Genomic DNA, 49,286 nt, shown 5'->3' with positions numbered 1-49,286 from the left:
CCACAAGGAACAGGGCAGCATGATCCGCCGCTACATCATCTGGCGCAACCGCCATGCCGACCACCGGCGCCTACGCGCCGTCGTGGACAGGGCAAGCGTTGCCTGATGCGGCACTAGCCTGTGCAGGAACCGCGTCAGCGCGACGAACCCCGGCGCAGTCCAGTCCAATCCGTTCGCGACGCAGTACGACAGGTACAGAGCGACCCGGCCCGCGTACACCCGCTCCGTGTTCGGCGAGCAGTCCCGGGCCCGCAGCGACGCCAAGTACGCCGACGCCTCCTGGTGGAGCTCGTAGGAGTCGGAGACGACCACCCATGCCACTGACTCGTCGTCGGGGGACACGGCACGTTCGGCCTTGAACACCCGCATGCCGATGAACGTAACAGATGTGACAATCACCTATCAGATACCTTTCAGTGACGTAGAGTTGGGCAAGCGCTTCGCACGTGCCTCACGCCCTACAACACCTATAGATAACCGTCTCGCAGTGTGCCCGGGTGTTGGGCGCGTACTTCTTGCCGACGGTGGGCTTGCCCGTGACCGGGTTCGGCGTTCCCGGTGCCGGTCTGCCGGTCCGGGACGGCTGGGACAACTCGGCGGGGTCCTTGCCGCGGTGGCGCCAGTGGACGCGTACCGGCCTGTCCGTCAGCTTCATCCACAGCATGAAGTCCTGAGTGTCCTCACGTGTCGCGCGGTCCCACTCGATCCCGAAGAATCACAGGTAGCGCCACCATCGCAGCAGGTCCATGCCGTACGAGCGTGGCGTCAACGGTGAACTGTCCGCTGCCACCAGGTCCTTGAGGTACACCGTGGCCGGCTCGACCGGCATCCCGAACGGGTCCATCAACTGGCAGGGTTCCCAAGGGGCATCGGTCTCCAGTAACTGACCGATCTCGGGCAAAACGAAACTCTTGAGGTCCCTTCCGGGACGCTGTTCGTCGGGCATGGCGGGGAAGCTAGCAGAAACCTCAACTGACCTGCGAATACGCATGAGTTAGTTCGGTCAACACACATTGCTCGCGTTTCCGGCGCCAGTAGAGAAGGTCGGCACCGGACATGACGAACTTGTCGCGCCCTTCGCAGTTCAGCCCCCAGGGGCAGGCGTCGCCGCGAACGACCGGCTGGAAGGTGCAGAGCCCGCCCTCTGCGGGGGTGCTGCGACGGGACAGATCCACCGCCATCGCGCGGGCGGCCTCGCGGCTCATGCCACCCTGGCTGGGCGAGGCGAGGAGCTTGCCCGGGTGCGCGGAGCCCGGGCCAGCGACCCAGACGTGATGCAGGACATCCTCGATTTCGGAGGATGCGACCCGTGCATAGTGCTCGGCCATGTGGTGCAGGCCCGCGCCGTGCGGCAGCAGAATGATGGCCGGCGTGTGACGGGCCTGGTGGGCAGCACATCGCCCAAGGTCAAGCTCGTTGATCCACTGCTGGAACCGGTCACGGAAGGTGGTGTAGGCGATCGAGTCCCGGCCGTGCGGGTTGCGGTCGCGCGTGGGGAACAACGCCATCTGCTTCTTCTCGGCCGGCGTGGGCGGGCGGCCGTGGCGGTCCTCGAAGCGTGCGATGGCCGTCAGCTGACGCTCCTTGATGCGGAGGTAGAGCCGTTCGGGGATCCGGATCGCCTCGCCGTAGTTGCCGACTTTCGTCTGGTCGTGCCAGAGGAGGGGCAGCCCGCCGTGGCGGCTGACGCATTCGAGCCGCAGGTTCAGCACTTCCGTGCAGCGTCGGCCGGTGAACACGAGGGCTTCCCAGGCATCGCGGATGCCGAGGTCGCCGGGGTCGTATCGGTCCGCCAACTGCTGTAAGTTCCCCTCGTCGGACAGGGTTTGGGCGACCTCGTCGGGGAACGGGTTGCGTCTGGGCTTCTTCCCGTAGGGCAGCACGGTGATGAACGCCTGCGGCAGGCCGATCCGCTCGGCCTCGCGGCTATCCAGCGCGTTCCTCAAGATCGCGCGGGCGTGGTTGAAGGTGAACCGGCCGGTGTGACCCGTGATGACGGACGGCTTGCCGTTCGCCAGCCGGATGGCCAGGGACGGCAGGCCCTCCCGGACGCGCTTGTTGTGGTCGGCGACGAACCGGCGCATGTGCTCCTCGGTGAGGAGCGTCGGATCGTGTCCGCCGCCCGGCGCCACCGCTTCGAGGAAGGCGCTGAGTTCGGTGCAGGCGCGCCGGTCGTGGAAGAGCAGGCCCCCTCTGCGCGCTGGACCCTGGGGCGATCGGAGCCGGTCGGCGAGGTGACCCCAGAGAAGGTCACGCAGCCACTGCTGTGACACCTGCGTGAGATCGAAGTCGCTGCGGGAGCGGTGGGATCCGCAGTTCGGTGGAGATTTCGCGCAGGACGCCGGGGAAGCGGGTGGGGACATGCTCGCCAGCCGACGCGAGATCGAACAGCGATGCAACGCGGTGGTCCTGGAGGAAGCGGACGACGGCGCGGAGTTCTCTCGCGTGCCAGTCGTAGCGGGATGCCTGCTGCGTGTGGGCGAACAATCCCCACTGGAACTCGGCCCTGGTCAGAGGCAGTAGTCCCCGGACGTCGAGTGTGCCCGCCTCAGGGTCGGGCCGCCGGACCTCGGCCGGCCCAGCCTCGTTGAGGAAGTCGCGACGCGCGACACCTTCACGCCGCGCGCAGCCACTCCCTCTCATGGGGACTGCAGATGTCTCTGCGTGACGTTTGGGCGTTTCCGCAGCTGGCGACCTTGCAGACCCAGCCATGGACGGGGTGGTCCGAGGGGATTTTGATCACGGAGCCGCGGTGGAGCGGATCGACCGACGGGCCGCCGAGCAGAGCGGTCAGCACTTCCAGCCTGTCGCGAGTGCGACGGGCGCGGACCGGGTCGGCCAGCAGCCGGAGCGGTGACGTCGAGCCCATCGTCACTCACCCCATGCCTTCAGCAGCGCGGCGTTGAAGACGGGATCGTTGACGTCCACGTGGGCGTAGATCTCGTCGATCACTTGGGTGGAGGCCCAGCCGTCGGCATCCCGGGTCACCACAAGGTTGCCGTCCGAGGCGTCAAGGACTGCATTCGCGAAGGAATGACGGAACGCATGGGGGCGGACCTTGCCCAGGCCCGCCCGGGCCGCGGCCCGGCCGATCATCTTGCGGGCGCCTTCCGGAGCCCAGGGCAGGCCCCGGTCCTGGCCGTGCTGCTGGATCAGCAGTATCCCGTGGGAGGCGCCCCGGGGGTACTCGCCCGTGAGGTAGTCGAAGTAGGCGTGGACCATTGCCGGGCTGACCCGCTTGATGAGGCCGCCCCGGATGGTGACGTCCTCCAGCTCCCAGGGCCGCTTCGTCTTCGCCCGGGCGCCGTTGGGCAGTCCCTCGCGGTGACAGACGTGGACGTGCGGAGTACGGCACTCGCCGCAGCCCGCCCCTTCGCGCAGGTGGAGATCGCACAGATGCAGACCACACAGCTCTCCGATGCGGACGCCGCCGTCGCTCAGCCACTCGACAACCAGCCGGTCGCGGGCCGAGCTCACCACCGGCAGCAGCAGCCCGCGGGCGCCGTCCGGCAGCATCTTCGGATGCCGGCGACGGATCCTTGGCGGCGCCAGCGGATTCGCCGCCTTGTCCTTCATGATGTGCCCCAGCAGGGCGCGGTCCCGGTCCTGTTTGGTCGGCATCCGCCGCTTGTCGAGCGCCTCGGCCAGCGCGCTGGTGATGCCCAGCTCGGCCTGGCGCAGGTAGAAGTCCTTCAGGCACGAGGCCGCCGAGGACAGCGAGCTGTTGCCGTAGGGGCGCCTGCCCACCCGCCACGGCGACCTCAGCGGCGCGGCGACCTTTGCCCCGACCGCGCCCATGTACCGCTCAAGGTCCCGGAAGCCGACGCTCTCCGGGACCAGGCCCTCATGCTCCAGCCACCGCAGATGGTCGACGAGCAGATACGCGTACGGCCGCTCCGACCCCGTGCCCGCGTACTGGGACAGGAACCGCTCGGCCCCCGCATGTACGCCACCGGCCGGCTGGACGATCGTGTACGACCGCCGTCCGTCCCGGTGGATGATCTCCTGCACCCTGAGCTGACCGATTGACAGTCTGCGTGCCACGTTGCCTCCGTGCCGACCTGCCTGGACATGGCGAACACCACGACGCCGGTCGGCAAACGAGCACGGGATGTCCGTGGTCACAGGCACCACGGACGCTCCGAACAGTTACAGCACAGGCTGGAAAGCGTGCGAGACGGATCGGTGCTGGCGGCGACGGCCTGGATGGTGCCCAGGGCGCGGGCGACGTCGAGCAGCCGGTACGCGTGCGCGCGGCTGATGCCGAACTCCGCGTCGCAGTACGCCTCCCAGCTGCTTTCTCTGTCGAGTTCAGCGTGTTGGGGGGCTTTGCATTCCGTACTGGCGGGTGCTCGGGCAGCGGCGAGGTGCGGCCTGAGCACCCTGGGACGTGCGGGTCAGCCGCCCTGACCGGCGCTCCCCATCGGGCCGACCTTCACCACGGAGCCGGCACCATCCGTGACGGGCAGCGTGTCGGCGCCCGGCCAGTCGAGGGTGACCGACTTCGTCTCGTCCGGCGGGGTCACCACCAGCCCTGTGATGCGGACGCCGGAGCCGCCCGACGTGTTGATCGGGTAATTGATGCCGAAGTACACCGACTTCCCGTCCTTGAGGGTCATCGGGGTGGCCTTCTCACCGGTGCGCTTCGCGGACAGCGACCCCGAGCTGGTCTTCAGGTCGACGCCCGCGTACCCGGAGAGCACGCAGTCCCGGCCGCCGCCGTTCTTCAGCTCCACCGCGACGGTCCCATCGGGGTCGCCGTCGATGGTGCTGTCGGTCGCCGTGATCTCCAGCTCGTCGGTGCGGCACTTGCCGACCTTGCCGTTCTCGTTGGAGCCGGTCCCGGCGGTCGTGCCCTGCCCGCCGGTTCCCTTTCCGGCGGAGTCCTTCCCGCCGTCCTGATCCGAACCGTCCGAGCCCGAACCGCCGCTCGTGGAAGACGCGGTGGACGCGGACGACGGGTCGCTCTGTCCCATGTCCTCGTCGCCGTTCTGGCAGGCCGTGAGCGAGAGACTCGCGACAACCAGGGCTGCGAAGGTGAGCTTCTGCACGCGCATTGTTTCTTCCTCAGTGTCGGTGGGGGGTGTCGGCCGCTCGGCACGGTCGGTACGAGCGAGCGTTTCTGATAGCCAAGAGCCGCCCGGCCCGGCGAGGCGTTCCGCCCAACCACCCGCCAATACACCCCTGTTACACGCACAACCAGGCACAACGCGCACCACCACCGGGCACACCCCGCCCGCACCGCCCCCTGCCGCACCCGCTCCCTGCCGCCGTCCGGCAAGGGAAACAGGGGCCGGACACGGCGCGCCGTGCCGCGCCGGGGCACGCCGCCGGCCGGCCGGGACGGCGGTTCCCGCCGCCGTTCCGCACCCGTCAACGCCCGCAGTCCACTGGGACAGACCTGTAACTCGGCGAATCTTGACCACAACCGGTGGCATGCCCGCCAGCCGAAGCACCAACCCGGCACGCATCCCCCTGTTCAATCTGCTTCAACACGTCGATCCAACAGAGAACGAGGTGTAGCCCAGGGGTGCCCAGACACGGGCGGTGTGCGCGTCCCGGACCCGGGCGGCAAGCACCGCCACGGAGCGCCGGACGTCGTCCATCGCCTCGCGCAGCCCTGCCGTCACCTCCCGGGCCTGCACGGTCGTCAGCGTCGGCCGCGCCGGTTCGGCGACGTCGTCCTGGTCCTGGTCGTGCTCGCCCATGACTCCATCGTCCTCCGCACCGGCGGGCCGGACCAGGGCGGCGGCGATGGGTATGGACACCGCGGCGTGGCGCGACCAGTTCGGACAGATCCCGCCGAAGGAGGCTTTGGTGCACAGCTTCGTGTTGTGGCTGCTCGCCGATCTCTTCGACTCCCTGGCCGAACGGCCCGACGCCATCGACCGGCTGATGCGGGATACCTTTGACTCCGTGGTCGCCGAACGCAGTTGATGTGCGGGCGGTGCCCGGTCACAGCACCGTGTACCGCCTGGGTCGTGCACATGCTGCGCTGCGGGCAGCAGCCACAGGCCCGGAGTGGCGGCGCGGCTTCTTCGGTGATGGGAATCGGGGCGAACGACGGGGTAGAGCCTGGCCGTATCACACGGCTCCTCACAGCCTCACACCTTCACAATCCACCCCATCACCTGGGGAAATGGGCTGTGAGGCTCACCATCTCCGCGTCGTCGGGAAGGTCCAGGTGCTGCTTACGCGGTGCGGGGAGCAGCGGGCGCGGGCCGCCGGGCAGCAGCCCGTGGCGCTGGAGGACCTGGGCGCGCTTGCGGCACCGGGCGGTACAGAACGTGCGGGGCCGGCGGGTGGCGTCGGGCAGGGGCTGGACGCAGACCGGGCAGCACCCGGGACCGGCGACCGGCGCCAGGCGCTCCAACAGTTGCCGGACGCGCTCGGTCTCCTCCTGGGTGGCGAAGTACGGGGCGTCGGCCTGGTCGTGGCAGCCGGTGAGCAGTTCGGCGAACACGCCGCGCAGCTCGGTGGGGTCGCGGCGGCTGGCACCGAGCAGGGCGAGGAAGTCTTCGACGGGCCAGGAGGCGAGGACCCCGGAGCGGGTCAGGTAGAGGCCGACGGTGTCGATCCGGTACTGGTCGGCGGCATCGAGCAGGAGGTAGCCGGTCAGCTGCCAGGCGGTGCGCTGGGACATCTCCTTCAGCGGGTGGCGGGTGCTCTTGAAGTCGAGCAACAGGCCGTCGACGGAGAGATCGGCGTCGGCCGTGATGCGGGCGCCGGTGAACGTCGGGCCACCGTGGCAGCCCTCGGGCCGGGTGTGGGCGCGCAGGGCCCCAGGGGCCCGTGGGCGGCCTTGTGGAGTTGGGCAACGACGTCGGCCACCATGTCGCGGTGCGGGAGCTCCAGCGGCCGCGTGAAGGTGAAGGCGCCCGGGTCCTCGAGGGCGACCTTGGCGAGCGGGGTGAAAGCGAAGCCGATGGATGTGCGGGCGAGGACCTGGTACCAGGCCGCGGTGATGAGCATGCGGGCCAGGTTCTCCTCCTCATCCTGGGCGCGGTCGCGATGGGCAGGGCCCGGTTGTCGAGGTCCAGGTGCCGCACCGTCTCGGTCAGGCGTACCGCGAGCTCGTTGCCGACCGCGCGCATCCGCAGGCCCTCGCCGCGGCCGCGGTGAAGGCCAGGCGCAGCCGCTGGTCGATCGACGTGCCGACGGTGCCGGCACAGTGTTCCCAGCGTCGACTTGGCCGGGTGTGCGCATCGAGCACGCCCGCCTCGGCTTCATTCTGAAACCATCAGTAAGACGTCAAGGTGGACGAGCACAGCCCTGTCGCCGATAGTCGGATGCGGGGCTGGTGAGCGTGACCGTATTCTCACGCGGGTGGCCAGCTTTGAGGCTCATCGTCGACGCGTGCACGACACGAGCCAACCCGTTCGTGCTCGTCATGCCGCGTTCCGGACGTGTGTCGTCGCTTTCGCCCCTTATGGCTTTCGCGCCACGTATCACCACCTATGTCGTAGCGCACGAATTCCTGCTGATCTGGAGAAGGACCCGGCCTCGCTGGTCCGCGCGGCGGTGGAGCTTCACGCGGCCCGCCAGCATTGGCTGGCGCGCGAGGCCGCGTTCGTGGCTCGCCGTCGGCAAGAGAAGGACACTGGACTTCGCCATCCCAGGAGCGATGGCAGCTGGTGGGACCAGGGACGCGGTTCGCAAGGGAGCCTGGCCTACTGTCCCAATCCGGAATTCCACCCCACCGAACCGCTCCCGGAAGTAGTGGAACGCATACTCCGTTCCGTCATCCCGCCCACAGCAGCGTCCTCGTTGTGCCGTGCCTGCGGCACAGACGAGGGGACGACTCGTTGGAGGTCCGGGCACTTCCTGCACCGGCTATGCGCACGATGCGGGGTGAGTCTCAGCGCGCACCCGACCTCCGCCGACCGGAAAGTTCTTCTAGCTCGAACCGAGCGTTGGAATGAGATTTGGAGGCGCACAGCCTGAGCAAGATCACTACGTCGCCGCCACCCCTGTCCGGGAGTAACAGGGAACGCTGTGGCCTCATCGAACTGGCAGCGGTGCAATAGGCAGTGGTGGAGCTGACCAAGCATGCGGTTGAACAGGTGCCGCAGAGCCTGGGCATGCCAGTCTCCGTTCTCGCGACGCCGCCGGTAATGGGCATTGGCGCCCTTCGAATGAGTAAGGGTGGCGAAGGCCTAAAGGCCAATGCCGCGTAGTTAGCCTGATGACGGGTCTGTCAAGCGGATCCGTGGGATTCGGGCAAGTGTTGATCACGAGGACGGGACCCCTGGTGGAGCGAGGAAGCCGACCAAGGTCTTCCTGCCCAAAGAGGTCCCGTTGTCCGACCAGTCTGCCACCACTCAGCTCACCCGCACGGCCATCGTTGCCGAGGGCCTCTATGCCCCCGGGCACCTCGGGGAGTTGACCCAGCAGGTCCCCTTCGAGCTTGTCGACGACGTCCTGGAGCGGACCGGGACCACGCAGACGAGGCTGCGGATGCTGCCCTCACGGGTCGGCATCTACTTCGTGCTGGCCATGGCTCTGTTCCCGCGCCTTGGGTACATGCGGGTATGGGACAAACTCACGGCCGGACTGCAGCAGGTATGCCCATGCAGACCGTCGGAGAAGGCCCTGCGGGACATACGCCGCCGACTGGGGCCGGCCCCACTGGAGCTGCTCTTCACCATTCTGGCCGGCCCGGTGGCCCGGCCAGAGACTCCCGGGGTGCGTTACCGACGCTGGCGGACGGTCGCCTTCGACGGCTGCAGTTCCGCCAAGGCCCCGACCGGCCCCGCGTCTGCGGCTGGCTCGGCAGGTTCAAGCACCGTTACGGTCAGGAGGGCTACCCCATGCTGAAACTCGTGGCCCTTTGCGAGCCGAGATTGAGTGAATTTCCTGAAGGAGGTTCGGCAGTTGATCTCGACAGCGTAGTTCCGGGCCAGTGGGTCACGTCCGGTGGCGTGGTGTATCGACGGCCACTCGGTGATCCACTGCGAAAGCTAGGCGGTGAGGGCTGCCGGCTCGGTTGTCTCGGCGGGGTTTCCTTCGATCGGGTGAAGGCGGCAGCGGCCGAGGATCTCGGGTCCCATGTAGCGGCGCTGTTCAGCCCATTCGTCGCTCTGCTCGGCCAGGACGGCGCCGATCAGGCGGACGATGGCCCTACTGCGAGGCCACTCCAGCAAGGCCGCAGGGGCAAACCCGCATATGTCGGCCTCGCGCCTGCGCCGCCGTAATCACTCCGAACCGTCAAGCTCAGGAGCGCCCGCATCGATGAAGGCCGCATTAGATGCCAGGGCGCAGGCGGTGTCGGCGAAGTACTGCTCGTCGGCACCGTGGGCGAGGCCGAGCATGACGCCCTGGCTGAGGCCGACGAACAGTGCCCTGAGCGCGGTAGCCAGACGTTGCGCCTGATGCGACGTCACGACGTTCCCGTTGTGTGATCTGCCGGTGAACAACGCGATCAGGTGGCTCTCCTGTGTCCGGACGGATGCGGCAAGCTGGGAACCTAGCTCGGGGTCGTGAAGGGCCATGTCCAACAGGGTGAACTGCAGCGACAAGCCAGACAGCGCGTCAGCGGCGTCACAGTTGCGCCGGTAGTACCGGGCAAAGGCGTCGACCGCTTCAAGAAGATCCATTTCAGCGGGAATCGCCTGCTCGATCTCTTCGTAGTGCGGCCGCAGGTAGTGGGTGACCAGGGCGACCACCAGGCCGTTCTTGCTGCCGAACAGCGAGTAGATAGCGCCGGTGGTCAGGTCGGCCCGCTCGGCGATCTCCTCAAGCCTGGCGCGGTACCCGTCTCGGGAGACGACCTGGAACGCAGCATCCAGCAAGGCGCGGCGGTTACGTTCCTTGGTCTCGGCTCTCGTCATTCTCATAGTTCCGTTATTGTAGTAATCGAATTACGGAACAGGAAGTTGGACAGGCATCAGGGAGGAACGCTCATGACGCAGACTCAGGCTGTGACATCGCCAGCGACACGCCAGTTAGTGGGGGTCATCGCCGACGGCGCCTTCAAGGTGCTGCTCGGTGCCGCCTTCATCATTGGCGCTGCCCGACTCGGTGATCTGCTCGGTGTGCCCTCCTGGCTGATGGTCGTCTCCGGCGTTGCCCTACTGATCGGCGGCGGGATCGAGATCAGGTATGTGCGCAGCCGCCCGATGCTCACATACACGCGGCTTATGGTTGCCTACGACAGCGGCTGGGTGCTGGCCACGCTTACCGGCCTGCTGATGGCACGGCGGGGCAGCAGCGCCGGGGGCGAGGTGTGGATCGGATATCAGACGGCAGTTCCCATTGCGTTCGCCGCACTGCTGGTAGCTGCCACCTCCGTGCAGCCGACTTCGGACACCCGCGCAAAGAACTGCGCACCCTGACATTGGACTTCTGCTTCCTGGCTGCCCGTCAGGATGATGTCGCAGTAAATGCCGGATCTACTGCGGCGGGCCTCTACCGTGATCACCGCGACCTGCGGCGGGGCAAAGCCGACAAGACACCGGCACCCGAGCACACGCCGGACCAGGAAGCCGATAAGGGATCAGACGACGACCAGGCCGCATCGCCGGCCGTCACGCCGACACCGTCCCGCACAGCAGAACCGGCCCCAGCACCGAGCACCACCACGACACCCTCCGCCCCGGACACCGCCCACGATCAAACGCCCGCCGCGCAGCAGAACGCCGACGGCGACCAGACCCTCGCCGCCGGGGCGGCAGCTACCTGATCATCGGCCAGTACACGGACGCCGGGGACACCCTGATCAACCCGCACCAGATCATCCACCGGCAGCTTGACGTCGTCGGCTCCTGAGCCTTCACCGGCGCCCATCTCGTCGAATACGTCCGCCTGCTGCCAGCCCTCACCGCCCGCTTCGACCTGGCGAGCCTGGTCACGCCGTTCCCGCTGGAGCGGCACGCCGACGCGCTCACCGCGGTCGCCGACGGGTCGGCGATGAAGGCGGTGCTCACGTCCTGACATCGCCTCCCGATACTCACCTCCCGACGCACCGGTCCTCGCGGTGCGCCGATGACGGTGAAGGTGACGGCCTGACAGCAGCCCACCGGCGCGGTCGGGCCGTCACCGCTGCCTGCGCGCCCGCCCGCACGAAGGGCACCGGCTCATCCGACGAGCATCCTCAGGGCCTCCTCCGTCGCCCGGTCGTCGGGAAGGTAGGCCAGCAGATGATGGCCCGGCTCGTCGACAGCGGCGAGCTTGACGTACCGCAGCCGCAGATCACCGGCCACCGGGTGCCGGAAATGGCGTACTGAGGGATGGAACGCCGAGGTCTCCCGGCGGCCGTACCAGCGCGCCGCGTCCGGGTCGGCAAGGAGCTCCTCGGTGATCTCGGCGTGCCGGCCGTCCTCCGGATGCCGGGCCACCTTCGCCCGGAACTGGCCGAGCAGACTCCGCGCCTCCGGCTCCCAACTGGCCAGCAGCGTACGGGCCGGCGGCCAGCGGAACACCAGCCACAGCAAATTGCGCTGCTTGGGCGCCAGCCGCGCCGGGTCGGTGAGCAGCGCCGTGTACCCCGAGTTCCAGGCCAGCAGGTCCCAGTGCGGGTCGAGCACCACGGCCGGGTTCGGCGCCAGCGACTCCACCAACGACAGCAGATTCCGCGACACCCACCCCGGCGGCTGCTCGGACGGCGCAGCGTGCTCCACGAACGACATCACATGCGCGGTCTCGTCCGGGTCGAGGCGCAACGCCCGCGCCACCGACCGCAGCACCTGCTCCGACGTACGAACCCGGCCCTGCTCCAGCCACGCGTACCAGGAACTGCTGATCCCGGCCAGCTCCGCGACCTCCCCGCGCCGCAGCCCCGGGGTACGGCGCCGTGGTGAGCCGGGCAACCCCACATCAGCGGGCGCCAGCCGCTCGCGGCGAGAGCGCAGAAACGCGCCCAGTTCGCGGCCCGGACCGTTGAGTCCGCCGCCGTTCATACCCCGTCCCCCTTGTGACACCCATCCGCCCCGGGGCTTGGCACCATGCCCACAGGGTGTGAGCAAGGGTAATCGGCTACGGGGCCACCGTGATCGCCCGCGGTGGTGAGCTGGAGCTGCCGGTCCGAAAGCACCGGCAGGCACGACACAAGGAGCCCCATGGACACCACCGACTCGGCCCGCACCACCCCCGCACCCCCTCCGGCCAACGCCACCGCGGGCCCGACCGCCCCGCCGCTGTCCGCCGCCTCGCTGCGCCTGTTGCGCGCCGCCGGTTTCGTCAGCAACTTCGACCGCTTCTGCATCACCCCGATGCTGCTGCTCATCGGCACCCAGCTCGGCGTCTTGCTGCCCACGGTGATGCTCGCCGCCAGCGGCTACTTCCTCGCCTACGGCCTGATGCAGCCGGTATGGGGTCTGGTGAGCGACCGTCTCGGCCGGGTGCGGGTGATGCGGATCTCGCTGACCGGGGCCGCCGTCGCCGCACTCTGCTCGGTGATCGCACCCGACGCGACCGTGCTGATCGTGGCGCGCGCCGCGGCCGGCGCGTTCTTCGCCGCGTCCATCGCCGCATCCATCACGTACATCGGTGACACCGTGCCCGCTCCGGTCCGTCAGCGCCCGCTCAGCGAGCTGATGACCGCGTTCGCACTGGGCACCGCTGTGGCCACCATCGTTGCCGGAGCGCTGGCGCACTACGTCAGTTGGCGCCTGGTCTTCGCCCTGCCCGGCTTGATCGCCGCTTACCTGGCCGTCGCCCTGCGCCGGCTGCCGGAGCCGCCGCGCGCGGCGCCCGGTGCGCTGCTGGCCCCGTTCAAGGTCGTCCTGCGCTCCCGCTGGCAGTGGTACGTCATGGCCGTCGCGATGCTCGAAGGCGCCGTCCTGCTGGGCTTCCTGACGTACATCGCACCGGCCCTAGAGGCCCAGGGCGCCTCGGCGACGCTGGCCGGTGCGGTGTCCGCGCTGTACGGCGTGGGCTCGATGGCCGCAGCGCAGACGGTCAAGCGGCTGGTCGGGCGCTGGACACCGGTACGGCTGATCGTGGTCGGCGGGGTGCAGATGGCGGTGGCGTTCGGCCTCGCCGCGGCCAGCCGGTCGGTGCCCGCGCTGGTGGCGTGCACGCTGCTGCTCGGCGGCGGCTGGTCGTTCATGCACTCCACGATCCAGTCCTGGGCCACCGGCCTCTCCCCGGCGGCCCGCGCCACCGGCGTCGCAATGTTCGGCCTGGCTCTCTACGTCGGCAGCGCCCTGGCCAGCGCTTTCGCCGCCGGGCCCGCCGAACACCACGCGTACCAGGGAATGTTCCTGACGGCTGCGGTCCTCACCGTCCCGCTGACGGTCACCGCCGCTGTGGGCCGCGCCCGCTACCGGAGCTGCTGACGCTGGAGGGGTGGTTAGTTGGTGTGTTGGATGGCGTATGGGCTGGGGTGTTGATGGTTTATCGAGAAGTGGGTGGTGGGGGCTGGTGAGGGGGCGTGTGTGGGTTGGCCTGGGGGGTGTTTCAGTCTTGTTGAGATGGTTCTGGGTTGTTGTATGTAGCGTCTGGATCTAAAGGACCGGGTGCGTTTTGGCTGGTCAGGGGTGTTTTTTTCCTGGTCGGGGTGGGCTGAGGTGGTGCTCGCGCTTGCCGGACGTCCCGGCCGGGCCGTCGTGGAGGAGGAACCGGTGGAGAGCTTCAAAGCGGGGGAGACGGTCGTACGGCGCGACGTGTACCGCTCCGGGCGGGTGTGGAGCGAGCAGGCGCTACGGGTCATCGTGGCCCACGTCTCCTTTGCCGCTCAGGTGAGCCGGTCAGTGGTCGCCGGCGGAGGCGGCTCCCCGGGTATCCCCCGGGGGCCTGCCTGGGGCAAGCGGAAGGGGCATCAGCGGGGGCAGGCTGAAGCTGTCCCCACCGGTGCCCCACTGAGCGCCGTTACTTGCCCGGCTTGAACGCGCCTTCCGCCGGGTGCGCGAACGCCCCCACCGTGGTCTTCTTCCCGGCCGCAGCTCCCTTGAGCGCGAGCTGCCCGCCCATCATCCGCAAGTCCAGGTAGAAGCGCACCACGCCCCGCTCGGCCTTCAGACTGTGGATGCGGGAGTCGATGTAGCCGAGCTTGTTCAGCTTCTGCCTCACCTGAATCGTGGTGGGCTTGTTCAGGCCCGTCAGCACCTTGGTTATGCGTTTGCCATGCTCACGTCCCTCACACGCCTCCACCCCATTCAGCTTGGGCTGCTCAGGCGTAGCAGTGGGGGACGGCACGTCCGTGGGCGGCTTCTCGTCCACTGGCAGCAGCTCACTCGGCCGCGTGGGCGGATGCTCACCCGGGCGCGGATCATCCGACTCCGTCGCCGCCGGGGCATCCGGCACGCACGGCGCACCCACCCGCTCCAGCATTTCCATAGACGCGACCTGCGCATCCGGGCTCGGGCTGGTAGCCGCCTGTGTGCCCACGCTGTTCGCGGTGTTCTGCTGCCGTCCCCCGGCCTGCTCGCTGCCGCACGCAGCCAGCGCCACCACCGCGAGCGCTGCCGCCGCCATGCCCGTAAGAACTCTGTTCAGCGTCATGAACACACGCTCACGGAACAGCCTGCCATCACGCATGAGCACGCGTACTCATGCTCAGCACACCCTGCCGCCCTCTGCCCCGGAGAAGGAGGTGGGAAGGGCCGCTGGGCGGCGCGCCTGCTCTTGGTGTTCTCCGAGCATTGAACTCCTTGGAGAAGCGTCCCGGCCCCGCACGAGCGCCAAGACCGGAGCCGGACTCACGCACCCTGCCTCGTCCGCCCATCCGCGCGACCTCTAACATCATGTGGCGTTTCGTCGTCGGACGCCGATGCCTGCCTGGCCGTGTCCGCCGCCCAACGCCCACGACGTCCGCCGCACAGCGATGGAGTCGGGTATCGAGCAGCCGAGGAGAGGAACGTTCATGCGCGCTCGGAGCATCGGCGCGGCCGCCGCAACAGCATTGGCGCTGGTGGCTGCCCGCGACCTCGTCCAGAAGAAGCACGCACTGCTCAGGAACTTTCCCGTGATCGGGCACGCCCGGTACCTGTTGGAGACGATCGGGCCGGAGCTGCGGCAGTACGTCGTGACGTCCAACGAGGAAGAGCGCCCGTTCAGCCGTGACCAGCGCACCTGGATCTATGCGTCGGCGAAGGAAGAGAACAACTACTTCGGGTTCGGAACCGACGTAGACGTTGAGCACGTGCAAGGGCACGCGTACGTGAAGCAGCGGACGTTCGCCGGCACGCTGCCCGATCTGCACGACCCGCAGGGCCCGCTGCCCTCGGCCAAGGTGCTGGGCGGCCCGCGCGGGCGCGCCAAGGCGTTCCGGCCGACGAGCGTCGTGAACATCTCGGCGATGAGCTTCGGATCGCTCTCCGGCGCGGCCATCACGGCGCTCAACAAGGGCGCGGCGCTGGCCGGCGCGATGCAGAACACGGGCGAGGGCGGCCTCTCGCAGTACCACCGCAACGGCGGTGACCTCGTCCTCCAGATCGGGACGTCGTACTTCGGTTGCCGCAACGAGGACGGCACCTTCAACCTCGACAAGCTCAAGGACGTGGTCGCAGGCGCCCCGGTCAAGGCGATAGAGATCAAGCTCTCCCAGGGCGCCAAGCCGGGGCTCGGTGGGATGCTGCCGGGCGCGAAGGTGACCCCCGAGATCGCCAAGATCCGCGGCATCCCGGCCGGCAAGGACTGCGCCTCCCCCTCTCGGCACACCGCGTTCCACGACGTCGACTCGATGCTCGACTTCGTGGAGCTGCTTGCTACCGAGACCGGTCTGCCGGTCGGGATCAAGAGCGCTGTGGGGGAGATGAGCTTCTGGCAGGAGCTGGCCACGCTGATGGCGCGTGGTGATCGCGGGGTCGACTTCGTGACCATCGACGGAGGCGAGGGCGGCACCGGGGCGGCTCCCCTGATCTTCACCGACTCGGTGTCGCTGCCGTTCCGGATGGGCTTCTCCCGCGTCTACAGCACGTTCGCCGAGCGGGGTCTGACCGACGACCTCACCTTCATCGGCTCCGGCAAGCTCGGCCTGCCCGAGAACGCCGTCGTCGCCTTCGCCCTGGGTGTCGACATGATCAACGTCGCCCGCGAGGCAATGCTGTCCATCGGCTGCATCCAGGCGCAGAAATGCCACACCGACAAGTGCCCCACCGGCATCGCCACCCAGGACCCGTGGTTGGTGCGCGGCGTCGACGCGCCCTCGAAGGCCACCCGGGCCGCTGTCTACCTGCGCACCCTGCGTAAGGAGCTGCTGAAGGTCTCGGGAGCTGTCGGCGTCGCCCACCCGGCACTCATCACCACCACCGACATCGAGATCATGAACGGCGACTACGACGCCCGCACCTTGGCGAGCGTCTACGGCTACAAGGACGGCTGGGGCGAACTCGGCCCGGAGCTCGCCCAGGAGATCACCGCGCTGCTCACCGCCAAACCGACCCCTCTCCAGAAGCCTGTCGGCTGACGTGCGACGAGTTGCCAGTGCCTGATCTGCGAGGTCGGGCGGTCCGATCTCTTCGCCACTGGCCAGCCGCTGGCCCACGACGACTTGGACGCGGTGGCCCAAGGCGGCGGCCGCGGAGGAGCCCAGAGCGTCGACTATCTGCGCGGTGTCCTCGTCACCTACCAGGCACTACCCGAACGTGACGAGCTCGCCGCCCGCATCGAGCGCCACCTCGCCCGCGTCGCGAAACGCAGCCCCGAGCACGCCTTGCTCCTGCGGCCCTACGTACGCTGGTCGCTGCTGCCACGTGCCCGCAGGGCCGCACAGCGCCCGGCCGGGTCCAAGCGCCGCACCGCTGGGCCTACACCCGGATCAACCAGGCCGCGGTCTTCCTTACCGTCGTGAAAGAACAGGGACTCACGCTGGCCGATGCCACCCAGCATGAGGTCGACGCCTGGCTCGCAGGCAACCCGAGCACTCGCTACGAGGTCCGCGACTCACTGGGAACGCTTCCAGCAGTGCCTGACCGACACCAACCTGCCCCTGGATGTCCGCGCCGCCGGATCCTCGACCGCACCCCGATCCGTCTGCCCGAACCCCTCGCCCGCCTCCTGGCTGAACTCGCGGACCAACCCCCGCCCTCTGGCTGGGCCGCGAACTCACCCCACCGGTGGCTCTTCCCTGGCATCCGGCCCGGCCGGCACATCTCCGGTGCCGTTCTCGCCCGGCGCTTGGCCGCCCACCACATCCCCATCCGGCCGGCCCGCACCACCGCGTTGATCCAGCTCGCCCAGGACCTGCCGCCCGCTGTCCTCGCCCCCATGCTCGGCCTACACGTCATCACCGCCCAGCAGTGGCGCCGACGCGCCGCCACCGACCGGAGTGCTTACCTCGAAGCCCGCCGGACCGGAACACCCGGCTGATTAACGACGGCGCAGGTCAACCCCGGGCAACCGGCACACCGCTCTCCAGGTGACGGGACGCTACCCAGCGGCTTGAACCGGGCAGGGCCTCAGAACGGGGGATCGTCGTGCCAGGTGCCGTCCGACAGCTCGGGCGGCCGGGGATGCGCCGCTGGAGGACGGCCAGGGCGTCCTCGACGCGGCCGAGGTCGATGAGGTAGCCGGCCAGGTCATGGCTGTTTGTGGAGGCGTGCTGTTCGAGGACGGCGACGGCCTCCTCGGTGCGTCCGGCGCCGGCGAGCAGCTCGGCGATGTGCGGCGCCGCGTACGAGGTGGCGCCCTCGGGATGGGAGCGGGCCTGTGCGATCGCTTCGTCGACGCCGTCGCGGGCGGCGATCAGCGGCAGCCGTATCCAGTACAGGTCCCACTCCTCCTCGCCCCCGCGGGCGGCGGCGAGGGCGTCGAGGTGAGCCAGGCCGTTCTCGGGGCGGCCCTGGTCGAGGCACAGGTCGGACAGAGTATGGAGGATCCAGTCGTCCCCGTTGCGGGCGTCGGCCTGGACGCGCATCACGTCGATCGCTTCGTTCCCCCGGCCGTGCCGGGCCAGGAGCTGCGCGAGCTCGAAAGCCGAATTGGGGTCGTGGGCCACGGGTCCGTCGGCCTGCCGGTATGCCGCGATCGCCCCCTCCACGTCGCCGCGCTCCTCCAGCAACCTCGCGAGCCGTTGTACGGCGTACCCCGAGTCATCAGTCGCCGCAGCTGCCCGAAACTCGTCGAGCCGGCCGTGCCGTGCCAGCAGCGCGGCCAGTTGCTCACGGTTCTTGAGCAGCGTGGTGCTGCCGGTGCGCAGCAGGGCGATCGCCTCGTCGCCCCGGCCCCAGCCCTCCAGTAGCTCGGCCGCGGCTACAACGACGGGCTTCGTGGTGCTCCCGGGCAGGTGCGTGGTGGAGAGATCGCTGAGCTGGCTGATGCGCTCGCGCCGCCCGGTGCGCGATGTCGAGATCCTGCCCGCCACGCACGAGGCCATTTTGCTGTGGTCGATGACCATGCTCATGAGTGGCCGCCTGGCCGGACACCGCCCAGGTGCCTTCAGCCGGCCGGCGCCGCGAGCGCGGTGAACAACTCCGGCCGCGCCTTTAGGGCCCACCCCCGCTCCACCAGACGTTTCGCCTTCGGCCGCAGCCCCTCGGCCTTCGCCGGGACCGCCTGAAGCCCCAGGGCCACGGCCAGCTGCCGGCAGCGCATGCCCTCCCGGCCCGCTCCCGATTCCAGCACCGACACGATCCGCTGGTAGTCCGGCGCGAGGGCCGACGCCGCCATGCGCTCCGCCTGCCGCGGCACGGGCGAGCCCGCCACCGCACTCCGCGCCGGTTCCGCCACCACGGAAGGCGGCTCGGCCAGCACCTCTGCCACCGTTGCACGGGCATCCACCAGCCGCTGCAGCGCGCGTTCCGCCTCACCGAGCACGACCTGCACCTGCTCGGCCTCCTCCCGCAACAGCGCGATCTCTTCCCGGACCTTCTTCTCCCGGGCCTCCAGTAAACCGAGCACCGACGGCACCAGCCACCTCCACAAGTGAGACGAGCGGACGAACCACGCCCATCTCTCCCGCCGCGACCGGTGTTTGTAAGCACTTCTTTGGGCTCCGCTGCGAGAGCCCGAAGTGGCCCCAGCGATGTACGAAGTTGATCTGGCTCCAGTGGGCTGTCATCTGCCAGGAGAACGTAAGTGGGTTCTGCCACCGTCGGGCGGAGCGTCCGTCAGCAGGCAGAGGAAAACCGCTCGACGGATTTACTCGGGGCGGGGCATGCTCCGCACTCGTGACGACGCCGAAGCAGCTCATGGTCCAGATTGCCGCCCGCAACAACGCCGAGTGGTGCGCGGCGATGAGCCGATCGCACGACGTGGCGAGCGAGTTCGGGACACAAGCCTGGGCGGCCCCGGCCCGCACGCCGCTGTACTACCCCGACGCGGTGACGCTGGTGCCGGGTGCCGACCCGGTCGCGCTGGTAGAACGGATCGACATCACCGCGCCCGGCGCCTCCGTCAAGGACAGCTTCGCCGACCTCGACCTGACGGAGGCTGGCTTCCAGGTGCTGTTCGAGGCGCAGTGGATTCACCGCCCGGCGAGTGCGCCCGCCATCACTTCAGATCTTGCCTGGGACGTGGCGGGTGACCCGGACATGTTGCGCGCCTGGGCGCGCGCCTGGGACGGCGGGGCCGGCAGCGCGGACCTCTTCCGGCCCGAACTGCTCGACGACCCGGCCACCTTCGTTCTCGCCGGACAGTCACCTGACGGCCGGGTGATTGCCGGAGCGGTGGCCAGCCGCAGCGACCATGTGGTCGGAATTTCCAATGTCTTCGCCCTGGACGGCGGCCCTGACGCGGCCTGGCCGGTCGTGCTGGACGCGGTGCACCGACTGTTTCCCAGCCTGCCCGTGGTCGGCTATGAGCACGGGCAGGATCTGGCGGCCGCCGTCCGCCACGGCTTCCAGCCGGTCGCTCCGCTGCGGATCTGGCTGCAGGGCTGAACCAGGCCCAGGGCCCCGATGGACACCACTGACACCGTCGGGGGCACGCTCACGGGTCTGACCGCTACCCCAAAACTACCGTCCCACCCCCCCGGCCAGCGGAACCACTCGATCGAGGTGGGGCCAAATCAACTTGCTACAGGGGCGTGAAGCGCCCTTCCGCACGCCCCCATCAGCCCCGAAGTGGAGCCAAAAGAACTTGCTCCGCTGGTCCCAAAACAAGTGCTTACAGACAAGATGCTCCGAAAGGCCCTGGTCAGCCGCAGATGTCGAAGGTCGAGCTGTACGCCGCGATCCCGAGCCGAGAACACCGCCAGCTGACCTTTCCAGTCGTTCCGCATGCCCCGCCTGGAGACGGGCTACCGCGATGACCAGGGAACACACTTCTGCTGGCCGGCCGGGCGGACATCGACAAGATCGAAGCCATCTGCGTGGCGCACGAGATGTTGGACCTGGCCCAGGCCGGAGTCACGGACGAACCCGACCCACCCTTGCGTGGTCGCGTGTCGAAGAAGCCACCCGACGACGTCCATCGTCACCCCGAAGTCGTCCTCGTGGACGCACGTCCGGACGGTCAGGGCCCACGGTTCGCTGCCGTCCAGGTTCGGCCTGTCCGTGGCACGGACCAGCAGGGAGACATCGGCCCCGTCGAACGAGTGGCTCGCCGAGCCACCGTCGAAGGCCTGCCAGGGACCGCCCCATGACTCCCAGTCGGTCGACTTCAACTCTGTCGGCATGTCCGCCTGCCCCAGGAGCCACCTCAGTTCCAGAAGCACCGGCTCGGGCAGGTCCGGCGTCAGGTCCACCGCCAGGAACAGGTCGTAGTAGTCACTCACATCAGGGACCCTAGCCCCAGCCGCTGACAGCACTCTGCGGGCCTGGCAGACCCCCACGGAGCCCGGTGCTGTCAAAACTCGGGTTCTGGCTCACTTTCCGTGGAGCTTGCACGCTGAGTGACGGCGTTGGGTGAGCGGGCCGCGGGGAAGTTGCCCGGAATTGACCCGTACCGGGTGGGGTGGGGCTGACAGTTCGGCTCGTGGAAGAAGTGGTGCTCCGGCTGGAGGAGTTGCTGTTCCCGTCGATCGCGGACGTGGCGGTGCTGTCGGTCGATGTGAACGACGAGGCGGTACGGATAGAGGCTCGAAGCACGGTGGCTGGGGCCGCCTGTCCCGGATGCGGGATCTGGTCACGGCGGGTTCACAGCTCCTACCTGCGCTTTCCCGCTGATGTGCCCAGTGGTGGCAGGCGGGTTGCTCTCTGTTTGCGCGTCCGCAGGTTTCTCTGCCCGGTCGTCTCGTGTGGGCGGCGGACCTTCGCCGAACAGCTGCCAGGCTTGACTCGTCGGTACGGTCGGCGGACCGAGCGCCTGCGGTCGACGCTGGCCGCGGTCGGGCTCGCGCTCGCCGGTCGGGCCGGTGCCCGACTGGCGAGCATGATCGGTGTTTCCGTGAGCCGCAGCACGGTGCTGCGGCTGGTCGAAGCGTTGCCCGACCCCGAAGTTCCGGCCCCGCGGGTGGTCGGTGTCGATGAGTACGCGACCCGCAAGGGGCGTCACTACGGGACTGTCCTGGTCGACGTCGAAAGCCGGCGTCCAGTCGATCTGCTGCCTGACCGGGAGGCGTCCAGCCTGACCGCTTGGCTCGTGAAACGGCCCGGGGTGGAGGTGGTCTGCCGCGATCGGGCACCGTTCTTCGCCGAAGGGGCCACGGCCGGGGCACGACAAGCGGTGCAGGTCGCGGACCGGTGGCATCTTTGGCACAACCTGAGCGAGGCTGCGGAACGGTGCGTCGCAGACCACCGCGGATGCCTGAAGGCCCTGGCGCCGGATCCGGCCCAGCGTGCCCCCGAGCCGGAGAAGTTCGAAGATCCCTCCGGCTCGCCCTGGCCGAGGGGACACCGCTTCGCTGACCGTACCCGTGTGAACCACGCGACGGTCCACGAACTGCTGGCAGCCGGGCTCAGCCGTCGGGCGATCGGCCGCCAACTCCGGATGACCTCTCGCACCGTCAAGCTCTTCGCCGACGCAGCCACCCCGGAGGACCTGTTCCAGGGGCAGTGGCAGGGCCGGCCATCCAAACTCGACGCGTTCAAGCCCTACCTGGATGACCGCTGGAACCAAGGCTGCACGAATGCCTGGAGGGTGTGGGAGGAGATCGTGCCGCTCGGCTATCAGGGCAGCTACCAGCGGGTTCGCGCCTATTTCCGGGAGAAGCGGCTCTCGCCAGGTCCCGTCACGGCTCGGCCACCGTCACCCCGGGTCGTCGCCGGATGGATCCTCCGCCGGCCGGAGACCCTCACCGAGACGGAACGCCTTCGGCTCAAGGCCGTTCTGGTCCACTGCCCTGAACTGGACGCCCTCACCGGCCACGTCCGCTCCTTCGGTCAGATGCTCACCGAGCGCCAGGGCGAACGGCTGCCGCAGTGGCTTGATGCCGTCCGGCGAGACAACCTTCCCGGCCTCCACACGCTCGCCGCAGGCATCGACCGCGACCGGGACGCCGTCATCGCCGGCCTCACCCTGCCCTGGAGCTCCGGCGTGGTTGAAGGACACGTCAACCGGATCAAGATGCTCAAACGCCAGATGTTCGGCCGAGCAGGATTCGATCTCCTCCGTAAGCGTGTCCTGCTCTACACCTAGGGCAACGCTTGCGAGCCTGCCGCGGGTGCTGGCAGACGAGCCTCAGGTCGCTATGTGTCTGATGAGCTCGCGTGACTTCTGCTGCAGTGCGGCTGTCCACTCCCTTGCATGGGGATCCGAAGCCGTCTTGAGATAGCGGCTCTCGGCGCGCTCGGCCGCCTGCCAGTTCGCCTCGATGTTCGCCTTCTCAGCCAAGGCCAGCACCGTGGCAACGAACCCTTCGGACAGTGTGGCCATGATGGCGTGCCTGGTTTTGCTATGCCAGGCGAGCAGGGCGTCGACGAACGCCGCGAATGCGATGGGGTCAATCTGACACTCGTCAGCTTCCATTGGGCCGATGCCGGATGGCAAACCCACTTCAGCTTGATAGACGGTGACATGGCTCATGAACAGCCGGGACGCCCCGTTGGACGGGTTCCACAGGGTTTGGTCGCTCAATTTGTAGTACTGGCTCACGTCAACCTCTCACTGCTGGTCATAGGGGGTCGACGCTACGGTCAGTTAGCCCTCCACGGACAGTGAGCCAGAACCCGAGAAACGACAGCACCCCGCTGGCGGGGCTACGCGGTGGAGCGCCATTCCCCTTCGAGGCTGCTGAAGATCATGGAGTCTCGCCAGCCGTCGTGGAGCAGTGTCGTGTGGCGCAGGCGTCCCTCACGCGTCATACCGATCTTGGACAGCACTCGGGAGGAGCCGAGATTCCTTGGGTCACAGGTGGCATGGATCCGATGAAGCCCCAGCTCGCCGAACCCGTGCGCGAGCAGCTGCCGACCGATTTCCGTGCCGATGCCCTGCCCCCATACCCGGGGATGCACGATGTACGAGATCTCGCCCTGGCGCTGCTTATGGCTGCGGACATGCAGCTCACCCATGCCCACCACATCCCGCCCGACGCGGGCGACATAAGGGAACCGGTGCTGTGGGGTACCCGACCAGGCCTTGACCGCGGAGTCCACGAAGTCCTGCGTCTGGACCTCTGTGTTCGGCCCCCAGGACTGATAGCGGCACACCTCCGGGAGGCACGCCCACGAGTGAACGGCTGGCCAGTCCTCCGAAACGATCTTGTCCAAGGTTACCGAGTGCCTACTCATATGACGATCATGAACGGGCCTCCGCGCGAAGAGCAAGATCAAGGAGCCCATCAAGCTTTGCCGACGTCCATGCGGAAGGGAGGCCCGGTGCTGTCCGTTCTCGGGTCCACGGAAAGTGAGCCAGAACCAAAACTCGTGAACATCGGTCGGCGGCTTGATCACCAAGCGCTGCCGAAACTCATCGACAAACGCTGTCCTACGAAGTGGACGAAGCCAGCCTGAGGCGGCAGTGCCGGTCGCAGGTATAGGAAATGACACGTCCTTGAGACAGCACCTCGGCGACACGACCTGACAAGGCACCCGGCACGCAGTGCGCGACACCGAGCGGCGGCCCACATCGCTCGTGTGTCGAGCGAACGCAGAGGCTCGCCCGTTCTGTTGGTCGGTCTGGCCGGGAAGGGGAACGCCGTTGATCAGCGGTTCGGTTGCGCAGCGAGCGAACGTGGCACACAAGGCGGAGACCAAACACCAGGAGTGAGGATCACACCGTGAGCCCGACGCACCTTCCTCCCCCTGAGTACTACGCCTCGCCTTCCCAGGCATATCGCGGGTGCCGGGGCGATCATCCACGACGCTGCGGGCTGCATTCTTCTGGTCCAGCCGTCCTATCGCACCACCCGGCCAGCTGCTGGCCGTCAACTGGGCACCGGAACAGGCCGCCCGCCGCCCGCCGCTGGCCAACTACCTCTTCGACGGCGGGCTGATAACGCGCGAAGCTCAGACACGAATCCACCTCGGCCCGGACGTGCTCGCCGCATGGCGGCTGACGATCCCCGAGCAGTGGGACACCCTCCTCGCCTCACACATGGCCCGCCGCCTGCACGCCTGCTCCCGAGCTCTGGCCCAGGGCACCACCGTCTACGTGAGCGTATATACGAACTGGCCGTGCGTGCAGCGGCAAACACTCCTCGATGACGCCCCCGGAAGAGCAGCCCTCGGGCTCAGCTGCGTCTGCCAGTAGTGCACACGTGGTCACCTTGGGCATCGGAGATCGCGGTCGGGCCCGCGGCGGATGCGAATCGTTCCTGCGGTGAACCTTCGAGTCCGTGCGGGTGAGCAGCCGCTGGCTGCTTGAATTAGCGGCAGGTGACGCGGAGTAACATCTGCAGATCCTGCGCGTCCGGGGTCGCTGGTGGTCGTTGGGGTAGGTATGACGACGGATACGGCATGGGTACCCGATGACTTCTCCGATGTGGTTCTCGCTCGGTGCCGCGGGATGTCGGCGCGTGATGCGGAACGCCTGCGGGCGAAGGTCCGGGAAGCGCTCGAGGGCATCCCGTGGACGAGTGGACCGTGAGGTTCGCCGACGTGATTATCGACCATCGGGAGGAGTCCTTCGCGAAGCCGTTCTTCGAGCGGTCGGTTGCGCGGGGTATGCGGGGGATGATCAGCGGTAGTTGAGCGATCATCTGCATGTGGGTACGGAGGGGACAGTGTTCCCGGGCCTCACCTTTGCCCACGGGGACGATCGTTCGGCTGAAGCCACATGAAGCCCTCCGCCGAGAGGCGACCACCCTCCGCACTCGCACCTCCACGGCCCCGGCTGGCCTTCCCCGGCCAGCCGGGGCTTTCCCGGACTCCAGCACCGCTGCCACTCGGACGGGAACTTCCTGACCCGGTTGGTGGATCGGCTGCGGAAAGGGGGTGCTGCCCGTCGGGGGAGGGGAGTTCGTTGTGCCGTGGGTGAAGCCGTACGTGTGCAGGGACGGAATCCGTGAACCGGTTGACTGCTTCGGCTTATGAGGGTGCGGAGGGTGGCCGCATCCGGTGGGGATGCGCCACCCTCTGGGGCGCCGCGCTGGAACGCGGTGGTGCCCGGTCCCTGTTCCATGGTGCAGCCACGACGCCAGGGAGACCTCGGGTACGAGTACCTGAGACAGCGTTGCTAGGAGGGTGTCATCGCGTGCGTGCCTTCGGCAACGCCGGATGGACGGAAACGAATGAAAAAATTGGTTTCATTCTCCTGACCTGCGGCCTCCTGGTAACCGGCTGCCGGCTCGTCCATCCGTTCGCCCGCATCGTGGACCCGGGCTCTGGACGTTCATGAATCAACGCCCTTGCCCGAAGGGCCACGCATTGTGATGATCGGGTTACTGGTGAGAGGATCGCCGCGGGTTGACGGACCGGACCTGGAAGTCCCCGTCAGCTGTCACGGTGCAGCCCAAGTCCGCGCCCTATTAAGGGTTCTGACACGACGCCAGTTGGAGACACGCATGCGTTCATCACTCTTCCCGCCGTCCTCGCCCAGCGCCTCCCCGGGCGCGCTGACGCCCGGCGAGGTGGTCATCATCCTCGTCGTCATCCTCGTGGCAGGAGCCCTCGCCCTGGCCGGCCTGCCGATGTTCGGCGCTCTTGAGTTCATCGCGGGCGCCCTCTGCGTCGCCGTCAGCTCGCTAAGGGCGATACGCACGACGACAGCGCCCTCGCCCGAGGCAGTCTGACCCACCTATGGGACGGCGTGAGAACGCCGTCGCCGCAGAAACCCGGCAGTCCGAAGCGCTCGCGCTGTGGCTACGTGCCCAGCGCGAGCGCCGAGGCGTCACCTACGCGGCGATGGCCAAACTGATCGGATACCGGTTCACCGCGTCCATGCTCTCGCGCGGCGCCAGCGGGAAAGTCCCCTCCCGTAAACTCGTCGAAGCCTACGCACGCGCCTGCGACGCCGACCCCGCAGACGCGATCCGCCTGTGGAAAGCCGCCCGCCGCTCCGAGGAAGAACTCCGGCGTCGCGAGGAGACCACCACGGAGTTCCAGGACCTGGCGACCTCGGTGCGCTCTGCACTCACTCACCCGGAACTGATCGAGACCTTCGGCCAGTTACGTCGGGCGATGATCCAGGTCCGTGCCAGGGAGGGCCAGCCGTCTCTGGGCTACTTGCAATCCGAGGCCGGGCGCACCGCTGATGGCCGGCACTTCCGGCTCCCGAAGAGCAGTCTGAGCGCGGTCCTGCGGGGGGAAGCGGTCCCCTCCCGCGAGCACGTCACCGCGTTCATGGAAGCCCTCGGCGCTTCCCCCCGCAAAGTCAGGCCGTGGGAACGAGCCTGGGACCGGATCGCACGAACCCACGCCCGCCAGCCTCCGGCTGTGGTCGAGATCCGCGTCGCGGACGGCCCCGCGGCCGTGCCACCCCAACCCCCCGTCCTACTGATGACCGCAGCCGCGAACGGCCCCGACTACGACTACCTTCGTGACCAAGTGGTGAGCGACTACATGAACACCGACACGCCCCGCATCTGGAAGGGCCCGCAGCGCCCCTACCCGCCAGCAGGCCAGACTCGCTCCGGCCTGCCCATCCGGATCCCGCGACGCTACGAACGCCCGGCCCACCGCCTTCAGCCTCACAAAAAACCCAGCCCAACCAGCGCCACACCCGTCCTTGCCGCACCTGGCCGTCCACGCTCGGCCGCTTCCCAGGCCCTGGAGAAGACCCTTCAACTACGCCTGCTCCGTGACGCGTAGCCCGGGCGGTGCAGCCGTAGGCCCGGTCAGTAAGAAGCGCCGGAGCCAAGATTCCAGGGGTGGATGCCCTGCCCTTACTGCACCGCCACGGCCACAGAGCTAGTCCGTCGTGCCCGCCGCTACGACGTGCACGTTCACCAAGGGCAAGGCAGGTGGCGCCCTGAAGGAGAGAGACTACAGACATGATCAAGCCCCAGACACGCCCTGTTCGACTGAGCGACATCGACGCAGCCACGCAACTCCTCGCCCGTAAATGGGACATCACTGAGCCCTTTCCAACCTCACGTTGATGAGTAGTGGAGGGCGAGGGCAGCTTTCACGATGTCGGTGATCCTGTTGGTGCTGCAGCGAAGTTTGCGGAGCAGGCTCCAGCCCTTCAGGACGGCCATGGCCTGTGGCAATGGCCACGCAGGGATGGGTGGAAAGTGACGCACAACAGGGTTCAGGTGTACTACTGCGTACAGCATGCAGACGAACCATTGGTAGTCCGAACCCCTGAGGATGTCGATGCGCTGATCGACGCTCTGGCTACGGGCCCTGAGTTCGAGAACTTGGCTGTTCTGCACAGTTCGCAGCGTGAGCTTCTGCCGTCAGGATTTCCAGATCACGAGTTCATGGTTGGCGCCGACGGGAAACGACAGGTAGGGGTTCTGAGCTTCATGGACGAGAAGAACTTCGTCTCGCTCGGCTCTTCGGGGAGCAATGGAGGGGAGGTTACCTACTTTGTCGCAGAGAATCCGACCGAGTTTCCCGCCACGGTAGAAATTCCCCTTGCTCTGGTGCGTCAGGCCGCAAAGGAATTCCTTTCTTCCGGAGGGCAGCGTCCAACGTGCACCCAATGGCAGGAGCCAGAAATCTGGTAATCGCCCGTTTTGGTCCTGTATCCGGCGAAGCGGGAGTGCATCATGACCCAATGTCACTTACCGTAATTCGATCACGAGGGTGCGGTTGCTGTGTAGGTGCGGTGACGGGCGGCTCGGCGGAAGGGCCCGCCGGTGTGGTGTGGCCGCTCGACCGGGTACTTGGCGCGTTGGGCCACGCGTGGGTAGCTGCGGGCTCGGCGCTTGGGGTTGAGGTGGCGGCGGGCGGTGATGTCGGCGGTCAGCTCATCGATCTTGGCCCGGGTGCGGGGGTGGTCCGGGGAAAAGCCGCCGTGTCCGGGACTCGGCGGCGCAGGATCTTCACGGTTCGGGTGAACTTGACCTGGTCGGGGTCGACTTGGGCGTTAGTGGAGGCCTGGGCGGTGAGGGAGGTGATGGCGTGGTGGGTGAGCAGGAAGCCGCAGATCCCCTGCAGGACCATGTCGGGGCTGGAGCGCAGTACCCGGCCGGGGCCACGCAGGTCGGCAGCATGTCCTCCTCCAGGCGGTCGAACAGCCGCCCGGCCAGCTCGTGGCTATGTAGGTGTCTGTGGGAGGCGTTTGTTGCCGACTTCGGATGGCGGTTGGCGGGTCGGGAGTCGTGGAATGTCGGCGAGATTTGAAGTCGCTCGCTTGTGCGGAGATGGCCTTGGTGAAGGTGCGGCCTGATCCGGGGACCCTCACCAGCGCAGGTCGCATGGTCTCCGGAACGGCCGTCACCCCTCTTCGCGTAGGGTGGCCTCGCCGGAACGTCCCGCTTGACTAGGGGTTCCGGGACCCGCACGGCGGGCGGAGCGGGCGGTGGTCGAAGCGAGGAGTGGATGTGGGGGGCGTGGCGGTCGGCGCGCGGTCGGAACAGGACGGTCCGGGTGAGGGGCCCGAGGAGCCGGCGGGGAAGACGAGGAGGTGGGGGAGGGCCGGAAAGTCCGCGAAGGCGCAGCGGCCGTTCTGGAAGGAACTGCCCCTGCTCATCGTGGTCGCGCTGGTGCTGGCGCTGCTGATCAAGACTTTCCTGGTGCAGGCGTTCTTGATCCCCTCGGAGTCGATGCAGAACACCCTGCAACCGGGTGACCGGGTCCTGGTCGACAAGCTGACCCCGTGGTTCGGCTCGAAGCCCGAGCGCGGCGAGGTCGTCGTCTTCCACGACCCGGGGCACTGGATGAAGGACGAGCCGACGCCCGAGCCCAACGTGGCACAGAAGGCGCTGAGCTTCATCGGGCTGATGCCGTCCGCCAACGAGAAGGACCTCATCAAGCGGGTCGTGGGCGTCGCCGGCGACACCGTCGAGTGCAAGGGCACCGGCCCGCTGAAGGTCAATGGCAGGCCGCTGAAGGAGCCCTACGTCTTCCCCGGCAACACCCCGTGCAGCACGAACCCGGAGAGCCAGTTCAAGGTCACGGTGCCCAAGGACCGGCTGTGGGTGATGGGCGACCACCGGCAGGACTCGCAGGACTCCCGCTACCACCAGGACGAGGACGACAAGGGCTTCGTCCCCGTGGACGACGTGGTGGGCCGCGCCATCGTCATCGCCTGGCCCATCGACCGCTGGGACACCCTCTCCGTCCCCACCACCTTCGACCAGAAGGGCATCGACAAGGCGGCCGCCGCCGCCCCCACCGCGGTGGCCTTCGCTGGCGCCGTTCCCCTGGTGCTGGTGCGCCGGCGCCTGCTCTCCCGCCGCAGGACCGGCGGCACGACACAGAACTGACCGACCATCACGGTCAGTCAATGGAGCATTGACGTCCTGTTCGGGGAGGACGCAGCCTGCGGCGCGGTTCCGATCAGCACCGGCGCGTACCCCCGCGAGGCGGCCACCCACGGGCCTCCGCACGGCGGGCGCCGCCCCGGCCCGGATGACAGCCCAACGCCACCGCCCAGCTCGCCGCTGAAGCCGGTGGGACCTGGCGCCACTACGCCCCCGACAGGCCGGCACGGTGGTCACGGCGTATCGCCGCGTACAGCTCGACCTTGCTCGCCGGCATGCGCATCCGGGCCCCTAACGGGAGAAGCACACCCAGCGTCCCATCGCAAGGCCCCAGCTGCCTTCAAAACTCGGTTCTGGCACAGATCTTGGGGGTGCGGTCGCAATGCGTCACTGAAGCAGAATCATCTTGCGGAGTAGTTCGAAGCCGGCTCGTCCGTAGAGCTGTCTTTTGATCTTCTTGATGCGGTTCACAGCGCCTTCGGTGCCACCGGAACTCCACTCCAGGGTGAGTCCGGCTGTCACGGCGTCGAGGTCTCGAAGCATGTGGAGCGCGAAGCCGGTGAGGCCGGGCAGTTGGCTTGCGTCGAGGGCGTCGATCCAGGTGGGGAGCGTGGCACCGAGGCGGCCAGTGAGTATCTGGCCGAAGTCGCGAATGTGCCTGGCGGCAGTGTCCAGTTCGGGGCAGCGGGCCAGGACGTCCTTCAAGGAGGCGCGGTCCTCCTCGCTCAGTGCTGTGGGATGGCGGGTGAGCCAGCCAGTTACCTGGCGCACCGTCGGCGGCGGGGGCGGCGCGTCCGGCGAGGTGCTGCGCAGGGTGGCGATGTAGGCGCGGACCATGCCGTAGGTGACGGGGGCCTGCTCGGTGAGCAGTTCTCGGTGGAGTGTGGTGACGCTTGTGCATCCTGCGGCGAACCGCCGCTCCAGGTAGGGCTTGTAAGGGTCCAGCCTGCTGGGCCGGGGCCGGTTTTCGCGGAGGGTGTCCTGCCAGTGCGCGGCGCGTGCATACCGCAACACGGTGTTGAGGCCCCAGCCCAGGTGCCGGGCTTTCGCCCGACGCGAGTGGCCCTGCGCGAGCAGTTCATGGACCAGGGTATGCGCGGCCCTCTTGCGCTGAGCCCGTCGGCCGGCAGGATCTGGGCAGGGTAAACCGGAACCGTCTGGTGGCGGGTCGATGGCTGACAGTTTGGGCGGCGTCGGGGCGCGCAGGCACTCGCGGTGGGCGGCGACGCAGGTCTCAACGGCTCGGCCGAGGCCCTGCCACAGGTGAAACCGGTCGGCGACCCTGGAGGGCTTCGGGGGCGCCGAGTCGGGCCCCCTCGGCGTAGGCGCCCGCTCGGTCTAGGCAGGTGATCTCCACGCCGGGGTGGGTGGTCAGCCACGCGGCCAGCGGCCCTGCTTCACGCGTCGGGAGCACGTCGACCACGCGATGGGTTTCTCCGCAGGTCAATACGGTGGAGTAGGTCTGGCCCCGGCGGATCGCGAAGTCGTCCACACCCAGCACGCGCTGCGTGCTGGTCTGCGGATCCGGCAGCGCCATGACTCTCCGCAACAAGGTCATCCGTCCTGCGTGGAGGCCCAGCTGATTTGCCGGACGAGCGCCGGCTCGTCCGGCAAGCGCGAGCCCGACGCGTTCCAGGACATGGTTGAGCCGCGTGGTGAAGCGCGCGTACGGGGCAGTCAGCTGAGCGAACGGCTCGGCGAAGGTGCGGCGCGGGCAGTCCGCAGCACCGCAGATGAATCGCCGAACCGTCAGCCGGATCACGACGCTCTGCCCGCCGAGCGGGAGATCCTTCAACCTCCGCTGGTAGGAGTCGTGCACCCGGCCCGAGAAGCGACGGCAGTCAGGACACGCCGCGCCTGTCGCCCGGCCTCTCGCGACCACATCGGCCGTGCCGAAGGCAGTGGTCACCGCCTCGACGTCCACGTCGTCGATCCCGGCGAACACGAGGGAATCCCAGAACGATGCGTCGGCCTTCATAACAGCACTGTCACCGATCACAACCAAGAACGGCGGGAAAAGCCAAGAACTTGATGGAGCGTCACTCTCATCTGCGTGGCGGCGGGGCGTGCGCGGTCTCACGCGTGTGTACCGTCGCCTGCTACCTGCTCCGATGCCGCTGAAGCTGCACGTCCCTGAACCGCAGTCTCACTGATTCCGCCCTGTGGCCTGCTCGGTCTCCCGGTCGGCGCGTCCTTGTCACAGCGAACCTGCCTCGTTCAGAAAGTCATTGGCTTCCCGTTCCCCCTTGCGGTGAGATTTCCGACGTGACGCTTCACGAGGATGAGATCCCAGTCGACGAGACGCTAGTCCGGTCACTGCTGAAGGAACAGCGCCCAGAGTGGGCTGACCTACCGTTGTCGCCCGCAGGCGCGGGCACGGACAACACCATGTATCGGCTGGGCGGTGACCTGCTCGTGCGACTTCCGCGAACTGCCGACAAGGGACAGTCCGTGCGGAAGGAGCAGGAATGGCTTCCTCGCCTGGCGCCTTTCCTTGCATGTCCGATTCCCGAGGCCGTCCACGCTGGGACGCCCACCAACGCCTTCCCACTGGTCTGGTCGGTCTACCGCTGGATTGACGCTGTCGAGGCCGGCCCGGACACCGTCCAGGACTGGGCCGCCTTCGGAGCCGATCTGGCGGCGGTCGTGAGGGAGCTCCACGGCATCGACCTCATGGGAGCGACTCGCGCAGATGGCCTCAGCTGGTACCGCGGAGGCAGCTTGGGACCATGCGACCAGTGGATCGCTAGGTGTCTCGACGATTGCCGAACCACCGTGGGTTCTGAGCTCGACGTTGACTCTCTAGAACAGTTGTGGCGAGCCGCGCTTACACTGCCCGAGCCCTCCGGACCTCACGTGTGGCTCCACGGCGACCTCAAGCCGACCAACCTCTTGGTCCGGGAAGGCAAGCTCCACGCAGTCATCGACTTCGGAGGACTCTCGGTCGGCTTTCCCGACGCCGAGCACTCCACACTCTGGGACCTGCCTCCACAAGCACGACAGGCCTACTGGGACACATTGAGCCTCGACGATTTGACCTGGGCCCGCGCCCGCGCCTGGGCGATCGCGGTGGGTGTCAGTGGAGTCTCCTATTACTGGCACACTTTCCCCGCCTTCGTCGCCGAGTGCCGAGCGCGACTTCGGACAATCCTCACTGATGCCGCTGCGCGTTGAATGGCCTCCCCGGTCCGAGAGGAAGGGTCATACGGCGCAGGTCCGGCGAAGGGCGACGGAACTCGCGCGAAATGGAGCATTTCACCGACATGTCCTGAGTCCGACTCATCTCACCGAACCTGGACCGCCCTGGTCACAGGGTTCATCAACAGCCCACTTCCGATGAGACAGGACAGCGAGCCCGAGCCCGCGCAATCGAACACGTGGTGACGCTCCGCGACCGCGCCCCGAGATCTGTGCCAGAACCCAAAACTCGTGAACATCACCCGACCGTGGATCTGGGTGCCTCCCAAATCCGTCAACAACTGGTGGCACTACTCGTGAGTAGAGCCACATCGGCGTCATGCGCGCCCAGGCCATGGCCGTGGACCTGCCCGCCCCCACCTGGTCGCGAGCCGAGGACTTCGGTACCACTGTCCCGGAAGCCCGCGCGCTCATGGGACGCCAACGAGCCGCTGCCGCCGCACATGCAGGCCCTCGTCGACGCCGCCAACCACACCGTCTGCGGCGAGGCCGAGGACCCCAAAGGCGTCCCCGTCTACAAGCTGATGGTGGCGGCGCTGATGGCGAGCGTGATGCTCCTCACAGAGATCCCCTTTCTGTCCGCCGGTTAGGTTGGCGGGATGAGCGATCAACTGAATGTAGAAGGAGGCCAGGCGGCCCAGGTCGAGGCGGCGTGGGGCCGCATCGTGGCGTGGCTGAAGCAGCATGCCCCCACCTCGTACGCCTCACTGCTGCCCCCCGCGCCGGAGACAGAGATGGCGAACGCGGACGCGGCGCTGAGGCAGCACCTCGGGTTCGCCCTGCCGTCGGAGCTGGCCGCGCTGTGGCAGCTGTGCGGTGGTGTGGAGCACCAGTACATCGAGGCCAATGAGGAAGAGGGCGAGGTCGCATCGGGGGCGTTCTTGCCTGGCGGGATCCTGCTCGGCCCGGCGGATGCGCTCAGGCCGCGGCTGCCCGACATCAGCCGCAGGGACTGGTGGGGCGCCGCGGTGGTTCCGTGGCTGACCGGCGACCAAACGGGCCCCGAGTCCGGGCACTACGTGGGCGCGGACGGTGTCGGCTACTGGTCGCATCCGGACAACCTGGCCTGCGACAAGCCCGGCTATCCGTCGATCGCCGCCTATCTCGAAACTGTGCACCGCACGCTCACCGAAGGGCCGGCCGATGCCATGGGCCCAGATGTGCCCGGCCTGGTGTGGGGCTGCCTGATCTGGGATGACCCCGAGGCGCCTCTGCTGGACGATGCGCTGGAGCACTGGCGCCCCGTCCACTGACCACGCCCCGCCCGGGGGCCCGCCTGGCTGACGGACCTCGGGGCAGACGTGCAGTGGCTACGGCTTCTTCATCTCGCAGATGAGGTTCACCGCACCGGTGTTGCAGTCCTTGAACCACAGCTGACCGGGATTGACGGCGAACTCGTCGTCGTCGATGACCCGCATCTGCGCCAGGAACTCGTTGCCGTACTTGTTCATCGCGCCCTGGTTGATGAATCCCGACATCGAGGAACGGCCGCACTTCTCGCTGAACGTCGGCGCGTCGTAGCGGGTGTCATCAAGGAGGTGTTCACTGCCGTCATCGGCCTTCGCTGCTACGGTCTGGATGCACTCGCCACCCCCGGCCTTGCCGGCCGGGTTCTTCCCGTCCGCGGAAGCGGGCAGGCCGACGGACTCATACGTCGAGGCGAACGGCACCTCATCACAGTTCACCTTGTCCGGATTCGGCAGGGGGGTCTGCGGACGGAACTCCGGGTGCAGGAACGTCTTCGGATGAGGCACGAATCCCTTGGTCGGAACGTACCCGTCCGCTCGGGTGCCGCCGTAGTAACCGCAGACCCGGCTACGGATCTTCTTCTTCGTCCACGTGGAGTCCACACGGCCGTTGTCCGCGTCGGGACGGTAGTGCAGCGGCTTGTCGATGGTCCCGAGGCCCTTGATCCCGGACTTGCTCTGAACCATCCACAGGTGAGCCGCAGCGGCCGGGTAGCGGGCAGCATCCATCTGGTACTCGGGAACGTACTGCGTCAGCACACATCCCGGCGCGCCGTAGGAGTCGACCTTGCCGCAGCGCACATCGATGCCGGGTGAGCGGCTATCGCCGGCGTCGGTTTCGTCGTCCTTGCCCTCGACCGGCTCGTACTCGCTCTCCGGGTTGTAGATGAACCAGACCGGCAGAGCCCTGGACAAGGCGGCGTCGGAGGGTCCGACGCCGTCCGTGGAACCGTCCCACTTATGCGTGGTGGTACCGGTGGCCAGGTGGGAGTCGGCCGGTGTGCCGTCGCCGCCGCCCTTCCAGCTGAGGTCTCCGTAGAAGTCGAAGTTCCTCACATCCCTGCCGTCAGTGGCACCTTCACAGGCACCGCTGTAGCGCATGGAGTCGATGTGGGCGATCTGGTTGCCGTCGCCGAACAGCACGGACCTGTGGTCTTGGGGACGTCGGGCAGGCTCACGCACAGGTCGGAGGTGGTGCGCGTGCGTCCGCCGGACATGGCGTGCACGATGCGCACCCTCACCGGATGCAGGAGCAGTTCAAGCGTGTCCACCAGGCCGCGATCCCACATCTGGTACTGTTCCCAAAATTGGAAACATAGTGCCGACAGTGAGGAAGTCAGCGATGCAGAACCAGCCGCCCGGGGCTCTCCCGACCACGACGGCCGAGGTGGCACCGCCGCTCGGGGAGTACTGCGAGGTGGAGGGGCGCCGGTTGCTGCTGCACCGCTCGGGCAGCGGGAGCCCGTCGGTGGTATTCCTGCCCGGGGGCGGCACGGTCGGCCTCGACTACTGGAACGTCCAGGAGAAGGCGGCCGAGCTCACCACAAGCGTGGTGTACGACCGGGCCGGAACGGGGTGGAGCGACCGCGTCGAACTGCCGCGCACCTCGGCAGAAGTGACCGACGAACTGCACCACATGCTGCGGAGCGCGGACATTCCCGCTCCGTACCTGCTGGTCGGGCACTCTCTCGGCGGCCTCTACGCCCGCCACTACGCGACGCGGTTCCCGGATGAGACGGCTGGTCTGCTCCTGCTGGATCCCGCACACGAGGACTACAACGCCTATATGCCCCAGCAGTTGGTCGACCAGTGGAAGTCCTGGGACCCGGACCAAGCGCTTCCCGACGAGTTGCCAGACGAAGTCGTCCAGATGTACCGGAGCCTGTTCGCACAGGAGTTGACCGACTGGCCCGAGGATATCCGGGGGCCGCTCACCGAACGCCATGTCAGCCCGGAATGGCTGCGGGTCGGCTTCCAGGAAGCGAAGAACGTTGATCAGCTCTACGACGAGATGCGTCGCGCGGCGCCACTGCCGGACGTGCCGATGATCGTCCTCACCGCCATGGGCATCGATGCCTTCAAGGAGGCGGTTTCGGTGGGCGAGTCGGAGTCGCTGTTGGAGGAGGAGATCCAGGGCAAGGCGCGTCTCTACACGGCGTTGGCTGCATCAGTCCCGCGCGGCGAGAACCGCCTCATCGACGGCGTCGGACACGTCACCATGCACTGGCGACGTCCTGACGCCGTGCTGCAGGCGGTCCAGGACCTGCTCGGCAGGTGACGGCCAACGTCAACAGAACACCAGCCGACAACGGCCAGGCGCCTTTGTCGGCTGGCTTCGGTTCGTTCGACACAGAACCACAGCTCGGACGCTCCCGGGGCGGCCTGACCAGCAAGATCCACCTGGCCTGCGACGCCCTGGGACGTCCGCTCGCCTTCACTGTCACTGGCGGGAACACCAACGACTGCACCCAGTTCACAGCCGTGATGGACGCGATGCGGGTGCCCCGCCTCGGACCGGGACGGCCACGGATTCGGCCCGACCACGTCCTGGGCGACAAGGGCTACAGCTCCAAGGCCATCCGCGCCTGGCTCAGACAGCGAGGTGTCGGGCACACCATCCCGGAACGGACCGACCAGATCCGAAACCGGCTCCGGCGAGGAAGTCGCGGCGGGCGCCCGCCGGCCTTCGACAAGCAGCTCTACAACCAGAACCAGATCGCGGCCCTGCTGGGCCTGAGCCGCCCCAGCGTCACGTCCGGCCTCCGCGAACTGATACTCGCTCGCCTGGTCACCAAGCAGCGCAACGGCGTCTACCGGATCAACGCGATGCTCGCCGGCTACGAGTCGACGGCCGCGGCGCAGCGCGCCATCGATGACATGGACGTCGACGACCGGCTGGACGACCCGGACTTCGTCGCCCGGTACCACCAGGCCGTCGAGGACTACCGCGAACAGCTCGCCCTCGAACGCTGCGAGAAGCTCCGCGTTGCCTGACCCTGGTCGTTGAACGTACGGCGCTGTACCCCCGGTTGCAGCGCCGCTTCCATGCTCAGGACCGAGGCACCACGGACACGAAAAGGTGGCAGCAGAGCCACGGAACTCAGCCGAAGGCCAGGCCGGCCTGACCGTGCAGCTACGCGGCCGAACCCGCGCGCAAGTGATCCCGACTGGGCGACGGGTCGGTGTGCGAGCGCGCGATCAACTCCGCGATCTCGCCGGTGCGGTCGGAGACGGCCAACCCACAGGTGAGCACCCTAGTGGGCACTGTCACGTTGGCGGGCGGCGTGGGAGGATCCTCGAAGTTGATCATGCTGGAGGGGGATCGTCCGTGGTGAGCGCGTTGCCGTCGTATAGGGGCACCGGTACCCGGTCGAGGTCATCTCCCACTGCGTGTGGCTGTACTTCCGCTTTCCGCTCAGCTTCCGTGAGGTGGAGGAGCTGATGCTCCGGCGCGGTGTCACCGTCTCGTACGAGACGGTCCGCCGGTGGTGTGTGAAGTTCGGGCAGGCCTACGCCGACGGACTGCGCCGCCGACGGCCCCGGCCCGGGGACAAATGGCATCTGGATGAGGCCTTCATCAAGATCAACGGCGAGCGGAAGTACCTGCGGCGGGCCGTCGACCAGGACGGCAACGTGCTCGACATCCTCGTCCAGAGGAAGCGGGACAAGGCCGCGGCCAGGCGCTTCTTCCGCAGGCTGATGAAGAAGACCGGTGCGGTTCCGCGGGTGGTCGTCACGGACAGGCTTCGCTCCTACGGTGCCGCTCACCGCGAGGTAATGCCCTCCATCGAGCACCGCTCCCACAAGGGCCTGAACAACCGGGCCGAGAACAGTCACCAGCCCACCAGACAGCGTGAACGCGCGATGAAAGGCTTCCGCTCCGCCGGCGGAGCACAACGCTTCCTGTCCGCGTTCAGCGGCATCTCACCCCACTTCCGACCCCGCCGCCACCTCATGGCCGCACCCGACCACCGCGCCGAAATGACCGTCCGCTTCACCATCTGGGAGCAGATCACCGGCGCCACCGGCCTGCCCACCCCACCCTGAGCACACAGCCGGAACCCGACCGCACCACACCCTGTCACGCCGTCAGACACCCACCCAACAACGTGACAGTGCCGACCGACCGGATCACATTCTTCTTACGCCACACAGCCGTGAAGTCCACGCGGTACAGGGCTGCTGAACGTCCTCGATGCCGCCGCGGCCGCCGCCATCCACATCTGGAAGAAGCAGGCAGGGCCGGCTGACTTATCGTGAGGATGGGGGCCGGCCGTGTACCGGCCACAGGCCTACGCCCGGCCGGGAGTGAACTGCCCGCGGTGATGGTGATCAGATCACGGTCACCGGGTGCCGCACCACTGCGTCGAAGAGAAAGCCCTGCGTGTTGGCCACGGCGGTGTCCGGCTGGGCGTGACCGGCCGTGTCGGTGGCGCGGGCCAGGAGGCGAGTGTCGCCGACTGTGTCGGGCTTCCAGTTCAGGGACCAGCGGGTCCAGGTGCCAGCACGGGGCCGGTCGTGGAGGCGGGCGGGCCGCCAGCTCGCCCCGCCGTCCGTGCTGACATCGACCCGCGCGATGGCCCCCGCACCCGACCACGACCGGCCGTGCAGCACCTGCCCCTTCCCCACCGTGAACCTCGCCCCGCTCGCAAGCTCGAAGGCACTCCTGACCACCTGCCGACTCAGCGGCGCGCTGCCCTCCTCCGGGTATGCGGGGCCGAACAGACGGTAGAAGATGGTGTTCCAGGGCGAGTAGAGCGGCTGCGTGGACACCTCGATGTCGCCGACCCACTTGATCGACGCGATCCCCACCCACCACGGCACCAGCACCCGCACCGGATACCCGTGATCGTACGGAAGCGGTTCGCCGTTCATCTCGTACGCCAGCAGCACATCGTCCAGCGCCTTGGCCAGCGGCAGCGGACGGCGTACCCGCCCGAGGTTCTCGCCGCCGCTGAAGAACTCGGCGTCCAGACCGCGGGGCTGCACATCCATGGCGTACGAGGACAGCCCGGCCTTGCGCAGGACATCGGCCAGGCGTACCCCGCGCCAGCGCGCGACGCCGATCGCCCCCAGCGTCCACGGGGTGCCTGTGACCTTCTCGCCCTGCTGCGTCGTGAAGTAGCTGCGGCCGTTTCCGGCGCACTCGACGAACGCTGTACGGGTCACGGCGGGCAGGGCGCGCAGATCGTCGTACCCGAACTCCACCGGCCTGTCCTCACGGGGCGCGCCACGCAGCCCGCTGCCCCACAGCCTCAGCCGCCAGTCGGCGGCTTCCAGGACAGGGGTGGCGGTGTGGTTGCGCACGAAGAACAGTTCGTTGGGGGTGTGGTGGCCGGTTCCGCGTAACGCCTCCCAGCGGGTCTCGGCATTGGTGCCGCGCCGGATGAACCACTCAGGCGGCAGCGGCTTGACAATCGTGGGATCGGTGGCATGGGCAAGGTACGGCGGGGGGAGCGCGGCCCCGGCGGCGGTCGCGGCGAGCAGGGTCAGCAGCCGGCGGCGGGTGACCCCGTCCGCCCTTGCCTCCCCGGAGAGCCACTGGCTCAGCCTGCGGCGGTCGTACGCGGATTCGTCGTGGCGGCTGGCGGAGACGGGTGAAGGCATGACATTTCCTCGTCGTTGAGACAGCAGACAGACATGGGAGAGGACAGTGCGAGCCGGCGCACTGGGCGGCGCGCCGGGAAGGCGGCCGAGGTCCACAGTGCGGGGGCGCGGCGGCGCGCCAGAGGCTCCAGTGGCGTCATGGCGGGATGCAAGCACGCGGCGCGAGAAGGCGTCAACGGGGCGATCTGGCCCTGTACTTCGCGGGTAGCTCGTTCAGGTCTCTGGCCAGCGGGGATGTGTTGGCTCCAGGCCGAGGAGGTCGAGGAGATGGAGCTGGACGCCGCGGCTGATGACGATGGCGGGCGGGTCGGTGACATGACCGATCCGCAATCGTAGGCCGGAGAGGTGGTAGAGGATCAGGGGCGCTCAGCCACAATGCTCCAGCCCCGTCTCGGGCTTGCAGATCTATAGCACGGCCCGATGTCCGGCTCCGCCAGGGCGATCCCCGCCTCGTCGCGGTTGATGTACCCGAGCTCGCTCTTGTACATGCTGCACCCGCCACGGTGCAGCATCGCGGTGCCCCAGACCATTTCGGCTGGATCTTCCAGGACTGCTCTGCCCTAGCCCGCTGCCGGGTCGTCGAACTGGAGCAGCAGACCCTCGACCTTCGTGCCGAACTTGCCGCCGCACGCGCCGCGAACCGGGAGCTGATGGCGCAGCTGAACCGCTGAGTATCTATTTGACATTCCTCGTCGAACGGTCTGATCGTCCGGATGCTGGGGTCGGTTCGGTCACCGCCCAGTTCCTGCCTTTCGGTCTGCCCGCCGATAGCCAGAGACCCGACCTGATGCTGCTCTAATACTCCAGCAGGCACTGTCACGCCGTCAGACACCCACCCGACAACGTGACAGTGCCCCTTGAGGAGACCGCCTCAACCCTCGCCTGGTGGCCGGCGGTCGCCCTCACCGACGGCCCCAACAGCCTGATTCCTGTCTCGGCACTGCGCACGACGCTGATCAAGGCCGTCATCGGCGGCCTCGCCGAGGACGTCGAGAACGCCCGGAAATGGGGGAGGCCGAGGTTTCTCTCGGAGACATCAGGACCGATGTGGTGAAGCTCCTCGACTGGTACATCCAGCGGAAACCGAACCGCACCCCGAGGCTCTTCGGCGAGATCTGCCTGGCCGCCCGCATGCGCCTCAACCTTTTTCCCGAGAAGGTCGGCCGTCTCCTGCGACGATCGGCTGCGCCCTTGACCGAGGGGGGTCGGTACGCGGGACGGTCGGTGCGCAATTGAACGCAACTGGCTCGCCCGGGAGGCGATCACGGCGTTACTTTTCTTCGGCACGGACCCGAACTCGGGTGGAGGGAACTGCCCCGCAGTGTGGGTGGACACCGACACCGCTGAGGGGCCGGAACTGGTCCTGCAGGGCAAGACGGCCGACGCGGCGACGCGGTCCGCCTGTGGCCAGGACAGTCCGCCGGCGGACGACGAGGCGGTCATCCGTATCCCGGCCCGGATGGTGTCGCAGATCAGGAAGGCGTGTGATGCCGCAGAAGCCGCCGGCACCCAGCTTTGAGGGCCTGCTCGACTCCGCCCGGCAGCACACCCTGCACCTGGAACTGCGGGACGTCTACGCCGTGGGGGAGGAGCGGGAGGTCTTTGAGGCGTTCCTGCGGGACGGGAGCGTGCCTGCGGACGACTCGGAGTTCTGGGGCGGGTGGCTGCCGTTGGTGGAGCAGACCGTTGCCCGCGGGGTGAGGGTCCTGCGCGCCCGGGTCGTCTCCGAGCCCGTCACCGAGTACATCCGCTTCGAGCACGCCATCACCGACGCCAACCTCCGCGCCGGCGAGGAGGTCCGCTGGCTGCCCCGCCGCCGTGCCTCCACGCTCGCGCTGCCCGGCAACGACTTCTGGCTCATCGACGACCGGATCGTGCGCTTCAACGTCTTCTCCGGTGACGGCCAGGCCCTTGAGCCTGAGCACACCGAAGATCCCAGCGCGGTCAAGCTGTGTGCCGAGGCGTTCCGCTCGGTGTGGGACCTGGCCGTTCCGCACGCCGATTACCGCATCTGACCGACGCATACCCAAGGGCCGCCACGTCATGACGACCGCCTCTCCATCGTCCAGCGCCCAGGGGGCCCGTGAAGCGCTCGCCGTGCGGTTGCAGCACCTGCGCAAGGACGCCGGCCTCACCGGGAAGGAACTCTCCGCCCGGTGCGGCTGGCACCCCGCGAAGACCACCCGCATCCAGAAGGGCGACGCCCCGCCCTCGGACACGGACATCCGCACCTGGTGCGCGGCGTGCGGCGCCGGCGACCAGGCCGACGACCTCATCGCCACCGCCCGCGCCGTCGACTCCATGTACCTGGAGTGGCGCCGCCTGCACCGCACCGGCATGCGCAAGGTCCAACAGGACTGGTACACCCTCCACCAGCAGACCCGTCACTGCCGCGTCTACCTCTCCAACGTGCCCCCCGGCTTCCTCCAGACACCGGCGTTCGCGACCGCCCTCATGAACCAGATCACCACCTTCCAGGGCACCCCCGACGACGTCGCCGAAGCCGTCGCTGCCCGCGTCGCCCGCTCCCGCTTCCTCTACAAGGGCGGCCACCGCTACGTCGTCCTCATGGAGGAATCCGTCCTGCGCTACCAAACGGCCGACCCCGAGACGATGCGAGGCCAGCTGTGCCACCTCCTGGCCGTGATGCCGCTCGAGTCCGTCTCGCTGGGGATCATCCCGTTCACCGCACGGCGCACCGTGTGGCCGCTGGAAGCGTTCTACGTCCACGACGACACCATGGCCGTGGTGGAGACGCTGACGGCGGAGATCAAGGTGACCCAGCCGCGCGAGCTCGCCGACTACGCGAAGGCGTTTGCCGGACTCGCGGAGATGGCCGTGTACGGCGACGCGGCACGCGCGCTCATCCAGGCCGCGATTGACGCCCTGGAATGAACCTCCGCAATTACCCGCAACTTTGTTGAGAGCACGGCGGGCAGCTGCGTAGCGTCGAAGGAACCGACGGACCACCAGCCGGAGAGGCGGGGCCGCATGCGCACACACCGACAGCATTGCCCCGGCCCCGGAGGGCCGCGGCCTCCAGCCGCCCGCCTACGGCGTCCCCTCCCCGGCCCTGCGCGCCCGCGCGGACCGGGGCCTCGCCCGGTTCCTCGCCCAGCAGACCGAGGACCACGACGACGGAGCCGACGGCGGCGAGGACACCCAGCGGTGACCGCCGGCCACCCACGCGAGACCGCCCCGGCAGCGAGGCCCGCCATGCACACCAGCACCCACACGGTTCTGTACGACCCCGACGGACTGATCGAAGCGGAGCTCCCGCTCGACCGCGAACCGTACGAGAGCCTCGTCAAAGCCGTCCTCGCCTGGACCGACAAGGACGCACTGGCAGAACGCGACTACGAGCAGATCGCCCTCCAGCTCACCGGCCACGCCCGCGCCATCGCCTCCGACCTCCGCCGCCGCGCCGGCCAGCTGCCCAAGAGCAGCGGGCCCCGGGCACTCGCCGACGTCGTCCTGGCCGAGGCGGAAGGCCGGCTGTCCGCGAAACTGGAGGGCACCGTGCGCTGCGTCCAGAACCGCGCCCGCCTCGTTCGCGCCCTCTACGAACGCCTGGACCGCCTGGAGACCGCGCCTGCCCCGGAGAGGGTTGCACCGAGCGGCGGCTGCACCGTTGGCCGGACAGTTGCCTCCAGCGGGGTACCGCAGGTGTGACCGAAGGTGTGGGCCTCTCGAATCGGACACCGCCCGTTCTCGCAGGTCAACCCTGGTGGGCAAGCCAGTCCCGGACGACGACACCTCTTTGCCACGCGATAGCCGAGGGGAAGAGGTCTGCTTCGAGTCCGGTGGGGATAGGAGGGCGACCCTGGCCCCGGCGGGTGCCTCAGCACATGGTGAGCTGCTCGTGCTCGTGCTCGGGCAGGTCGAGGTGGACGATCCGGCTCTGGGAAGGACGTCGGCGAGCTCGCGCGCCTCCTGGGCGCTGCGGGCCAGGACCAGCTCCTCCGCGAGCTTGGAACAGGCAGCGGCCAGGCCGGGGCAGGGCCGCACGATCCCGTACAGCGACCGCCGCTTGTCGGCCACGTGGACCGGGACGCCGCGGGCGTACTGCGACCACATCATCGGCTTCTCCGGGATCTCCACCCGCAGGTTCGACGTCCGCCAGGCGTACTCGGCGACGGCGGCGAACAGCTCGGTCTGCTGCTGCGGCGACAGCCGGCCCCACCACGCCCGCGCGGTCTCCAGGTCCTGGCGCTCTCTCCGCATGCTCGGCCTGCTCACGGGCGAGACGTGCCTCACGCTCCACCCTCTCTTGCTCCCGGCGCGCGTCCTCCTCCGCCCACCGCCGCCGCATCTGTTCCATGTAGACGCGCTGCTCCTCCTCCCGCTGCAGCCGCCGGCGTTCGTCCTCCTCGGCCTTCCGCACCCGCTCCTGCTCCTCCAGCTCCTTGTGGCGCCGTTCCGCGGCCTCCTCCTGCTCTTGCTGGCGGGCCTCCCGCTCCGCTCGCGCGGCTTCCTGCTGCTGCGCATCGCCTCGTGCTTGTCCTGATCGGCGATCGACCGCTTTGAGGTCCACCACTGATCCCGTTTGAACTGACGCTGCTCACCATCGACAACCCGGTACACCCGCCGGTACCGGCGCAGCACCTCGGCGTGACCCAGGCGGCCGGCAGCGGCGGCTCGCGACGGCCCCGCAGGCCGCGGCCGGGTGCCGGTCCCCGTCCGCGCCTGCGCGGGGACGCTCCGCCCGGCGACGCCGTGTGACCCGCCTAGGGGATGGCCTCCGTTTGACAGAGCTCAGGGCGACATAGTTACTTAAAGTGTCTGATTCATTACGTTACGTGATCGATGGTGATCGTGCCGTCCCCCTACGAATCTGCCGCCGCCCTCCACCCCACGCGAGGAGCCCCACCGTGACCACGACCCCCACCCGTCCCACCGCCGTCCCGTCCATCGAGCAGCTGCCCCAGCCGGAGCTGCGCGGGTCCACCGACATCCAGGGCAACATCCTGGCCGCGTTCAACAAGGACTTCATGGACTTCCGCTACCTGCGCTTCCCGGACGCCGCCAAGGGCCGCGGCTGGCTCTCCGCGATCCTCAACACCGTCGCGGACGGCACCTTCGGCACGGTCGACATGAAGCGCTTCGTCCGCACCGCGGGCGCGCTCTACGCCTTCACCCCCTCGATCAGCACGCTGCGGCTGCTCGCCGAGGGCGAGGACCTTCCCAACAAGTCAATCGGCTCCTGAGCGGCGAGGAGAAGCCATGAACGAGAGACCCACCGTCGAGGGCGCGGCCAACGACCGCGCCCGCCAGCAGACCTGCTGGCAGCTGGCCCGCGAGCTGCTGCTGGTCGGTCGGGACGACAAGGACCTGAAGCTGCGCTACCTCGACATCCTGATCAAGGAGGGCATCCCGGAGACCGACGAGCCCAAGGACGTGCTGATCGTCGGCGCCGGGATCGCCGGTCTGGTTGCCGGGAAGCTGCTCAAGGACGCCGGGCACAACGTCACCATCCTGGAGGCCAACGCCAACCGGGTCGGCGGGCGGATCAAGACCTTCCGCTCCACCGATGACGAGCAGGACGGCCCATTCTACGACCCGGTGCAGTACGGGGAGGCCGGAGCGATGCGGCTGCCCAGCTTCCACCCGCTCACCCTGGCCCTGGTCGACAGACTCGGCCTGAAACGGCAGCTGTTCTGCAACGTCGACGTCGATCCCGACACCGGCAACCAGAACACGCCCGTCCCGCCGGTGGTCTACGAGTCCTTCGAGGACGGCAAGGTCTGGAAGTACGGCGAGGACAGCCCGGACTTCCGCGAGCCGGTCAAGCGCTTCAACAGCTGGATCCGCACCAACCGGATCCAGGCCCGCCGCAGCGAGTACGCCGCCGACCCGAGCAGCGTCAACGAGGGCTTCCACCTCACCGGCGACGAGGTGCGGATCACAGCCGGCGAGATGGTCAACCAGGCGCTGGAGCCGGTCCGCGACTACTACTCGTACACCGAGAACGGCAAGCGGGTGCGCAAGCCGTTCGCCGAGTGGCTGGACGGCTGGGCCCGGGTGATCCGCGACTTCGACGGCTACTCGATGGGCCGCTTCCTGCGCGAGTACGCGAGTTTCAGTGACGAGGCCATCGAGGCGATCGGCACGATCGAGAACATGACCTCGCGGCTGCACCTGTCCTTCTTCCACACCTTCCTGGGCCGCAGCGACATCAACCCGGACGCCACCTATTGGGAGATCGAGGGCGGCAGCTGGCAGCTGCCCTACGCCCTCGCCGATGAGCTCCAGGACGAACTCGAAATGGGCGAGCGGATGATCCGGATGGAGTACTGGGATCCGCGCCGCGACGGCGGGGCAGGCCAAGACGTCGGGCCGAACGGGCCCCAGGTCGCCGTCCACACCGTGCCCGAGGGCGACCCAGAGGCCGAACCCACGGTCTGGAAGGGTGACTTCGCGATCGTCACCGTCCCGTTCTCCGCGCTGCGGTTCGTCCAGGTCTCGCCCCCGTACTCGTACAAGAAGCGCCGGGCGATCATCGAGACACACTACGACCAGGCCACCAAGGTGCTGCTGGAGTTTTCCCGCCGGTGGTGGGAGTTCACCGAGGCGGACTGGAAGGACGAGCTCGACTCCATCGAGCCCGGCCTGTACGAGTACTACCAGCGGGCTGGCGAGGAGGACGCCGAGGCGGCCGCGCTGGCCGCGCACAACGGGCACCGGCCACCGCCCAATCTACCGAGGGTGCTGCTCGGCGCCCACCGGAGCGTGGACTCCAGCCGGATCAGCCAGGAGCAGTTGGAGGTCTTCCGGCACACCCCGCTGCGCCGGGCGAGCGTGCGCCCCGCCACCAACTGCTTCGGCGGCGGTTCGACCACCGACAACCCGAACCGCTTCATGTACTACCCCTCGCACCCGGTGCCCGACAGCGACGGCGGCGGCGTGGTGCTGGCCAGCTACAGCTGGTCGGATGACGCGGTGCGCTGGGACTCGATGGCCGACGCCGAGCGGTACGTGTACGCGTTGCGCAACCTCCAGTCGGTGCACGGCCGGAGGATCGAGGTGTTCTACACCGGCTATGGCCAGACCCAGAGCTGGCTGCGCGACCCGTACGCCTTCGGCGAGGCGGCGGTGTACACCCCGCACCAGATGACCAGCTTCCACCTCGACGTGGTCAAGCCGGAGGGCCCGGTGCACTTCGCCGGCGAGCACGTCTCGCTCAAGCACGCCTGGATCGAGGGCGCGGTGGAGACCGCCGTCCGCGCGGCGATCGCCGTGCACGAGGCACCCACACCACCACCCCGCGCCAAACCGGAGATCTTTCCAGAGGTGCGGGCCGGACGCGCACGCAGAGCGGAGGTGCTGAGCGGATGAGCGGCAACGGCGAATGGACGGTGGGCCGTTACCTGGCCACGAGACTTGAGCAGTTGGGCATCCGGCACCTGTTCGGGGTGCCGGGCGACCACCTCGGCCCGTTCCTGACGATCATGCACGCCACCACCGGGGTGCGCTGGGTCGGCACCCCGACCGAGATCGGTGGCGGCTACGCCGCCGACGCCTACGCCCGGGTGCGGGCCGCCGACGCCGACCTCGCCAAGGGCGAGCAGGGCGTCGCCGCAGTCGCGGTCACCTACGGCGTGGGCGCGTTCAGCCTGCTCAACCCGATCGGCGGCGCCTACGTCGAGTACGTGCCGGTGATCGCGATCAACGCGGCGCCGTCGTACGAGCAGTGGCTCAACTACCAGGCGGTCGGTCTGCTCACCTCGCACATGAGCCAGCGCCGGGAGAGCAATCTGGAGGTCTACCGGCAGGTCACGGTGGACGCGCAGGTGATCTCCAACCCCGGGCTCGCGCCCTCGCAGATCGACAGCGCGATCATCGCCGGCCTGACCGAGCGCAGGCCGGTCTACCTGGAGGTGATGGACGACCTTTGGAATGCCCCGTGCGCCGAGCCGCAGGGCGAACTCCGTGGTCAGGAAAGGCCGTTCACCAAGAAGAACGAGGAAATGCTCGCCAAGGCGGTGGAGGCCTCGGTGAAGCTGGTCGAACGGCTCGGCACGCCGGTGCTGTGGGCGGGCGAGGAGATCGAGCGCAACCGGCTGGAGCGGGAGCTGGTCTCGCTGGTGCAGCTGACCGGCATCCCGTTCTGCACCACCGTCGGCGCGAAGTCCGTGGTCTCCGAGAACACCCCGGGCTTCACAGGCGTCTACAACGGCAAGGCGAGCCTGCCGGAGGTGCGCAAGGCCTTCAAGGCCGCCGGGTGCCGGATCGGCCTGGGCACCTGGTCGACGTCGAAGAACCTCGGCGGCGAGAAGTCGATCGGCGACGACTGGATCGTGGCCGCCCACGAGGGCGTCAGCGTCGGCGCGCAGTACTTCCCGGACGTCCAGCTGGCGCGGTTCGTCCCGGCACTGCGGGACGCGCTGGGTGTCGCTTTCGGCAAGCGGGCGTTCGAAACCGACCTCTTCGCGCTGGCACACGCCAAGGACCGGCAGGTCCCGGCAAGCACGATCGCCTTCCTGACCGGCCTGAGCAGCACGGACTACCCCGAGGAGCTCACGTACGACGGGTTCTTCCAGCACATGAACGCCTTCCTGCTGAGCCAAGCGCAGGGCGACGGCCCGGAGGCCACCTCGCCGTTCACGGTGGTCTCGGACGCAGCGTTCGCACTGCTGGGCTCGATGAATCTACAGATGGCGGAGCGGGCGAGCTTCGTGGCGCAGAACAGCTGGCTGTCCATCGGCTACTCGGTCGGCGCGGCCACCGGGGTGGCGCTGGCCCGCCAGCAGCCGCTCAAGCGGCCGCTGGTGTTCGTCGGGGACGGATCGTTCCAGGAGACCTGCCAGGAGCTGTCCACGCACGTGCGCCACCACCTGCGGCCGGTGGTCTTCGTCCTGGACAACGAGGGCTTCTACGGTATCGAGCAGATGCTGGTCAGCCCCTGCTACTACAAGGAGAAGCCGTCCGACGGGGCCGACTTCTACAACGTGCTGCACCCGTGGCAGTACGAGAAGCTGGCAGAGGTCTTCGGCTCGGAGAAGGACCGGATGCACGGGCGGGAGCTCACCACCCACACCGAGCTGGAGTCACTGCTGCTCGACATCGCCGATCCGGGCAGTGACATCAACCACGCCCCGATCCTGGTCCGGGTCCGGCTCAACCGGCACGACTACCCGCGGGCACTCCAGTACAAGATCGACGAAAAGTGCAAATAGCCGCCGTACGGCGCACCGGCCCCGGTCCAAGGATCGGGGCCGGTGCGCGCTGCGTCCGTGCTCAGCGACGATGCGGTCGTAGGCGTCGAGGCCGATCTGCTTGAGACGGGCGAAGACGCCCAGGCCTATCCACTCATCCCGACGGTTGCGGATGGTCGTCGCCGAGCAGGTGGCGTCCGCAATCGCCTCGTATGAGCAGCCGAACCGCAGGACCTGCAACAGCTTGTCGAAGACAGTGCGGTCACTGATGCGCCGCCGGTGGCAGCCCAGCGGGTGGCCTTGATCGAACTCGGGCCGTTGGGACAGCAGAGCGGCGAACTGGTCCCGTAGCGGCTCGGTCAGCCATGCTGGCAGTACAGGCACAGGTCCCTCGGTGATCACAGAGCGTGGCAACTCCATGATCACGGAACCTGTGTCTGTCCCACCTACCCCCGACACCTATCTGCGTGACCTCTAAGCCTCGATCCACCGAGTGACTCGCGTCCTGTGGATGAGGAAACGAGAAGAGGTGCCTGCTGACCTGCGATGATGGGAGTTCTGACGCTT

The 49,286-nt window shown here is 68.1% G+C and carries 53 protein-coding genes and 6 pseudogenes; 32 read left to right on the top strand and 27 right to left on the bottom strand.

Annotation, left to right across the window (positions count from 1 at the left end; translation table 11 throughout):
• Together ACZ7IB_RS40935 and ACZ7IB_RS40930 are read left to right on the top strand one after the other, a co-directional pair.
• A pseudogene (locus ACZ7IB_RS40935) lies at positions 1 to 106 on the top strand (transposase); the annotation flags it as partial.
• A gap of 430 nt (positions 107 to 536) precedes the next feature.
• Positions 537 to 674, top strand: coding sequence for a hypothetical protein (locus ACZ7IB_RS40930; RefSeq protein WP_470919784.1), 138 nt, complete (start codon positions 537 to 539; stop codon positions 672 to 674).
• A gap of 41 nt (positions 675 to 715) precedes the next feature.
• On the opposite strand, the gene ACZ7IB_RS40925 is transcribed toward ACZ7IB_RS40930, so the two are convergent.
• The 6 genes from ACZ7IB_RS40925 to ACZ7IB_RS40900 all read right to left on the bottom strand — a co-directional run bounded on the left by ACZ7IB_RS40925 (position 716) and on the right by ACZ7IB_RS40900 (position 5,768).
• Complete coding sequence (locus tag ACZ7IB_RS40925; protein WP_470919782.1) at positions 716 to 946, bottom strand: hypothetical protein; 231 nt, start codon at positions 944 to 946, stop codon at positions 716 to 718.
• Positions 947 to 968: 22 nt separating this feature from the next.
• Positions 969 to 2,273: a hypothetical protein gene (locus ACZ7IB_RS40920; RefSeq protein WP_470919781.1), complete on the bottom strand. Its 1,305-nt coding sequence runs from the start codon at positions 2,271 to 2,273 to the stop codon at positions 969 to 971.
• Positions 2,251 to 2,643, bottom strand: coding sequence for a hypothetical protein (locus tag ACZ7IB_RS40915; protein WP_470919780.1), 393 nt, complete (start codon positions 2,641 to 2,643; stop codon positions 2,251 to 2,253). Before ACZ7IB_RS40915 ends, ACZ7IB_RS40920 begins: the two co-directional genes overlap by 23 nt.
• A gap of 228 nt (positions 2,644 to 2,871) precedes the next feature.
• Positions 2,872 to 4,044: a tyrosine-type recombinase/integrase gene (locus ACZ7IB_RS40910; RefSeq protein WP_470919779.1), complete on the bottom strand. Its 1,173-nt coding sequence runs from the start codon at positions 4,042 to 4,044 to the stop codon at positions 2,872 to 2,874.
• A 353-nt stretch (positions 4,045 to 4,397) separates the two neighbouring features.
• Positions 4,398 to 5,057, bottom strand: a complete 660-nt coding sequence (locus ACZ7IB_RS40905; protein WP_470919777.1) for a DUF4232 domain-containing protein — start codon at positions 5,055 to 5,057, stop codon at positions 4,398 to 4,400.
• A 432-nt stretch (positions 5,058 to 5,489) separates the two neighbouring features.
• Positions 5,490 to 5,768 carry a hypothetical protein gene (locus ACZ7IB_RS40900; RefSeq protein WP_470919776.1) on the bottom strand — a complete coding sequence of 93 codons (279 nt, stop codon included), beginning with the start codon at positions 5,766 to 5,768 and terminating at the stop codon, positions 5,490 to 5,492.
• On the opposite strand from ACZ7IB_RS40900, the gene ACZ7IB_RS40895 reads away from it, so the two are divergent.
• Positions 5,755 to 5,937 carry a hypothetical protein gene (locus ACZ7IB_RS40895; protein ID WP_470919774.1) on the top strand — a complete coding sequence of 61 codons (183 nt, stop codon included), beginning with the start codon at positions 5,755 to 5,757 and terminating at the stop codon, positions 5,935 to 5,937. The genes ACZ7IB_RS40900 and ACZ7IB_RS40895 overlap by 14 nt on opposite strands.
• Positions 5,938 to 6,127: 190 nt before the next feature.
• Here ACZ7IB_RS40895 and ACZ7IB_RS40890 read toward each other — a convergent pair whose 3' ends face one another.
• The 3 genes and pseudogenes from ACZ7IB_RS40890 to ACZ7IB_RS40880 all read right to left on the bottom strand — a co-directional run.
• Positions 6,128 to 6,643, bottom strand: a complete 516-nt coding sequence (locus ACZ7IB_RS40890; protein ID WP_470919773.1) for a hypothetical protein — start codon at positions 6,641 to 6,643, stop codon at positions 6,128 to 6,130.
• A 5-nt stretch (positions 6,644 to 6,648) separates the two neighbouring features.
• On the bottom strand, positions 6,649 to 6,972 hold the full coding sequence (locus ACZ7IB_RS40885; RefSeq protein WP_470919771.1) for a hypothetical protein: 324 nt from the start codon (positions 6,970 to 6,972) through the stop codon (positions 6,649 to 6,651).
• A gap of 1,016 nt (positions 6,973 to 7,988) precedes the next feature.
• Positions 7,989 to 8,156, bottom strand: a pseudogene (locus ACZ7IB_RS40880) (IS110 family transposase); the annotation flags it as partial.
• 142 nt (positions 8,157 to 8,298) lie between these two features.
• Between ACZ7IB_RS40880 and ACZ7IB_RS40875 the strand changes: the two are divergent.
• Positions 8,299 to 8,837 (top strand): annotated as a pseudogene (locus tag ACZ7IB_RS40875) (transposase domain-containing protein); the annotation flags it as partial.
• Between the two features lie 123 nt (positions 8,838 to 8,960).
• On the opposite strand, the gene ACZ7IB_RS40870 reads toward ACZ7IB_RS40875, so the two are convergent.
• Positions 8,961 to 9,143 carry a hypothetical protein gene (locus ACZ7IB_RS40870; RefSeq protein ID WP_470919786.1) on the bottom strand — a complete coding sequence of 61 codons (183 nt, stop codon included), beginning with the start codon at positions 9,141 to 9,143 and terminating at the stop codon, positions 8,961 to 8,963.
• Positions 9,144 to 9,194: 51 nt separating this feature from the next.
• A complete protein-coding gene (locus ACZ7IB_RS40865) occupies positions 9,195 to 9,830 on the bottom strand; it encodes a TetR/AcrR family transcriptional regulator (RefSeq protein WP_470919770.1) in 636 nt (211 codons plus the stop codon).
• Positions 9,831 to 9,902: 72 nt separating this feature from the next.
• Here ACZ7IB_RS40865 and ACZ7IB_RS40860 point away from each other — a divergent pair, with 72 nt between their 5' ends.
• Positions 9,903 to 10,334 carry a hypothetical protein gene (locus ACZ7IB_RS40860; RefSeq protein ID WP_470919768.1) on the top strand — a complete coding sequence of 144 codons (432 nt, stop codon included), beginning with the start codon at positions 9,903 to 9,905 and terminating at the stop codon, positions 10,332 to 10,334.
• 277 nt (positions 10,335 to 10,611) lie between these two features.
• Here ACZ7IB_RS40860 and ACZ7IB_RS40855 read toward each other — a convergent pair whose 3' ends face one another.
• Both ACZ7IB_RS40855 and ACZ7IB_RS40850 read right to left on the bottom strand, forming a co-directional pair.
• Entirely contained in the window at positions 10,612 to 10,935 is a 324-nt protein-coding gene (locus tag ACZ7IB_RS40855) for a hypothetical protein (protein WP_470919767.1), read from the bottom strand.
• A 140-nt stretch (positions 10,936 to 11,075) separates the two neighbouring features.
• Positions 11,076 to 11,897 carry a helix-turn-helix transcriptional regulator gene (locus tag ACZ7IB_RS40850; protein ID WP_470919765.1) on the bottom strand — a complete coding sequence of 274 codons (822 nt, stop codon included), beginning with the start codon at positions 11,895 to 11,897 and terminating at the stop codon, positions 11,076 to 11,078.
• Positions 11,898 to 12,056: 159 nt separating this feature from the next.
• On the opposite strand from ACZ7IB_RS40850, the gene ACZ7IB_RS40845 reads away from it, so the two are divergent.
• On the top strand, positions 12,057 to 13,277 hold the full coding sequence (locus ACZ7IB_RS40845) for an MFS transporter (protein WP_470919764.1): 1,221 nt from the start codon (positions 12,057 to 12,059) through the stop codon (positions 13,275 to 13,277).
• Between the two features lie 532 nt (positions 13,278 to 13,809).
• Here ACZ7IB_RS40845 and ACZ7IB_RS40840 read toward each other — a convergent pair.
• Complete coding sequence (locus tag ACZ7IB_RS40840) at positions 13,810 to 14,442, bottom strand: hypothetical protein (RefSeq protein ID WP_470919763.1); 633 nt, start codon at positions 14,440 to 14,442, stop codon at positions 13,810 to 13,812.
• A 361-nt stretch (positions 14,443 to 14,803) separates the two neighbouring features.
• Here ACZ7IB_RS40840 and ACZ7IB_RS40835 point away from each other — a divergent pair, with 361 nt between their 5' ends.
• From ACZ7IB_RS40835 to ACZ7IB_RS40825, 3 genes are all read left to right on the top strand, one after another.
• Positions 14,804 to 16,348 carry an FMN-binding glutamate synthase family protein gene (locus tag ACZ7IB_RS40835; RefSeq protein ID WP_470919761.1) on the top strand — a complete coding sequence of 515 codons (1,545 nt, stop codon included), beginning with the start codon at positions 14,804 to 14,806 and terminating at the stop codon, positions 16,346 to 16,348.
• Positions 16,349 to 16,432: 84 nt separating this feature from the next.
• On the top strand, positions 16,433 to 16,732 hold the full coding sequence (locus tag ACZ7IB_RS40830; RefSeq protein ID WP_470919759.1) for a hypothetical protein: 300 nt from the start codon (positions 16,433 to 16,435) through the stop codon (positions 16,730 to 16,732).
• Entirely contained in the window at positions 16,729 to 17,250 is a 522-nt protein-coding gene (locus ACZ7IB_RS40825) for a hypothetical protein (RefSeq protein ID WP_470919758.1), read from the top strand. The genes ACZ7IB_RS40830 and ACZ7IB_RS40825 overlap by 4 nt, the downstream gene beginning before the upstream one ends.
• A 16-nt stretch (positions 17,251 to 17,266) precedes the next feature.
• Here the strand turns inward: ACZ7IB_RS40825 and ACZ7IB_RS40820 are convergent, their stop codons facing one another.
• Positions 17,267 to 18,283: a tetratricopeptide repeat protein gene (locus ACZ7IB_RS40820; protein ID WP_470919756.1), complete on the bottom strand. Its 1,017-nt coding sequence runs from the start codon at positions 18,281 to 18,283 to the stop codon at positions 17,267 to 17,269.
• A 35-nt stretch (positions 18,284 to 18,318) separates the two neighbouring features.
• The gene (locus tag ACZ7IB_RS40815) at positions 18,319 to 18,789 is read right to left on the bottom strand and encodes a hypothetical protein (RefSeq protein ID WP_470919755.1); all 471 of its coding nucleotides are present in this window, start codon (positions 18,787 to 18,789) and stop codon (positions 18,319 to 18,321) included.
• Between the two features lie 260 nt (positions 18,790 to 19,049).
• Between ACZ7IB_RS40815 and ACZ7IB_RS40810 the strand changes: the two genes are divergently transcribed.
• Complete coding sequence (locus tag ACZ7IB_RS40810) at positions 19,050 to 19,760, top strand: hypothetical protein (RefSeq protein WP_470919754.1); 711 nt, start codon at positions 19,050 to 19,052, stop codon at positions 19,758 to 19,760.
• A 359-nt stretch (positions 19,761 to 20,119) separates the two neighbouring features.
• Here the strand turns inward: ACZ7IB_RS40810 and ACZ7IB_RS40805 are convergent, their stop codons facing one another.
• Positions 20,120 to 20,596 (bottom strand): hypothetical protein, encoded by a 477-nt coding sequence (locus ACZ7IB_RS40805; protein ID WP_405681931.1) that lies wholly within the window; start codon positions 20,594 to 20,596, stop codon positions 20,120 to 20,122.
• A 200-nt stretch (positions 20,597 to 20,796) separates the two neighbouring features.
• On the opposite strand from ACZ7IB_RS40805, the gene ACZ7IB_RS40800 reads away from it, so the two are divergent.
• Positions 20,797 to 22,398: an ISL3 family transposase gene (locus ACZ7IB_RS40800; protein WP_470919753.1), complete on the top strand. Its 1,602-nt coding sequence runs from the start codon at positions 20,797 to 20,799 to the stop codon at positions 22,396 to 22,398.
• A gap of 42 nt (positions 22,399 to 22,440) precedes the next feature.
• Here ACZ7IB_RS40800 and ACZ7IB_RS40795 read toward each other — a convergent pair whose 3' ends face one another.
• Positions 22,441 to 22,854, bottom strand: coding sequence for a DUF6086 family protein (locus ACZ7IB_RS40795; RefSeq protein ID WP_470919752.1), 414 nt, complete (start codon positions 22,852 to 22,854; stop codon positions 22,441 to 22,443).
• 104 nt (positions 22,855 to 22,958) lie between these two features.
• Positions 22,959 to 23,489: a GNAT family N-acetyltransferase gene (locus tag ACZ7IB_RS40790; RefSeq protein WP_470919751.1), complete on the bottom strand. Its 531-nt coding sequence runs from the start codon at positions 23,487 to 23,489 to the stop codon at positions 22,959 to 22,961.
• Positions 23,490 to 24,039: 550 nt separating this feature from the next.
• On the opposite strand from ACZ7IB_RS40790, the gene ACZ7IB_RS40785 reads away from it, so the two are divergent.
• The 3 genes from ACZ7IB_RS40785 to ACZ7IB_RS40775 all read left to right on the top strand — a co-directional run bounded on the left by ACZ7IB_RS40785 (position 24,040) and on the right by ACZ7IB_RS40775 (position 26,948).
• On the top strand, positions 24,040 to 24,450 hold the full coding sequence (locus ACZ7IB_RS40785; protein WP_470919749.1) for an NUDIX hydrolase: 411 nt from the start codon (positions 24,040 to 24,042) through the stop codon (positions 24,448 to 24,450).
• A 1,252-nt stretch (positions 24,451 to 25,702) separates the two neighbouring features.
• A complete protein-coding gene (locus ACZ7IB_RS40780) occupies positions 25,703 to 25,930 on the top strand; it encodes a hypothetical protein (RefSeq protein ID WP_470919748.1) in 228 nt (75 codons plus the stop codon).
• Between the two features lie 7 nt (positions 25,931 to 25,937).
• Positions 25,938 to 26,948: a helix-turn-helix domain-containing protein gene (locus tag ACZ7IB_RS40775; protein ID WP_470919746.1), complete on the top strand. Its 1,011-nt coding sequence runs from the start codon at positions 25,938 to 25,940 to the stop codon at positions 26,946 to 26,948.
• Between the two features lie 281 nt (positions 26,949 to 27,229).
• Here ACZ7IB_RS40775 and ACZ7IB_RS40770 read toward each other — a convergent pair.
• Positions 27,230 to 27,343 (bottom strand): annotated as a pseudogene (locus tag ACZ7IB_RS40770) (IS5/IS1182 family transposase); the annotation flags it as partial.
• A 30-nt stretch (positions 27,344 to 27,373) separates the two neighbouring features.
• Between ACZ7IB_RS40770 and ACZ7IB_RS40765 the strand changes: the two are divergent.
• Positions 27,374 to 27,811, top strand: a complete 438-nt coding sequence (locus ACZ7IB_RS40765; protein WP_470919744.1) for an Imm1 family immunity protein — start codon at positions 27,374 to 27,376, stop codon at positions 27,809 to 27,811.
• A gap of 238 nt (positions 27,812 to 28,049) precedes the next feature.
• Here ACZ7IB_RS40765 and ACZ7IB_RS40760 read toward each other — a convergent pair whose 3' ends face one another.
• The gene (locus ACZ7IB_RS40760) at positions 28,050 to 28,250 is read right to left on the bottom strand and encodes a hypothetical protein (RefSeq protein ID WP_470919743.1); all 201 of its coding nucleotides are present in this window, start codon (positions 28,248 to 28,250) and stop codon (positions 28,050 to 28,052) included.
• Between the two features lie 380 nt (positions 28,251 to 28,630).
• On the opposite strand from ACZ7IB_RS40760, the gene lepB reads away from it, so the two are divergent.
• A complete protein-coding gene (gene lepB, locus ACZ7IB_RS40755) occupies positions 28,631 to 29,515 on the top strand; it encodes a signal peptidase I (RefSeq protein ID WP_470919742.1) in 885 nt (294 codons plus the stop codon).
• A 384-nt stretch (positions 29,516 to 29,899) separates the two neighbouring features.
• Here the strand turns inward: lepB and ACZ7IB_RS40750 are convergent, their stop codons facing one another.
• Both ACZ7IB_RS40750 and ACZ7IB_RS40745 read right to left on the bottom strand, forming a co-directional pair.
• Positions 29,900 to 30,526 carry a transposase gene (locus tag ACZ7IB_RS40750; protein WP_470919741.1) on the bottom strand — a complete coding sequence of 209 codons (627 nt, stop codon included), beginning with the start codon at positions 30,524 to 30,526 and terminating at the stop codon, positions 29,900 to 29,902.
• A 220-nt stretch (positions 30,527 to 30,746) separates the two neighbouring features.
• Positions 30,747 to 31,490 carry an ISL3 family transposase gene (locus ACZ7IB_RS40745; RefSeq protein ID WP_470919739.1) on the bottom strand — a complete coding sequence of 248 codons (744 nt, stop codon included), beginning with the start codon at positions 31,488 to 31,490 and terminating at the stop codon, positions 30,747 to 30,749.
• Between the two features lie 287 nt (positions 31,491 to 31,777).
• Here ACZ7IB_RS40745 and ACZ7IB_RS40740 point away from each other — a divergent pair, with 287 nt between their 5' ends.
• From ACZ7IB_RS40740 to ACZ7IB_RS40730, 3 genes are all read left to right on the top strand, one after another.
• Entirely contained in the window at positions 31,778 to 32,686 is a 909-nt protein-coding gene (locus ACZ7IB_RS40740; protein ID WP_470919738.1) for an aminoglycoside phosphotransferase family protein, read from the top strand.
• A gap of 467 nt (positions 32,687 to 33,153) precedes the next feature.
• On the top strand, positions 33,154 to 33,300 hold the full coding sequence (locus ACZ7IB_RS40735; RefSeq protein WP_470919737.1) for a hypothetical protein: 147 nt from the start codon (positions 33,154 to 33,156) through the stop codon (positions 33,298 to 33,300).
• Positions 33,301 to 33,309: 9 nt separating this feature from the next.
• Positions 33,310 to 33,963 (top strand): SMI1/KNR4 family protein, encoded by a 654-nt coding sequence (locus tag ACZ7IB_RS40730; RefSeq protein WP_470919736.1) that lies wholly within the window; start codon positions 33,310 to 33,312, stop codon positions 33,961 to 33,963.
• A gap of 57 nt (positions 33,964 to 34,020) precedes the next feature.
• Here ACZ7IB_RS40730 and ACZ7IB_RS40725 read toward each other — a convergent pair whose 3' ends face one another.
• On the bottom strand, positions 34,021 to 35,100 hold the full coding sequence (locus ACZ7IB_RS40725; protein WP_470919734.1) for a hypothetical protein: 1,080 nt from the start codon (positions 35,098 to 35,100) through the stop codon (positions 34,021 to 34,023).
• 199 nt (positions 35,101 to 35,299) lie between these two features.
• On the opposite strand from ACZ7IB_RS40725, the gene ACZ7IB_RS40720 reads away from it, so the two are divergent.
• The 3 genes and pseudogenes from ACZ7IB_RS40720 to ACZ7IB_RS40710 all read left to right on the top strand — a co-directional run bounded on the left by ACZ7IB_RS40720 (position 35,300) and on the right by ACZ7IB_RS40710 (position 38,004).
• Positions 35,300 to 36,235 carry an alpha/beta fold hydrolase gene (locus ACZ7IB_RS40720; RefSeq protein ID WP_470919733.1) on the top strand — a complete coding sequence of 312 codons (936 nt, stop codon included), beginning with the start codon at positions 35,300 to 35,302 and terminating at the stop codon, positions 36,233 to 36,235.
• 83 nt (positions 36,236 to 36,318) lie between these two features.
• Positions 36,319 to 36,675, top strand: a pseudogene (locus ACZ7IB_RS40715) (transposase); the annotation flags it as partial.
• A 660-nt stretch (positions 36,676 to 37,335) separates the two neighbouring features.
• Positions 37,336 to 38,004, top strand: coding sequence for an IS6 family transposase (locus ACZ7IB_RS40710; RefSeq protein ID WP_470919785.1), 669 nt, complete (start codon positions 37,336 to 37,338; stop codon positions 38,002 to 38,004).
• A gap of 285 nt (positions 38,005 to 38,289) precedes the next feature.
• Here ACZ7IB_RS40710 and ACZ7IB_RS40705 read toward each other — a convergent pair whose 3' ends face one another.
• Both ACZ7IB_RS40705 and ACZ7IB_RS40700 read right to left on the bottom strand, forming a co-directional pair.
• Positions 38,290 to 39,564: a sulfite oxidase gene (locus ACZ7IB_RS40705; protein WP_470919732.1), complete on the bottom strand. Its 1,275-nt coding sequence runs from the start codon at positions 39,562 to 39,564 to the stop codon at positions 38,290 to 38,292.
• A gap of 356 nt (positions 39,565 to 39,920) precedes the next feature.
• A complete protein-coding gene (locus ACZ7IB_RS40700) occupies positions 39,921 to 40,052 on the bottom strand; it encodes a hypothetical protein (protein ID WP_470919730.1) in 132 nt (43 codons plus the stop codon).
• Positions 40,053 to 40,067: 15 nt separating this feature from the next.
• Between ACZ7IB_RS40700 and ACZ7IB_RS40695 the strand changes: the two genes are divergently transcribed.
• The 10 genes from ACZ7IB_RS40695 to ACZ7IB_RS40650 all read left to right on the top strand — a co-directional run bounded on the left by ACZ7IB_RS40695 (position 40,068) and on the right by ACZ7IB_RS40650 (position 48,740).
• Entirely contained in the window at positions 40,068 to 40,235 is a 168-nt protein-coding gene (locus tag ACZ7IB_RS40695) for a hypothetical protein (RefSeq protein WP_470919729.1), read from the top strand.
• A 173-nt stretch (positions 40,236 to 40,408) separates the two neighbouring features.
• Positions 40,409 to 40,618: a hypothetical protein gene (locus tag ACZ7IB_RS40690; RefSeq protein WP_470919728.1), complete on the top strand. Its 210-nt coding sequence runs from the start codon at positions 40,409 to 40,411 to the stop codon at positions 40,616 to 40,618.
• Between the two features lie 267 nt (positions 40,619 to 40,885).
• Positions 40,886 to 41,083 carry a hypothetical protein gene (locus ACZ7IB_RS40685; RefSeq protein ID WP_470919727.1) on the top strand — a complete coding sequence of 66 codons (198 nt, stop codon included), beginning with the start codon at positions 40,886 to 40,888 and terminating at the stop codon, positions 41,081 to 41,083.
• Complete coding sequence (locus ACZ7IB_RS40680; protein WP_470919725.1) at positions 41,052 to 41,579, top strand: DUF6879 family protein; 528 nt, start codon at positions 41,052 to 41,054, stop codon at positions 41,577 to 41,579. Before ACZ7IB_RS40685 ends, ACZ7IB_RS40680 begins: the two co-directional genes overlap by 32 nt.
• A 28-nt stretch (positions 41,580 to 41,607) precedes the next feature.
• Positions 41,608 to 42,459: a helix-turn-helix domain-containing protein gene (locus tag ACZ7IB_RS40675; protein WP_470919724.1), complete on the top strand. Its 852-nt coding sequence runs from the start codon at positions 41,608 to 41,610 to the stop codon at positions 42,457 to 42,459.
• 321 nt (positions 42,460 to 42,780) lie between these two features.
• Positions 42,781 to 43,236, top strand: coding sequence for a DUF6415 family natural product biosynthesis protein (locus ACZ7IB_RS40670; RefSeq protein WP_470919722.1), 456 nt, complete (start codon positions 42,781 to 42,783; stop codon positions 43,234 to 43,236).
• 190 nt (positions 43,237 to 43,426) lie between these two features.
• Positions 43,427 to 44,071, top strand: a complete 645-nt coding sequence (locus ACZ7IB_RS40665; RefSeq protein WP_470919721.1) for a hypothetical protein — start codon at positions 43,427 to 43,429, stop codon at positions 44,069 to 44,071.
• A gap of 364 nt (positions 44,072 to 44,435) precedes the next feature.
• A complete protein-coding gene (locus ACZ7IB_RS40660; protein ID WP_470919720.1) occupies positions 44,436 to 44,771 on the top strand; it encodes a hypothetical protein in 336 nt (111 codons plus the stop codon).
• Positions 44,772 to 44,787: 16 nt separating this feature from the next.
• Positions 44,788 to 46,899, top strand: coding sequence for a flavin monoamine oxidase family protein (locus ACZ7IB_RS40655; RefSeq protein WP_470919719.1), 2,112 nt, complete (start codon positions 44,788 to 44,790; stop codon positions 46,897 to 46,899).
• The gene (locus ACZ7IB_RS40650) at positions 46,896 to 48,740 is read left to right on the top strand and encodes an alpha-keto acid decarboxylase family protein (protein WP_470919718.1); all 1,845 of its coding nucleotides are present in this window, start codon (positions 46,896 to 46,898) and stop codon (positions 48,738 to 48,740) included. The genes ACZ7IB_RS40655 and ACZ7IB_RS40650 overlap by 4 nt, the downstream gene beginning before the upstream one ends.
• Positions 48,741 to 48,806: 66 nt before the next feature.
• On the opposite strand, the pseudogene ACZ7IB_RS40645 reads toward ACZ7IB_RS40650, so the two are convergent.
• Positions 48,807 to 49,103: pseudogene (locus ACZ7IB_RS40645) on the bottom strand (transposase); the annotation flags it as partial.
• Between the last annotated feature and the right edge of the window lie 183 nt (positions 49,104 to 49,286).

The organism is Streptomyces sp. NPDC037301 (assembly GCF_055602785.1).
The sequence above is the reverse complement of the archived record's forward strand: the minus strand, read 5'-3'. Positions and strand labels throughout refer to the sequence as shown.

Coding starts and splice junctions, on each gene's coding strand:
- ACZ7IB_RS40735 (WP_470919737.1), top strand. CDS start 33,154: ATGCAGGCCCTCGTCGACGCCGCCAACCACACCGTCTGCGGCGAGGCC.
- ACZ7IB_RS40890 (WP_470919773.1), bottom strand. CDS start 6,643: ATGTCCCAGCGCACCGCCTGGCAGCTGACCGGCTACCTCCTGCTCGAT.
- ACZ7IB_RS40720 (WP_470919733.1), top strand. CDS start 35,300: ATGCAGAACCAGCCGCCCGGGGCTCTCCCGACCACGACGGCCGAGGTG.
- ACZ7IB_RS40775 (WP_470919746.1), top strand. CDS start 25,938: ATGGGACGGCGTGAGAACGCCGTCGCCGCAGAAACCCGGCAGTCCGAA.
- ACZ7IB_RS40865 (WP_470919770.1), bottom strand. CDS start 9,830: ATGACGAGAGCCGAGACCAAGGAACGTAACCGCCGCGCCTTGCTGGAT.
- ACZ7IB_RS40915 (WP_470919780.1), bottom strand. CDS start 2,643: ATGAGAGGGAGTGGCTGCGCGCGGCGTGAAGGTGTCGCGCGTCGCGAC.
- ACZ7IB_RS40650 (WP_470919718.1), top strand. CDS start 46,896: ATGAGCGGCAACGGCGAATGGACGGTGGGCCGTTACCTGGCCACGAGA.
- ACZ7IB_RS40820 (WP_470919756.1), bottom strand. CDS start 18,283: ATGAGCATGGTCATCGACCACAGCAAAATGGCCTCGTGCGTGGCGGGC.
- ACZ7IB_RS40790 (WP_470919751.1), bottom strand. CDS start 23,489: ATGAGTAGGCACTCGGTAACCTTGGACAAGATCGTTTCGGAGGACTGG.
- ACZ7IB_RS40850 (WP_470919765.1), bottom strand. CDS start 11,897: ATGAACGGCGGCGGACTCAACGGTCCGGGCCGCGAACTGGGCGCGTTT.
- ACZ7IB_RS40655 (WP_470919719.1), top strand. CDS start 44,788: ATGAACGAGAGACCCACCGTCGAGGGCGCGGCCAACGACCGCGCCCGC.
- ACZ7IB_RS40835 (WP_470919761.1), top strand. CDS start 14,804: ATGCGCGCTCGGAGCATCGGCGCGGCCGCCGCAACAGCATTGGCGCTG.
- ACZ7IB_RS40680 (WP_470919725.1), top strand. CDS start 41,052: ATGCCGCAGAAGCCGCCGGCACCCAGCTTTGAGGGCCTGCTCGACTCC.
- ACZ7IB_RS40675 (WP_470919724.1), top strand. CDS start 41,608: ATGACGACCGCCTCTCCATCGTCCAGCGCCCAGGGGGCCCGTGAAGCG.
- ACZ7IB_RS40895 (WP_470919774.1), top strand. CDS start 5,755: ATGGGTATGGACACCGCGGCGTGGCGCGACCAGTTCGGACAGATCCCG.
- ACZ7IB_RS40925 (WP_470919782.1), bottom strand. CDS start 946: ATGCCCGACGAACAGCGTCCCGGAAGGGACCTCAAGAGTTTCGTTTTG.
- ACZ7IB_RS40905 (WP_470919777.1), bottom strand. CDS start 5,057: ATGCGCGTGCAGAAGCTCACCTTCGCAGCCCTGGTTGTCGCGAGTCTC.
- ACZ7IB_RS40855 (WP_470919767.1), bottom strand. CDS start 10,935: ATGTCAGGACGTGAGCACCGCCTTCATCGCCGACCCGTCGGCGACCGC.
- ACZ7IB_RS40705 (WP_470919732.1), bottom strand. CDS start 39,564: ATGCCTTCACCCGTCTCCGCCAGCCGCCACGACGAATCCGCGTACGAC.
- ACZ7IB_RS40840 (WP_470919763.1), bottom strand. CDS start 14,442: ATGACGCTGAACAGAGTTCTTACGGGCATGGCGGCGGCAGCGCTCGCG.
- ACZ7IB_RS40700 (WP_470919730.1), bottom strand. CDS start 40,052: ATGTACAAGAGCGAGCTCGGGTACATCAACCGCGACGAGGCGGGGATC.
- ACZ7IB_RS40760 (WP_470919743.1), bottom strand. CDS start 28,250: ATGGTCCTGCAGGGGATCTGCGGCTTCCTGCTCACCCACCACGCCATC.
- ACZ7IB_RS40730 (WP_470919736.1), top strand. CDS start 33,310: ATGAGCGATCAACTGAATGTAGAAGGAGGCCAGGCGGCCCAGGTCGAG.
- ACZ7IB_RS40885 (WP_470919771.1), bottom strand. CDS start 6,972: ATGCTCATCACCGCGGCCTGGTACCAGGTCCTCGCCCGCACATCCATC.
- ACZ7IB_RS40845 (WP_470919764.1), top strand. CDS start 12,057: ATGGACACCACCGACTCGGCCCGCACCACCCCCGCACCCCCTCCGGCC.
- ACZ7IB_RS40670 (WP_470919722.1), top strand. CDS start 42,781: ATGCACACCAGCACCCACACGGTTCTGTACGACCCCGACGGACTGATC.
- ACZ7IB_RS40745 (WP_470919739.1), bottom strand. CDS start 31,490: ATGAAGGCCGACGCATCGTTCTGGGATTCCCTCGTGTTCGCCGGGATC.
- ACZ7IB_RS40860 (WP_470919768.1), top strand. CDS start 9,903: ATGACGCAGACTCAGGCTGTGACATCGCCAGCGACACGCCAGTTAGTG.
- ACZ7IB_RS40780 (WP_470919748.1), top strand. CDS start 25,703: ATGCGTTCATCACTCTTCCCGCCGTCCTCGCCCAGCGCCTCCCCGGGC.